This window comes from Candidatus Krumholzibacteriia bacterium, assembly GCA_035268685.1.
Taxonomy (GTDB): Bacteria; Krumholzibacteriota; Krumholzibacteriia; order JAJRXK01; family JAJRXK01; genus JAJRXK01.
On the sequence record DATFKK010000006.1, the window covers coordinates 1 to 57671 of the forward strand.

General features: G+C 68.5%; 45 protein-coding genes (1 of these 45 running past the window's edge). 32 read left to right on the top strand and 13 right to left on the bottom strand.

The genetic code is table 11. From position 1 onward, the window contains the following. Window positions 1-88: 88 nt before the first annotated feature. Window positions 89-1426 carry a hypothetical protein gene (locus tag VKA86_00410; protein ID HKK69647.1) on the bottom strand — a complete coding sequence of 446 codons (1338 nt, stop codon included), beginning with the start codon at window positions 1424-1426 and terminating at the stop codon, window positions 89-91. Between the two features lie 294 nt (window positions 1427-1720). On the opposite strand from VKA86_00410, the gene ispH reads away from it, so the two are divergent. The 9 genes from ispH (at window position 1721) to VKA86_00455 (ending at window position 10894) form a co-directional block, all read left to right on the top strand. Then, window positions 1721-2713 (top strand): 4-hydroxy-3-methylbut-2-enyl diphosphate reductase, encoded by a 993-nt coding sequence (gene ispH / locus VKA86_00415; GenBank protein ID HKK69648.1) that lies wholly within the window; start codon window positions 1721-1723, stop codon window positions 2711-2713. A 17-nt stretch (window positions 2714-2730) separates the two neighbouring features. Next, window positions 2731-3813: a type 2 isopentenyl-diphosphate Delta-isomerase gene (fni, locus tag VKA86_00420; protein HKK69649.1), complete on the top strand. Its 1083-nt coding sequence runs from the start codon at window positions 2731-2733 to the stop codon at window positions 3811-3813. Window positions 3814-3978: 165 nt separating this feature from the next. After that, window positions 3979-4971: an ATP-binding cassette domain-containing protein gene (locus tag VKA86_00425; GenBank protein HKK69650.1), complete on the top strand. Its 993-nt coding sequence runs from the start codon at window positions 3979-3981 to the stop codon at window positions 4969-4971. Beyond that, window positions 4964-5689: an ABC transporter permease subunit gene (locus tag VKA86_00430; GenBank protein HKK69651.1), complete on the top strand. Its 726-nt coding sequence runs from the start codon at window positions 4964-4966 to the stop codon at window positions 5687-5689. Before VKA86_00425 ends, VKA86_00430 begins: the two co-directional genes overlap by 8 nt. Beyond that, window positions 5689-7428 carry a GldG family protein gene (locus tag VKA86_00435; protein ID HKK69652.1) on the top strand — a complete coding sequence of 580 codons (1740 nt, stop codon included), beginning with the start codon at window positions 5689-5691 and terminating at the stop codon, window positions 7426-7428. The genes VKA86_00430 and VKA86_00435 overlap by 1 nt, the downstream gene beginning before the upstream one ends. Before the next feature lie 10 nt (window positions 7429-7438). Continuing rightward, window positions 7439-8476, top strand: coding sequence for a DUF4340 domain-containing protein (locus VKA86_00440; GenBank protein ID HKK69653.1), 1038 nt, complete (start codon window positions 7439-7441; stop codon window positions 8474-8476). A 134-nt stretch (window positions 8477-8610) separates the two neighbouring features. Then, on the top strand, window positions 8611-8946 hold the full coding sequence (locus VKA86_00445) for a DUF134 domain-containing protein (protein ID HKK69654.1): 336 nt from the start codon (window positions 8611-8613) through the stop codon (window positions 8944-8946). Window positions 8947-9020: 74 nt separating this feature from the next. Beyond that, a complete protein-coding gene (locus VKA86_00450; GenBank protein ID HKK69655.1) occupies window positions 9021-10403 on the top strand; it encodes an FAD-dependent oxidoreductase in 1383 nt (460 codons plus the stop codon). A gap of 2 nt (window positions 10404-10405) precedes the next feature. Continuing rightward, window positions 10406-10894, top strand: coding sequence for a DUF302 domain-containing protein (locus tag VKA86_00455; protein ID HKK69656.1), 489 nt, complete (start codon window positions 10406-10408; stop codon window positions 10892-10894). Window positions 10895-10995: 101 nt separating this feature from the next. Here the strand turns inward: VKA86_00455 and VKA86_00460 are convergent, their stop codons facing one another. Both VKA86_00460 and VKA86_00465 read right to left on the bottom strand, forming a co-directional pair. Then, window positions 10996-11526 carry a NifB/NifX family molybdenum-iron cluster-binding protein gene (locus VKA86_00460; protein HKK69657.1) on the bottom strand — a complete coding sequence of 177 codons (531 nt, stop codon included), beginning with the start codon at window positions 11524-11526 and terminating at the stop codon, window positions 10996-10998. Between the two features lie 154 nt (window positions 11527-11680). Then, window positions 11681-12727 (bottom strand): transporter substrate-binding domain-containing protein, encoded by a 1047-nt coding sequence (locus VKA86_00465; GenBank protein ID HKK69658.1) that lies wholly within the window; start codon window positions 12725-12727, stop codon window positions 11681-11683. Window positions 12728-12874: 147 nt separating this feature from the next. On the opposite strand from VKA86_00465, the gene VKA86_00470 reads away from it, so the two are divergent. Next, on the top strand, window positions 12875-15040 hold the full coding sequence (locus VKA86_00470; protein HKK69659.1) for a M3 family metallopeptidase: 2166 nt from the start codon (window positions 12875-12877) through the stop codon (window positions 15038-15040). A 218-nt stretch (window positions 15041-15258) separates the two neighbouring features. Here VKA86_00470 and alr read toward each other — a convergent pair whose 3' ends face one another. Beyond that, window positions 15259-16422, bottom strand: coding sequence for an alanine racemase (alr, locus tag VKA86_00475; GenBank protein HKK69660.1), 1164 nt, complete (start codon window positions 16420-16422; stop codon window positions 15259-15261). Continuing rightward, window positions 16419-17573, bottom strand: coding sequence for an amidohydrolase (locus tag VKA86_00480; protein ID HKK69661.1), 1155 nt, complete (start codon window positions 17571-17573; stop codon window positions 16419-16421). Before VKA86_00480 ends, alr begins: the two co-directional genes overlap by 4 nt. A gap of 169 nt (window positions 17574-17742) precedes the next feature. On the opposite strand from VKA86_00480, the gene VKA86_00485 reads away from it, so the two are divergent. The 5 genes from VKA86_00485 to VKA86_00505 all read left to right on the top strand — a co-directional run bounded on the left by VKA86_00485 (window position 17743) and on the right by VKA86_00505 (window position 23087). Next, window positions 17743-18906 (top strand): alanine racemase, encoded by a 1164-nt coding sequence (locus tag VKA86_00485; GenBank protein ID HKK69662.1) that lies wholly within the window; start codon window positions 17743-17745, stop codon window positions 18904-18906. A gap of 126 nt (window positions 18907-19032) precedes the next feature. Beyond that, window positions 19033-19494, top strand: coding sequence for a GNAT family N-acetyltransferase (locus VKA86_00490; protein HKK69663.1), 462 nt, complete (start codon window positions 19033-19035; stop codon window positions 19492-19494). A 7-nt stretch (window positions 19495-19501) separates the two neighbouring features. After that, on the top strand, window positions 19502-20980 hold the full coding sequence (locus VKA86_00495) for a sodium:solute symporter family protein (GenBank protein ID HKK69664.1): 1479 nt from the start codon (window positions 19502-19504) through the stop codon (window positions 20978-20980). A gap of 142 nt (window positions 20981-21122) precedes the next feature. After that, on the top strand, window positions 21123-21494 hold the full coding sequence (locus tag VKA86_00500; GenBank protein HKK69665.1) for an STAS domain-containing protein: 372 nt from the start codon (window positions 21123-21125) through the stop codon (window positions 21492-21494). Between the two features lie 3 nt (window positions 21495-21497). Next, window positions 21498-23087, top strand: coding sequence for a SpoIIE family protein phosphatase (locus tag VKA86_00505; protein ID HKK69666.1), 1590 nt, complete (start codon window positions 21498-21500; stop codon window positions 23085-23087). A gap of 1 nt (window position 23088) precedes the next feature. Here VKA86_00505 and VKA86_00510 read toward each other — a convergent pair whose 3' ends face one another. Next, window positions 23089-23877 (bottom strand): hypothetical protein, encoded by a 789-nt coding sequence (locus VKA86_00510; protein HKK69667.1) that lies wholly within the window; start codon window positions 23875-23877, stop codon window positions 23089-23091. Window positions 23878-23981: 104 nt separating this feature from the next. Here VKA86_00510 and VKA86_00515 point away from each other — a divergent pair, with 104 nt between their 5' ends. From VKA86_00515 to VKA86_00530, 4 genes are all read left to right on the top strand, one after another. Beyond that, window positions 23982-25199 (top strand): cysteine desulfurase family protein, encoded by a 1218-nt coding sequence (locus tag VKA86_00515; protein ID HKK69668.1) that lies wholly within the window; start codon window positions 23982-23984, stop codon window positions 25197-25199. Continuing rightward, window positions 25196-25525, top strand: a complete 330-nt coding sequence (locus tag VKA86_00520; protein HKK69669.1) for an iron-sulfur cluster assembly accessory protein — start codon at window positions 25196-25198, stop codon at window positions 25523-25525. Before VKA86_00515 ends, VKA86_00520 begins: the two co-directional genes overlap by 4 nt. 165 nt (window positions 25526-25690) lie before the next feature. After that, the gene (locus VKA86_00525; GenBank protein HKK69670.1) at window positions 25691-27199 is read left to right on the top strand and encodes a leucyl aminopeptidase; all 1509 of its coding nucleotides are present in this window, start codon (window positions 25691-25693) and stop codon (window positions 27197-27199) included. Between the two features lie 86 nt (window positions 27200-27285). Next, window positions 27286-28461 carry a serine hydrolase gene (locus tag VKA86_00530; GenBank protein ID HKK69671.1) on the top strand — a complete coding sequence of 392 codons (1176 nt, stop codon included), beginning with the start codon at window positions 27286-27288 and terminating at the stop codon, window positions 28459-28461. On the opposite strand, the gene VKA86_00535 is transcribed toward VKA86_00530, so the two are convergent. The 3 genes from VKA86_00535 to VKA86_00545 are packed head-to-tail and all read right to left on the bottom strand — an operon-like array spanning window position 28458 to window position 31809. Next, window positions 28458-29318, bottom strand: coding sequence for an ABC transporter permease (locus VKA86_00535; GenBank protein HKK69672.1), 861 nt, complete (start codon window positions 29316-29318; stop codon window positions 28458-28460). The genes VKA86_00530 and VKA86_00535 overlap by 4 nt on opposite strands. Beyond that, entirely contained in the window at window positions 29315-30232 is a 918-nt protein-coding gene (locus tag VKA86_00540) for an ABC transporter permease (protein ID HKK69673.1), read from the bottom strand. Before VKA86_00540 ends, VKA86_00535 begins: the two co-directional genes overlap by 4 nt. Next, entirely contained in the window at window positions 30229-31809 is a 1581-nt protein-coding gene (locus VKA86_00545; protein ID HKK69674.1) for a peptide ABC transporter substrate-binding protein, read from the bottom strand. Before VKA86_00545 ends, VKA86_00540 begins: the two co-directional genes overlap by 4 nt. Window positions 31810-31934: 125 nt before the next feature. Between VKA86_00545 and xseA the strand changes: the two genes are divergently transcribed. The 11 genes from xseA to VKA86_00600 all read left to right on the top strand — a co-directional run bounded on the left by xseA (window position 31935) and on the right by VKA86_00600 (window position 47287). Beyond that, window positions 31935-33461, top strand: coding sequence for an exodeoxyribonuclease VII large subunit (xseA, locus tag VKA86_00550; GenBank protein ID HKK69675.1), 1527 nt, complete (start codon window positions 31935-31937; stop codon window positions 33459-33461). Further along, entirely contained in the window at window positions 33458-33748 is a 291-nt protein-coding gene (gene xseB / locus VKA86_00555; GenBank protein ID HKK69676.1) for an exodeoxyribonuclease VII small subunit, read from the top strand. The genes xseA and xseB overlap by 4 nt, the downstream gene beginning before the upstream one ends. Beyond that, entirely contained in the window at window positions 33720-35672 is a 1953-nt protein-coding gene (locus tag VKA86_00560; protein HKK69677.1) for an OPT family oligopeptide transporter, read from the top strand. Before xseB ends, VKA86_00560 begins: the two co-directional genes overlap by 29 nt. Beyond that, complete coding sequence (locus VKA86_00565; protein HKK69678.1) at window positions 35669-36949, top strand: lipopolysaccharide biosynthesis protein; 1281 nt, start codon at window positions 35669-35671, stop codon at window positions 36947-36949. Before VKA86_00560 ends, VKA86_00565 begins: the two co-directional genes overlap by 4 nt. Window positions 36950-37007: 58 nt before the next feature. After that, window positions 37008-37832, top strand: coding sequence for a class I SAM-dependent methyltransferase (locus VKA86_00570; protein ID HKK69679.1), 825 nt, complete (start codon window positions 37008-37010; stop codon window positions 37830-37832). Window positions 37833-38015: 183 nt separating this feature from the next. Beyond that, the gene (locus VKA86_00575; protein ID HKK69680.1) at window positions 38016-38357 is read left to right on the top strand and encodes a hypothetical protein; all 342 of its coding nucleotides are present in this window, start codon (window positions 38016-38018) and stop codon (window positions 38355-38357) included. Between the two features lie 122 nt (window positions 38358-38479). Beyond that, the gene (locus VKA86_00580) at window positions 38480-40285 is read left to right on the top strand and encodes a DUF4153 domain-containing protein (protein HKK69681.1); all 1806 of its coding nucleotides are present in this window, start codon (window positions 38480-38482) and stop codon (window positions 40283-40285) included. A gap of 281 nt (window positions 40286-40566) precedes the next feature. Beyond that, window positions 40567-41580: a sigma 54-interacting transcriptional regulator gene (locus VKA86_00585; protein ID HKK69682.1), complete on the top strand. Its 1014-nt coding sequence runs from the start codon at window positions 40567-40569 to the stop codon at window positions 41578-41580. Between the two features lie 288 nt (window positions 41581-41868). After that, entirely contained in the window at window positions 41869-43725 is a 1857-nt protein-coding gene (locus VKA86_00590; GenBank protein HKK69683.1) for a FlgD immunoglobulin-like domain containing protein, read from the top strand. A gap of 141 nt (window positions 43726-43866) precedes the next feature. Next, complete coding sequence (locus VKA86_00595) at window positions 43867-46707, top strand: hypothetical protein (protein ID HKK69684.1); 2841 nt, start codon at window positions 43867-43869, stop codon at window positions 46705-46707. Between the two features lie 76 nt (window positions 46708-46783). Then, the gene (locus VKA86_00600; GenBank protein HKK69685.1) at window positions 46784-47287 is read left to right on the top strand and encodes a hypothetical protein; all 504 of its coding nucleotides are present in this window, start codon (window positions 46784-46786) and stop codon (window positions 47285-47287) included. 106 nt (window positions 47288-47393) lie between these two features. On the opposite strand, the gene VKA86_00605 is transcribed toward VKA86_00600, so the two are convergent. The 3 genes from VKA86_00605 to VKA86_00615 are packed head-to-tail and all read right to left on the bottom strand — an operon-like array spanning window position 47394 to window position 54630. Next, entirely contained in the window at window positions 47394-49946 is a 2553-nt protein-coding gene (locus VKA86_00605) for a serine/threonine-protein kinase (protein HKK69686.1), read from the bottom strand. Between the two features lie 44 nt (window positions 49947-49990). Continuing rightward, on the bottom strand, window positions 49991-52930 hold the full coding sequence (locus tag VKA86_00610) for an FAD-binding and (Fe-S)-binding domain-containing protein (GenBank protein ID HKK69687.1): 2940 nt from the start codon (window positions 52928-52930) through the stop codon (window positions 49991-49993). Between the two features lie 14 nt (window positions 52931-52944). After that, window positions 52945-54630 (bottom strand): L-lactate permease, encoded by a 1686-nt coding sequence (locus VKA86_00615; protein HKK69688.1) that lies wholly within the window; start codon window positions 54628-54630, stop codon window positions 52945-52947. Window positions 54631-54997: 367 nt separating this feature from the next. Between VKA86_00615 and VKA86_00620 the strand changes: the two genes are divergently transcribed. Continuing rightward, window positions 54998-56245 (top strand): hypothetical protein, encoded by a 1248-nt coding sequence (locus VKA86_00620; GenBank protein HKK69689.1) that lies wholly within the window; start codon window positions 54998-55000, stop codon window positions 56243-56245. A gap of 207 nt (window positions 56246-56452) precedes the next feature. Then, complete coding sequence (locus VKA86_00625; GenBank protein HKK69690.1) at window positions 56453-57262, top strand: hypothetical protein; 810 nt, start codon at window positions 56453-56455, stop codon at window positions 57260-57262. A 49-nt stretch (window positions 57263-57311) separates the two neighbouring features. Here the strand turns inward: VKA86_00625 and mce are convergent, their stop codons facing one another. Further along, window positions 57312-57671: the 3' portion of a methylmalonyl-CoA epimerase gene (mce, locus tag VKA86_00630; GenBank protein ID HKK69691.1), read on the bottom strand. The gene runs 120 nt beyond the window's last position; only the last 360 of its 480 coding nucleotides appear in the window; its start codon lies off the right edge, out of view; the stop codon is at window positions 57312-57314.

Genomic DNA, 57671 nt, shown 5'->3' on the forward strand with positions numbered 1-57671 from the left:
CATGGTGGTGGACGACGGGTGGCGAGGCACGCCCCGGCCGTGGTCCGGCCGGGGCAGATGTCACTGTAGACGGTCGACGAGCGCCGGGCTACTGCACTGCGAGTTCGAGCGTCTGCCGCCCCATCTCCTCGCGCTCGTACGAGTCGGGCGGCACCTCCAGGAACTTCGCCACGCTCGACACCAGGCGCTGGTAGAACACCTCGGCGCGGATCGTCAGCGGACCCGCGGGGATGTCGTCCGGCAGGGTCCACGTGAAGCTCTCGGGCACGGCCTCGAGCGGAGGCAAGCGGTAGTCGGGGCCGAGGCTGGCCGTGTGCCACTGGGCGATGGTCATGCGTCCCTCGGGATCGAGGTAGGGCATGCGGTAGATGCGGTTGCCCTCGGGAACGTCGCCGTCGCGCAGCAGCCCCTCGAAGTCCTCCAGGTCCTGGATGTCGCCGATGTCCTGGTAGGCCAGTTCCGTGCTCGAGGCGATGGTCCAGTCCTCGCCCTCGAATCCCTTCCGGTCGACCGGGAGGTGGTGCACGGTACCCTCGCTGTCGACGGCCTCCACGTGCAGGTGCACGACGCGTTCCTCGACCGAGCCCGAGGGGATCATGTGTCCGGCCTTCGCGTTCATGACCATGGCGTCGATCACGATCCGGTCGCCGGCCTCGATCTCCTCGGTATCGCAGTAGAGTAGCACGTCGACGGCGCCGGCCAGCTTGCTGTCGGTGTGTGCGCCGTGGAAGAGGTGCTGGCGTGCGTCGGGATACACCTCGCCACCGCTGGCGAGTTCGGTCTTCGCCGGCGGCATGTGGCAGTCCTGGCAGAGCACGCCGCGCTCGGCCCACGGGCTGTCGCGCCACTCGAAGTGAGTGGCCTTGACCCACACGCCGTAGGGGTCCTTCTCGTTGTGGCAGGTACCGCAGAAGTCCGCGGTGCCGAGGAACTCGTTGACCTCGATGTCGTGGTAGAAGCTCTCGCCCGCGCCGCGCGTTCCCTGCTTCGCGTCGCCCGGCTTCACCACGAAGTTGCCGTTGAAGGGTTCGTCGCCGTCGAAACCGACGATCGAGTGGCAGAGGTCGCAGCTCGTGCCCTCGTTGGCCCGTGTTCCGGCCGAGGGACGCTCGGGTGGGATGTCGCCGGCCAGAAAGGCCAGCGGCGCGTGGCAGTTGTTGCAGCCGGCTTCGATGCCGGCCACCTTCTCGAGCTCCTGGCTGTGTGGGTAGGCCAGCGCGAAGTACTCGATCTCGTCCCAGTGGTGGGTGAAGCACTGGCTCATGAGCGCCTGTTCGTGCTGTACCGTGAAGCGCACGTGGCACTCGGCGCACACGTCGGGCGTCTCGAAGGCGTCGTAGGGGACCGCGCCCTCGGCCGCGGGGGTCTGGGCGGCGGCGGGGGTCGAGAGCAGGGCCAGGACGATCAGGGGGATGGCAACGCGCATCACGGACGCTCCTCGGGCCAGGGGACGACCCCACAGCCGGTCGTCCGCGGCGGGGCCGCGACGTTCCTGTCCCACTCGTCGCGATGGACGGAGCGGAGCACGACGGCGCCGGGCGTGCGCGAGGTCCCGGACCGGAGGAACGCCGTACGTTCTCCACCTTGACCGTGAGACGGTGCCCTGGCCAATGTGGAGTTGTGAGCCCGGGCACGACCGGATCGCGGCCTGGATGCCGGAACCGTCGATCCCCGTGCAGTCCCCCGCGGCCCGTGGTCAGAGGCCTGATTCCTCTGTACCATGGACCGGAACCGCTTCCCCCTCCCGGTCGCCATGAGCCTCGAAGCCCTGCTCGTCCAGCCCCGCGGATTCTGCGCCGGCGTGGACCGCGCCATCGACATCGTCGACCTGTGCCTGCAACGCTTCGGCGCTCCGGTCTACGTGCGCAAGGAGATCGTGCACAACAAGGCCGTCGTGCAGCGATTCCGTGAACGCGGCGTGGTCTTCGTCGAAGAGCTCGATCAGGTGCCCGACCACGGTCTGTGCGTGTTCAGCGCCCACGGTGTCTCGCCGGCGGTGTTCGAGGACGCCCGGGCGCGCGGGCTCGAGGTGATCGACGCCACCTGTCCGCTCGTGACGAAGGTGCACAACGAAGTGCGCCGGAACGTGAAGCAGGAGGGCTCGACCGTGGTGTTGATCGGTCACGACGGCCACGAAGAGGTCGAGGGCACCATGGGGCAGGCACCCGACCACGTGGTGCTCGTCGAGAGCGTCGACGACGTGGCCGCGCTCGAGTTCGATCGCGAGACACCGCTGTCGTACGTCACCCAGACCACCTTGTCCGTCGACGAGACGAAGGGCATCATCGACGCGCTCCGCGCGCGGTTCCCGTGGATCGAGGGGCCGGCGAAGGACGACATCTGCTACGCGACCCAGAACCGTCAGGACGCGGTGAAGCACCTGGTCGACGTCGAGGGCATCGATCTGCTGCTGGTGATCGGTAGCACGAACAGTTCGAACAGCAAGCGTCTGGTCGAAGTGGCGCGCGACCGCGGTGTCGACGGGTATCTGGTCGACGGTCCCGACGATCTGGACCCGTCGTGGGTCGAGGGGAAGAGCCGGATCGGCGTGACCGCGGGTGCGAGTGCGCCCGAGGACCTCGTGCAGGGAGTCGCCGGACGTCTGCACGACCTCGGTGCGACGGTGCGCGACGCAGTGGTCACCGAGGAGAACGTCACCTTCGCCCTGCCGCCGCAGCTGCGGCGGCCGACGCGGTCGGGCGCTTCGGACTGAACGAGCAAAGGAGTTCCGTGGCGGACGAGGGCGTCATCGGCGCGCGCAAGCGCGATCATCTGGAGATCTGTCTCGACGGCGACCGTGCGGCGTCCGGGCGCGGCAACGGTCTCGACCGCTACGCGCTGGTCCACGACGCCCTGCCCGAAGTCGATTTCGACGCCATCGACCTGTCGACCGAGTTCCTGGGCCACGCCCTGTCGGCTCCGCTGATCATCTCGTCGATGACCGGGGGGACCGACCGGGCCACGTCGGTCAACCGCACGCTCGCCCGTGCCGCCCAGCACGCCGGCATCGCCATGGGGGTGGGCAGTCAGCGGGCAGCCCTCGAGGACGACGTCGTCGCGCAGACCTACCGGATCCGCGATGCGGCGCCGGACGTGCTGCTGTTCGGCAATCTCGGCGCGGTGCAGTTGAACCGGGGCTACGGACTCGACGAGTGTCTGGCGGCCGTCGAGATGATCGAGGCCGATGGTCTGTTCCTGCACCTGAACTCGCTGCAGGAGGCGTGTCAGGAGGAGGGGGACCGGGACTTCTCGGGATTGCGCGACCGCATCGCTTCGCTGTGCCGGCACGCGCCCTTTCCCGTGTTGTTGAAGACCGTGGGCAACGGGATCTCGCCACGGACCGCGCGCAAGCTGGTCGGCCTGCCCCTGGCCGGGCTCGAGGTGAGCGGGGCCGGGGGCACCAGCTGGTCGAAGATCGAGGCCCTGCGCGGTGGTGACGACGGAACGTTGGCTCCCTTTGCGAGCTGGGGTGAGTCGACGGCGGAATCGATCGGGGCGGTGCGTTCGGTGCTCCCCACGATCCCGCTCATCGCCAGCGGAGGTATCGGTGACGGTGTCGACGTGGCCCGGGCGTTGGCCCTGGGGGCCGACGTGGCCGGGATCGCGCGTCCCATGCTCCAGGCCGCGCACCGGGGCGAGGATACCCCGGCCCGCACGATCGAGAGGATCGCCCACCAGCTCCGGATCAGCTGTTTCTACTGTGGCCGGGCGTCGGTGCGGGCGCTCGACGCGGACGATCTGCGGGGCCCTTACGACGGGCCCCGTGGAACGCCGGGCCGGACCTCCGGGAACTCCCCGGACCCTTCCGCGTAGGTCCGGGGTCTGGCAGTCTCGGACTTCGACTGCTAGACACGGGAACTCCGTTTCCTATACTGGGAAGGTTCCCCCAGCCGGAGCCGCCCTGTCCGCGGCGGATCCGAATCGGCTGAATCCGTTGTGAATGTTGCTGTTTCACCGTTGCAGGAGGCCTCTGCCACGATGATCCGCGTCGAAAATCTCTCGAAGGACTACGGTCCGGTGCGCGCGCTGGATGCGGTGTCCTTCGAGGTTGGACGCCAGCAGATCCTGGGCTTCCTCGGCCCGAACGGCGCCGGCAAGAGCACCGCGATGAAGATCATCACGACCTACCTCGCCCCGACGGCGGGGAAGGTGCTCGTCGACGGCATCGACGTGACCGAGGACCCCATCGCCGTGCGCCGCCGCATCGGCTATCTGCCGGAGACCAACCCGCTGTACATGGACATGCGCGCCGACGATTACCTGCGCTTCTGCGGTCAGGCCCGCGGGCTGCGCGGGGAGGACCTGCGGCGGCGCTTCGACTTCGTGGTCGAGGCCGCCGGCATCGGCCACGTGTTGAAGAAGCAGATCAACCAGCTCTCGAAGGGCTTCAGGCAGCGCACGGGGCTCGCCCAGGCGCTGATCCACGACCCGCCGGTCCTGATCCTCGACGAGCCCACCAGTGGTCTCGATCCGCTGCAGATCATCGAGATCCGACGGCTGATCCAGGAACTGGCGCGCGAGAAGACGATCATCTTCTCGACGCACATCCTCAGCGAGATCAGCTCGACCACCGACGACGTGATCATCATCAACAACGGCAGGGCGATCGCGAAGGGTCGGATCCGCGACCTGCAGCGTGACGCCCACCGCGAGCTGCCCGTCCGGGCCTCGTTGGTGGCCCCGCGCGATGCCGTCGAAGACGAGCTGCAGCAGATCGCCGGCGTGGAGCACGTGAGCGTGCTCGGCGAGCGCGAGGGCCACGTGAGCGTGGAGTTCCGCGTCGAGGGCGACATCGTGGCCGCGCAGCGCATGGTCGGCGAACGTGCCCGCGAGCACGGCTGGACGGTGCTCGAACTGGGGACCTCGGAGGTCACGCTCGAGGAAGTGTTCATCTCACTGGTGCAGCGTTCGAAGAGCCACGACGGACGGCCTGCAGCCGAAGCGGTGCGTGCGGGGGTGAGCCATGGGTAACGTCGGTATCATCTTCCGCCGCGAGTTCCGCGCCTACTTCGACAGCAGCATTGCCTACATCTTCATGATCGTGTTCCTGCTGCTCATGGGCGGGATCTACATGAGTTCGTTCTTCCTGGCCGGCGCTGCGGACATGCGCGGCTTCTTCGGGAACCTGCCGTTGTTCAATCTCTTCTTCCTGCCCGCCGTGACCATGCGCCTGTGGGCCGAAGACAAACGCATCGGCACCATGGAACTGTTGATGACGCTGCCGATGAAGGCGCAGGAGATCGTCGTGGGCAAGTACCTGGCCGCGCTCGCCTTCTACGCGATCGCGCTCGCCGGTACACTGACGATCCCGGTCATGATCAGTGCGGTCGGCAACCCCGACGTGGGGGCCATGGTCAGTGGTTACCTCGGTAGCCTGTTGCTCGGCGCATTCTACCTGGCGGTGGGGATCTTCGTGAGTGGGCTGTTCAAGGACCAGATCGCCGCCTTCGTCGTGGCGCTCATGTTCTGCCTGTTCTTCTACTTCGCCGGCACGCCGCTCGTGGTGGCCACCACCGACGGCTGGATCAGCGGGCTGGGCACCTTCCTCGAGAACTACGTCGGCATTTCCGGGCACTTCGACGACATCCAGCGGGGCGTCGTCGACGTGCGCAACGTGCTCTACTTCGTCTCGATGACGGCGTTGTTCCTGGTGTTGAACACGCTGTCGCTCGAAGGGAGGAAGTACTGATGGCCAGCCAGAAGACCAGCTTCAACCTGCGGTTCGCGGTGACGGCGGTCGTGGTCGTCGGGATCGTCGTCTTCCTCAACGCCCTCGCGGGGACGGTCGACACCGCTCGCTTCGACCTCACCGACGACCAGATCTACACGGTGAGTCCGGCCGCGAAGCGCGTGCTGAGCGAGCTCGAGGTCCCGGTGCAGGTCAAGCTCTACATGACCGACAAGGACGAGATGCCGACCGGGCTGCAGACCCTCGAGCGGGATCTGGTCGACAAGCTCCGCGAGTTCTCCGTGATCAGCGACGGAAACGTCGAGTACTCGGTCGTCGACCCGTCCGAGAGCGAGGAGCTGAAGGAGAAGATCGCCAACAAGGGGATCCGGCCCTTCCAGGTCCAGACGGTCGAGCGTGACGCAATGGGCATCAAGCTCGTGTACTCGGCCATGGAGATCGGTTACCTGGACAAGGATCCCGAGATCCTGCCGCAGATCCTGCCACAGTCGCTGGAGACCTTCGAGTACGACGTCTGTTCGGCGATCAGCCGGCTCACACGGGACATGGATCCGGTGGTGGCGGTCTACGCCAGCCGGCAGCAGATCGACCCCCAGATGATGCAGATGTATCTACAGATGGGGCAGCAGCCGCCGGAGCCGCCCGAGGTCTACGGCAACGTCATGGAGCTGCTCCGTGGTCAGGCCTACGACGTGCGTCGCACGCAGATCACCGAGGACTCGCCGATACCCGAGGAGGCGAGCACGCTCGTCCTGCTGGCTCCGCGTAACCTGAACGAGCGGCAACTCTACGAGATCAACCGCTTCGCCCAGATGGGCGGCAACGTGATCGTGGCCGTGCAGAACTACGAGTTCCAGTACGCGCCCTCGCGGCAGGGAGGCTTCACCTTCACGCCGCAGCCGGTGAACCCGGGCACCGATCCGCTGCTCGACGGCTGGGGCGTGACCGTGAGCGACGGCGTGCTCATGGACTCCAACATGGAGGTCCTGGGCATTCCGAGCACGCGCAACGTCGGCGGATTCCGCATGCAGGTGAGCGAGCCGGTGCAGGCACCGATGCACATCAAGGTGACCCAGGACCAGTTCGTGGCCGACACCTCGATCACCAACGGCGTGGGTGACCTGCTCTACCTGTGGGGCAGCCGTCTGGAGATCGATCACGAGCGCCTGGCCGAAGCCGGCATCGAGCCGATCACCCTCTTCACGACCTCGAGCGACACGTGGGAGGTCGACTGGAGCGCCGGTCCGCTCACACAGTCCTCGTTGATCAGTGACCCCGACTCGGACCTTTCGCGCGAGCCATTGGCCGTGCTCATGCGTGGGGAGATCCCGAACGTCTACCCGACCGGCAACAAGCCCGAGTGGCCGGGTGGGGCCGCGTCCGACACCACGGACACGGGTCCGGAGCCGGTGGAGGAGTTCGTGCCGGTGGGGTCGAGCGTGGTCGTTCTCGGCGACGCCAAGATGTTCGAGGACTCGTTCCTTCAGATGGTCCCGGGCAACAGCATGCTGCTGCTCAACGCCGTCGATGCTCTGACGCTCGGCGACGACATCATCCAGATCCGCGCCCGTACCATGACCCAGCGCACGATCCAGCCGCTGAGCGACCAGGCCAAGCTGGGCTGGCGCTTCTTCGCGGTCGGCCTGGTGCCGCTCGTGGTCGCGGCCTACGGGATCTTCCGTTCCGTCCGCCGTCGGCGCGAGGAGGCCGCCTTCCTGGCGGCCCAGCGCGCGGCCTAGGGGGTTCGCCATGGGCAACAATCGCAACCTGATCGTGCTGGGTGTGGTGTTGGTCGTGCTGGTGGGCGCGTATCTGCTGACGCAGGACCGGCGCCCCGAACTCGACGAGACCGGGGGCTTCGAGGAGCTGGTCGAGACCGAGCTCTCGACCGATGACGTCTACACGCTCGAGGTGTCGCTCGGCGGCGATCCCGAGCAGGGCTTCACCGTGGTGCAGCGCGACGACGAGTGGTTCGTGAGCAGCCACTACGACGCGCCGGCCAATCTCAACAAGATCCGCACCCTGCTGGGCAACCTGGAGACCGTGAGCGGTGAGCCGCGCAGCGACGACGCCGGCGTGCTCGACGCCTACGCCCTCGACGACTCCAGCGCCTACCACGTGCGGATCCTCGGCGAGGGCGGCGACCCGATGCTCGAGCTGTTGATCGGCGAGCGCAGCGGCCAGGGATGCTTCGTGCGCCGGCCGGGCAGCAACCGCGTGCTGCTGGCCGACCACAACTTCCTCAGCGACTTCGGTGTGTGGGGCGACGAGCGTCCCGCACCGAAGGCCAGCAGCTGGATCGACCTCGTGGCCTTCGAAGTCGAGCGGGACGAGGTGCGCACGATCGAGATCCGGGGCGACGAGCAGACCGTGGTCATGACGAAGGAGTTCGTCGAGACCGAGGCGGCACCGGCCGACACCATGAATGCCGCCGGACCCGAGGTGCAGGATCCCAACGCCTACGAATGGCGTGTGAAGGCGCCGTCGGACTTCGTGGCCTCGAAGACGCGGGCCGACGGCGTGCTCAACGCCATCACCAACGTCCGCGCCCGCGACGTCGTGGGCGATGCCCTGGAGGAGGACCTCGGGCTGGGCGACGACGCCCGCAGCGTCGTGGTCACCCTGGCCGACGGCACCTCGCACACCCTGTACTTCGGCGAGACGCTCGGGGACGACGACTCGCTGCTGTACTTCCGGGTCGAAGACGAGGCGCTCGTCTGGTCACTGCCCGAGTACGTGGCGAACAACGTCTTCAAGACCGAGGACGACCTGCGGGCCGAGTCCTGAGCCTCGGCCACGATTCGTATCGGAGTCGCACGCCGGGGCCCGGATCGGGTCCCGGCGTCGCATTGGTGGTGGCGCGCCGGTGCCGGCGCGCTATAGTGTGCACATGCACGAAATCGACCCCCGAGGAGGCCGCCGTGCCGCGACCGCGTAAACGATGCCGGTGCCGACGTTTCGACGGCGACCGCGTCTTCAAGCCCCGCAGCGTGCCGATGAGCGCACTGGAGACGGTGGAGCTCGAGCTGGCCGAACTCGAGGCCATGCGCTGGTGCGACGTCGAGGGCCTGCAGCAATCCGAGGCCGGGGAGCGGATGGGGATCTCGAGGGGGACCGTGCAACGTTATCTGCAGAGAGGACGGCAGAAACTCGTGGGCGCCCTGCTCGCCGGCCGGGCCGTGGTCGTGCACGACGGAGACGTCGACGAGGCCGTTCTCGACTCCACGGAGGCAGGCACCCGGAGCCGGCGCGGCTGACCCACCCGGGCCAGGGCGGCGCGTCGGATTCCCGGGGGCCGGCTCCGCCCTCCAACGGCAACCGGGAGTCCGTCGTGACCGATTCCTACGACGTCGTCCTCGTGGGTGGGGGACCCTCCACCCGTATCCTCAACAAGTTCCTGCACCAGTTGCTCCCCGACGTGCGCACGGTGGTGATCCGCGACGAGAACCGGATCGTGAACCACTGCGGCACTCCCTACATCGTCGAGGGCGAGATCCCCTGGCAGAAGGGCCTCATTCCCGAGAAGCTGGTCGAGCAGTTCGACACCGAGATCCTGGTCGATCCGGTGGTCGGCGGCGACCCGGTCGCCCACGAGGTCGAACTCGCCTCGGGCCGCGTGCTCCGCTACCGCCAGCTCGTCTTCGCCACCGGGACCGACCAGATCACCCCACCGATCCCCGGGTTCGACCTCGACGGTGTGCTGAAGGTGCGCCGCACGGTCGACGTCGAGCGCGCGATGCAGGCACTGAGCGGCGTCGACGACGTGGTCGTGCTCGGTGGCGGCTACATCGGTCTGGAGTTCGCCGTCTCGCTGGCCAACATGGGCAAGCGAGTGAGCCTGGTCGAGATGCTCGACCGCGTGATGGGCGATCGCATCGACCTCGCCATGGCCGCGGCCATCGAGGAGCATCTGCGCGCACGGGGAATCGATCTGCGCACCGGCGTGGCGGCGAGCCGCATCCTGGGCGATGCCGGACACGTGACCGGCGTGGAACTGGCCGACGGTTCGAAGATCCACGCCGATGCCGTGATCCCGTCGGTGGGAGTGCGGCCGATCGTCGATTTCGCGTCGAGGCTGGGTCTCGAGACCGACACCGACGGTCTGGTGGTCGACGACCACTTCCGTACCAGTCAGCCGGACGTCTACGCCATCGGTGACTGTGTCGGCACCCGTTGTGCGATCACCGGCCGCCGGATCAATGGCAAGCTCGGCTCGAACGCCGGCCGCATGGCGCGCACGCTCGCCCTGCAGCTGAGCGGTCTCGACGACCGGCCCTTTCCGGGCATCGTCAACGTCGCCGCCACCGTTCTCGGCGGCCTGGCCTACGGCAGTGCCGGTCTGACCGAACGCGACGCGCACGACGCGGGCATCGAGGTCCACACGGTGCGGGCCCAGGCCACGCACACCTACGACAACATGCCCCACCCGCACCCGGTCGACATCAAGATGACCTACCGCGCCGACGACCTGCGCGTGCTCGGCGGCGAGCTGCTCGGGCGCTTCAACCCGGCGGGTCACCTCGAGGCCCTCGGCCAGATGATCGAGCGCGGCGCGCGCCTGTTCGACGTCGTGGGCGCGAGCTACTGCTCGCACCCCGAACTCACCCCGAAGACCAGTCACCCGTACTGGACCTTCGCGTCCGAGAAGCTCCTGTTCCGTCTGCAGTCGGAGAAGGAACTCGCAACCACGGCTCCCGTCGGGAGTGGGGAGTGATCATGGATCCGATCGTCGCTCTGCTCGTCGGCCTCGTCGTCGGCAGCGTCCTCACCGGTGTCTTCGTCCTCTGGCTCATGCGCACGAAGATGGTGGTGGCCCAGCGCAGTGCACGCAGCTTCGAGGATACCTGTGCGACCGTCGAGGAGGTGGTCGAGGACGCGAAGGGTTGGGGCTTCCCGATCGACAGCTGGGACATGTACCGGACCTTCGCCGACAAGGACCTCGTTCCCGATGGCTTCCGGAAGCTGCGGATCTACTTCGTGTGCAACGCGGGTTTCGCCAGCCGTTTGCTGTCGTCGGTGCCGGGCTTCGTGGGGATGATGCCGTGCACCTGGGCGGTGTACGAACTCGACGACGGCAGCGTGCATCTGTCGAAGCTCAACATCGGTCTGATGAGCCGGATGTTCGACGGGCCGGTGCGCGAGGTGATGGGGAAGGTGGCCCGGGCGGACGACGAGTTCGTACCCGTGGCGCTGGGGACGAACTAGACTCCGGATACCCCCGCGGCCGTCTCGGTGGCGGGGGCGCCTTCCGGAGGCCCGAACGACTGCGCCGGAAGTGAGGTGCGCCCCCGCCTGCTGGGCGTGGTCTAGTCGCCCCGGACGCGCTGCCGGTCACGCCGGTGGCCGCCACCGCGACCGCCGCCTCCATCGTGGGGTCGGCAACGGCCGCGTCCCGGACCGTGACCCTCGCCGTGGTGATCGTCTTCTCGGTGGCCGTGACCATGCCCGAGACCGTGCGCGTGGCCATGCCCATGGCCGTGACCGTGCCCGCCGCAGGCCGCGCTCTCGTCCATCGCCTCCACGGTACCGGCCTTCACGGCCTCGACCACGTCGGCCACGTGCGGAGCGGGGCTCGCGTAGACCTCGATGCCGGCGTCGTGCAGGCCCTGCCAGGCCCGGCGACCGACGCCCACGCCGGCCACGGCGTCGACGCCGAGCGCGCGCAGGGTGTCCACGTGCTGGCACACCCCGGGGTGGGTGTGGCAGCTGGGGTTGGCGCGGGTGTCGATCCCACCGGTGTCGGTGTCGACGATCGTGAAGAAGGGAGCGCGCCCGAAGTGTCCGACGGTCTCGCTCTCGAGACCGCGGTCGTCGCGACTGGGAATGCAGAGTTTCATGGTGATCGCCTCTCCGTGGCGGAATGCCTTCGGCGGATCCCTGCCCGCCTTGATTCGTGCATATGCACACTATCAAGACGAACGGAGAATGCCGCTACGACTCTGTGACCCGGATCCGAATTGGTGCAGGTGGATCAGAAGCGCCGCGGAGGAGTCAGCGGCCGAGGTAGAACTCGAGCATCCGCACGAAGCGCGGCGACTCGATCTGGTCGAGCAGGGCCCGGTTGAGGTCCTCGCGCCGCGGCGAGCCCGGGGGCAGGACGAAGGCGTAGTCCTGACGCTCGATCCTCTCGGGCAGGACCTCGAGGTCGTCGCCGCCGTGCTCACGCAGCTCCCAGCGCAGGATCGGCGCGTCGTGGACCAGAGCGTCGACCTCGTCGCGGGCGAGGGCACGCACCGCCTTTCGCGTGGTCTCGAACTCCCGCGGCTCGATCTCGAGTTCGCTGCTCAGATAGGCCGCGCCGGTGGTGGCGCGGACGGCGCCCACCCGCAGTCCCGGCAGGTCGGAGGGACCTTCGATCCCCTGGGCCAGGCTCTGCACGGTCAGGGCGGTGGCGATGGAGGCAGTGAAGAAGGAGATCACGATGATGCTCGCGAACATCCACACCAGGGCGACCACACGGCCACCGATCGACACCGGCGCCTTGTCGCCGTAGCCCACGGTGGTCATGGTCACGGCCGCGAACCAGAACGAAGACCACAGTCCGCGAGCCGTCTCGGACTGGAACTCGTCGGGATTACGGCGCCGCTCGAACAGCCACACGACCACGCCGACGGCGAGCAGCAGCACCGCGAGCGCGCTCACGGCGCGCAGGAAGTCCCACGAGACGACGCGGGTGAGGACGGTCGTCCAGGGCGAACCGGCGGACGGCGCCGCGATGGCCAGCCCGGAGCTGAGGAAGGGGTGCATGAAGTCGAGCCGCTGCTCGCGCACCGCGGTCACGGTGGTCGCACCGACCCCCACGTCGGCGTCGCCGGCGGCGACCACGTCGAGCATGGTGTCGAGGCCGACGACCTCGAATTCGTAGGGCACCTGGCGGTCCTCGGCGATGCCGCGCCAGAGGTCCACGCTGATCCCGGAGAATTCGCCGTCGCCCTCGTCGATCACGAAGGGCGGGGCCACGCGCAGCAGCACGCGCAGGGGCTCGTCGGCCGGGGGCTGGGCCGCCACGCCGGTCGAGAGCAGGAGAAGAAGGGTCACGAGCACCGTTCGCATGCAGCCGAGGGTCGCCCAGGCGCCCGCCGGGGTCAACCAGCGGTCCGCGCGCGACTTGATCCCGCCGGCCTGCGGCGCGTACCTTGGGCGGTCCGCCCAGACACCCCGGCGCCCCGTTCCAGGAGATCTCCGATGATCCGTACCCCCGTGAAGCCGGCCGGACCGATCGCGCTGGCCCTCACGCTGCTCGCCCTCGCGGCACCCGTCGTCGCCGGCGCCTCCCCGCTGCTCGAGGAATGGACCGGCCCCTACGGTGGCGTTCCCGCCTTCGATCGGATGCAGCTCGAGGATCTGCAGCCGGCCATGGAGCAGGCCATGACCGAGCACCTGCGCGAGCTCGACGCCATCGCCATGAAGAAGTCGATGCCCACCTTCGAGAACACCATCGTGGCCATGGAGGCGTCGGGCGAGACCCTCGATCGGGTCTTCACCTACTACGGGATCTGGAGTGCGAATCTGTCGTCGCCGGAGTTCCGCGAGATCCAGCGCGAGCTCGCCCCGAAGATCAGCGAGTACTCCTCGAAGATCACGCAGAACGTCCCGTTGTTCGCGCGGGTGAAAGCCGTGTACGAGAGCGACGAGATGAAGCGGTTGCGGCCCGACGAGCAGCGGCTCGTGCAGCTGGTCTACGACCGCTTCGCCCGCAACGGCGCCGAGCTCGAGGGCGCGAAGAAGGAGCGTTACGCCGAGATCCAGCGTCGTCTGGCCGAGCTCTACACCCGCTTCTCGAACAATGTGTTGGCCGACGAAGAGGGCTACGTGCTCTACCTCGATGACACGCAGCTCGGTGGTCTGAGCGACGCCTTCGTGAAGGCGGCCGCCCAGGCCGCGGCCGACCGGGGGCACGCGGGGGAGTACGCGATCCTGAACACACGTTCTTCGATGGAGCCCTTCCTGACCTTCAGCGACGAGCGCGACCTACGCGAGACGGTGTGGCGGACCTACTACTCGCGCGGTGACAATGGGGACGACCACGACAACAACGCGATCATCTCCGAGATCCTGCAGCTGCGGCACGAGCGCGTGCAGTTGCTCGGTTACGAGAACTTCGCGCAGTGGCGGCTCGAGAATCGCATGGCCAAGAGTCCCGAGGGTGCCCTGGCACTCATGGAGGCCGTCTGGCCCGCCGCCCTGGCGCGCGTCGAGGAAGAAGTCGCCGACATGCAGGCCCTGGCCGACGCCGAGGGCGCCGACATCACGATCGAGCCCTGGGACTACCGCTACTACATGGAGAAGGTCCGCCGGGCGAAGTACGACCTCGACAGTGACGAGGTGAAGCAGTACCTGCAGCTCGACCGGCTGGTCGACGCCATGCACTACGTGGCCGGTGAGATCTTCGGCTTCGCATTCACGCCCGTTCCCGAGGGCACCGTACCCGTGTTCCACGAGGACGTGGTCGTCTACGAGGTGACCGACCGCGACACCGGTGACCATGTCGGTCTGTGGTACCTCGACGCCTACGCGCGGCCGGGCAAGCGTTCCGGTGCGTGGGCCACGACCTACCGCAGCCACCACACGCTCGACGGCCTCTCGACCGTGTTGGCCGCCAACAACTCGAACTTCATCGAAGGGGCACCGGGCGAGCCGGTGCTGATCTCGTGGAGCGATGCCGAGACGCTCTTCCACGAGTTCGGCCACGGTCTGCACTATCTCACCTCCGAGGTCGACTACCCCGGTCTCAACGGCGGTGTGCGTGACTACACCGAATTCCAGTCACAGCTGCTCGAGCGTTGGATCTTCACCGAGCCCGTGCTCGAGAAGTATCTGGTGCACCACGAGACCGGCGAGCCGATTCCCGACGGGCTCGTGCAGAAGCTGGAACGCGCCGCGACCTTCAACCAGGGCTTCGCCACCACGGAGTACCTCGCATCGGCGCTGATGGACATGAGGTACCACACGGTCGACCCCGCGGGGATCGACCCCGATGCCTTCGAGCGTGAGCAGATGGCGGCACTGGGTGCTCCCGAGGAGATCCCCATGCGGCATCGATCGCCGCAGTTCGGGCACGTGTTCTCGGGCGAGGGCTACGCGGCCGGCTACTACGGCTACATCTGGGCCGACGTGCTCACCGCCGACGCTGCCGAGGCCTTCGAGAACGCACCGGGCGGATACTACGACCGTCAGCTGGCCGAGAAGCTGGTGGAGCACCTCTTCGCACCGCGCAACGCGATCGATCCGGCCGACGCCTATCGGGCCTTCCGGGGTCGCGACGCTGCGATCGACGCACTCATGCGGGCGCGGGGGTTTCCTGTGGCCGGTGGAGGTGGCCCCTCGTCGGCGGGAGACGCCCACGAGTAGCGAGGGTGCGCCTCCGAGATCGTGCATTTCCCAGCGGGGCGGGCCAGCGGCTCGCCCCGCTCGTCCTGGTCCTCGGAACGCGCACTTCGGCTCGTGCCGCCGGTTCACCGGGAACAGCAGATTCCTCGGTGTCCGCGACTCCTCCGACGACATCACCTGGTGGCGTACCGGAACCGGGACGTCCCGGTTCGCGGGTGGATGAACCCGGTGACCGTCCCTCAGGGGACCACGATTCGTGGGATGTGCGAGGACAGCCGGGCGAGCACCTCGTAGTTCAAGACATAGGTCCGCTCCCCGAAGGCGCCGACCGAGATCTCGCCGTCGTCCTGTTCGCCGATCAGGACGACTTCGTCGCCGATCCGGGCCTGGGGGACGTCGGTCACGTCGACCGTCATCATGTTCATGCTCACCGTTCCGACGATCGGGCACGGGTGGCCGTGAACGAGCACGCGGCCCATGTTCCCCTGGCCGCGGGGCAGACCGTGCGAGTAGCCCACCGGCACCGACGCGATCCGCGTCTTGTGCAGGGTCTGGTGGCTGAGGCCGTAGCCGACGAAGGCGCCGGGGGGCACCGTGGTCAGGCTCATGATCCGGCTCTTCCAGCTCAAGACCCGCGCAAGTTTGGAGCGCCCGCTCTTGGCGCGTTCCATTCCGGTGCGAAGATAGAAGAGGCGGGTTTCCTCGCTGGGCCAGTAGCCGTACTGGGCGATCCCGACGCGTACACGATCGTAGATCGCATCGGGATAGTTGAAGACCGCCGCCGAGCAGGCCACGTGGCGCTCGACGTCGATCATGTCGTTGTCCTCGAGGCGATCGATCCGTCGCCGGAAGGTCTGCAACTGCTCGGTGATCCGGTAGTAGTTGGCCGATGACTCCGCCCCGCTCAGGTGCGTACACATGCCCTCGATCCGCACGTGCTGGGGGTGGGTCCGCGCGCGCCGGATCGCCGCCTGCAGAGAACGTTCGGTGAGGCCCGTGCGGTACAGGCCCGTTTCCACCTCGAGGTGCACGCGGGCCGGTCTGCGGATCTTCTTGGCCGCCCGGATGGCGGTGTCGAGCCGGCCGAGGTCGAAGACGAAGAACGAGATGTCGTTTTCGATGGCCCACGTGACGTCCTCGGTCGCCAGGTGGCCCATGATCATGATCGAGCTGCCGGTGGAGCTGGACGCCAGCACCTCCGACGCTTCACGAGCACTGAAGACGGCGAAGTGACGTACGCCGCAGCGCTCGGCCATGGGGACGTAGACGTCGATGCCGTGCCCGTAGGCGTTTCCCTTGACCACCGAACAGAACTTCGGGCCGCGTCCGATCACGCGGCGCAGGAACCGGAGGTTCGAGCGCACCCGGCTCTCGCGGAGTTCGATCCAGTTGGAGGGCTTCATCCTTCCCGTTCGCTCCGTCCGGGATCGAGGATCGCGTGGACCGTGTCGGTCAGCAGATCGCTGCCCGGCTCGAGCAGCGCGTCGGGGAAGTCGTAGCCGTTGCCGTGCAGGGCCGGCTGGTCGACGCCCGAGCCCAGCCCGAAGAGCACCCCGCGGAAGCGCGAGGTGAAGTGACCGAAGTCCTCCGACCAGGCGTAGGGGTGGTCGCGCCAGACCACCTGCATTCCGCGTGCCCGCGCCGTGCGGTCGACCACGTCGACCAGTTCGGCGTCGCACGGGCTCGAGGGGAACTCCTCGGCCCAGGAGATCGACGCCTCCAGGCCGAAGGTGGCGGCGATGCCGCGGGCCACGTCGGTGGCGCGTTCGGCCAGACGATCGATCACCCCCTGCTCGTGGGCGCGTAGGGTGGCCATGACGCGGCCGTCCCCCGGGCTGGTGCCGAATGCGGGGCCGCCGACCTCGACGCCGACCACCGTCACCTGCCCGGTCTCGTGCAGGGCCGTGGCGTTCTGGGGCAGGGCCGCGAGGGCGTGGGACAGGGCAGCGGCTGCCGGCACCGGGGTGCGGCCCTCCTGCGGCTCGGCCGCGTGGGCGCTGCGACCGTGCAGGTCGATGATCATCCCGCGCGAGGCGCTGGCGAAGACCTCGTGTCGCAGCACGACGGCCCCGAGCGGTTGACCCGGCAGATTGTGCTGAGCGATCGCGAAGTCCGGCCGCAGGGGAGCGAAGGCGGGATCCTCGATCACGGCGTGCGCCCCGGCGCCGGTCTCCTCGGCGGGCTGGAACAGGACGACCACGCGACCGCGTTCCGGCCGGCGCGCCGCGATCCGCCGGGCCACACCCACGACGATCGTCATGTGGCCGTCGTGACCGCACAGGTGCGCGGTGCCGGGCGTCTCGGAGGCGTGCTCCAAGGAGGGGTCGTCCGGCAACGGGAGGGCGTCCATGTCCCCACGCACCAGAACGGTCGGCCCGTCCTGCGCGCCCCCGAAGACGGCTGCGATTCCGTGACCGCCGAGTCCGTCCACGAGCTCGTCGGGACCCAGGGGCTCCAGTTCGGAGCGGAGGATCTCCGCCGTGCGCTTCTCTTCGCCGGAACGTTCGGCGGCCCGGTGCAGGCGCCGGCGCAGGTCTCTCACGTCTTCACCCATCGTGTCCTCCGGGGTCCTGGATCGAGGTCTGGCCCGTTCGAGACCGGCTGGACCGCCGTTCCCGCCGGTGTCCGGACCGGTTCCCACGAGGTATCAGATAGCAGTCACGCGTGCCAGAGTGTAGGGTGAACTTGCGAGCGACTTCCCTTCACCTCAACATGTCCGAATCATGAACAGTCTGACCATCGATCTCGAAGCCCTGCGGCACAACATCCAGACCATCGACGAGTGGGTCTCGGCGCACGATGCATCGTGGACCCTCGTCACCAAGTCCCTGTGCGGGCACAAGGCCACGCTCGAGGCCCTGCAGGCCATCGGAATTCGTTCCATGGCCGACTCGAGGCTCGGCAATCTCGAGGAGATCGCGAACCTCGAGCATCCGATCGAGTCGTGGTATCTCCGCCTTCCGCACATGCCGAAGATCGCCGACATCGTCCGGCTCACCGACGTGAGCCTGAACTCGGAGATCGAGACGATCAAGGCCCTCAGCGACGAGGCCGTGCGCCAGGACCGACACCATGGCGTCGTCATCATGATCGAGCTCGGCGATCTCCGCGAGGGCGTCCTGCCGGGAACCCTCGCCGATTTCTACACCAAGGTGTTCGAATTACCGAACATCGAGGTGATCGGGATCGGCAGCAACCTGGGATGCCTGTCGGGCACGATGCCGAACGTCGACCTCTTCGCGCAGCTCGGACTGTACCGCGAATGGCTCGAGCTGAAGTTCGACCGCAAGATCCCCTTCATCTCGGCGGGGACGAGCATCGCGCTGCCGCTGCTCCGTGACGGCATCCTGCCGAAGGCGGTGAACCACTTCCGCATCGGCGAGTCGGCCTTCCTCGGGACCGATCTCATCAACGGCGACAACCTCCTGGGCCTGCGCGACGACGCCTTCACCCTCGACGTCGAAGTCGTCGAGGTGAAGGAGAAGAGCATGGTTCCCATGGGCGAGACGAACGACATGACGCCTTTCGAGGCGCTCGAGCAGGAGGGTCCTGACCCCGGCGAGCGCGCCTACCGCGCGATCTGTACCATCGGGCAGGTCGACACCGAGATCGCGGGTCTCACGCCCCTCCACCCCGACTACCGGATCGTGGGCGCGAGCAGTGACCTGACCGTGGTCAACGTGGGCACCGACGCCGACGAGGTGCAGGTGGGTGGCACCATCAAGTTCCGGCCGTCGTACGGAGCTCTCGTCCGCCTGATGCTCGACAAGTACATCGACAAGATCGTCACCCCGAACGTCGAGCGCTTCACCGACCAGATCAGCGACGAGGAGGAAGTCGAACTCCCGCCCGTCGTGGCCCGCGAGTCCAACGGCGAGATCGGCTGACCCCCGCGCGACACCCGAACGCGTGCCCCGGACACCGTTGCGGACGCCGGCGCGCGCCCACCGATCGTGGCCCCCCGGGGCATTCGTCCGCCGATCCCATCGAATCCCATGAGGAGTTGAACCGCCGTGGAATCCAAGATCATCCGTGTCGACCGCGAAGCCGATCTCCCCACCTGGGCCGACCGGGGCACCCTGGAGACGTTCTTCCACGAGACCATGGAGCCGTGGAACGACTCGCCCGAGGACGTGCGGGGCGCCCTGGACTACCTGTTCTCCGACGAGCCGGGCAAGGGTGGCTTCCTGGTGCTCGCCGAAGTCGACGGTGAGCTGGCCGCAGCGCTGGCCATGCTGAACACGGGCATGAAGGGCTACGTGCCCGCGCACATCCTGCTGTTCGTGAGCGTCGATCCCTCGATGCGTGGCAAGGGGATCGGTGGGGACGTCGTGCGGTACGCACTCGATCAGTGCGAGGGTCCGGTGAAGCTGCACGTGGAGTACGAGAATCCGGCCAAGCGTCTGTACGAGCGTCTCGGTTTCACGAGCAAGTACGCCGAGATGCGCTACGATCCCGAGGCGAAGAAGAGCTGACCGACGCATGACCTCCGTCGACGCCGTCATCCTCGTTCTGTACATGTGCGCCATGCTCGGCGTGGGGTTCTGGTTCCTGCGCCGCAACGCCGACAACGACGACTACTACGTCGGAGGCCGGGGCATGGGGAGCACGCACGTCGGCCTTTCGGTCGTCGCCACCGATGTCGGCGGCGGCTTCTCGATCGGTCTCGGCGGGCTCGGCTTCGCCATGGGACTGAGCGGCTCGTGGATGCTGTTCACGGGCTTCCTCGGGGCGTGGATGGCGGCGGCGCTGTTGATCCCGACCGTGTTCCGCATGGGGCGCCGCTTCGGTCTCCTGACCTATCCACAGGTCTTTGGTTCGGTCTACTCGGCGCGCGTGGCGCTCGTGGCGGCGATCATCTCGGCCATCGGCTACGTGGGCTTCACGTCGTCGCAGGTCCTGGCCGGGGCCAAGCTGGCGTCGGCAACGATCGAAGGACTGGACCTGCAGTCCGCACTGTTCGTCATGGGTGCGCTCGCGGTGGTCTACACCTCGATGGGCGGGATGAAGGCCGTGATCTACACCGACACGGTCCAATGGATCCTGTTGCTGGTCGGACTGATCTTCGTCGGCCTGCCCATCGCCTACCACGAGCTCGGCGGCTACACCGCGATCCGTGCGACGGTGCCCGACGAGATGCTCAGCCTGAGCAATGTCGGAGTCGTGCAGATCCTGAACTGGATGTTCGCGATCCTGCCGATCTGGTTCGTGGGGATGACCCTTTACCAGAGGATCTACGCCTGCCGAGACGAGCGATCGGCCCGGCGCGCATGGTACCTGGCCGGTGTGCTCGAGTGGCCGACCATGGCCTTCCTCGGAGTGGCGCTGGGATTGTTGGGCCGGGTGGCGTGGCAGCAGGGTTACTTCGCCGCGGTCGGCTTCGGCCCGGCCACGGAGATGGATCCCGAGATGGGTTTGCCGCTGTTGCTCTCGCAGCTGCTCCCCACGGGCATGATGGGTCTGATGATGGCGGCCTATTTCAGCGCGATCCTGTCGACCGCCGACAGCTGTCTCATGGCCGCCTCGGGAAACGTGACCACCGATATCCTGCCGGCGAAGCGCGGGACCACGAAGCGGGGCCATCTGTTGCGTTCGCAAGGCTTCACCCTGGGGCTGGGGGTGATCGCCCTGGTACTGGCCTCGTCGATGACCAGCGTGCTCGACCTGATGCTCTACTCCTACGGCTTCATGGTGTCGGGACTCCTGGTGCCGACCATCGCGCTGCTCGCGCTCGCGCGGCCTTCGTCGCGGGCTGCACTGGCCGCGATGCTCGGCGGGGGAGGCGTCACGATCACGCTCGGCGCCCTCGGAATCGCACTGCCGGCCGGCCTGGACGCGAACATCTTCGGGATCTCGACCGCGCTCGTCGTGTTCCTGGTCGTGCAGGCGAACGACGGCGGCTTCGCGCGCAAACGTTCGGTCGAGCCCATGGCCGAGGAGCTCGAGGACAGCCGGATCTGAGCCACGACCGGCCGTCGACGGGCCGATGGTGAATCTGCACCGTTTCGCACGCTCGTGTCCTCACACGCTCCGGCGCGGGCTATAGTCCCAGTCCAGAATGGGTGGAGGGTTCTCTTGTCCTGCCGGATCGGGAGGTCCCCCCATGAGGATCCGACGTGACGACCGTGATGCGGTCACCGTGCTGCACCTCTCCGGAGCCATGACCGGCGGTCCGGATGCCGAGACCTTCGAAGGCGCCGTCGACGAGTTGATCGACGACCGACGCCACTGGCTCGTGCTCGACTTCGGGGGCGTTTCGTTCCTCGGCAGCCAGGCGATCGGCTACGTCGCGCGTTACTACGCTCGCTTCGTCCGCGCCGGGGGGCAGGTGGTCACCGCCCGGATCTCGGGCCGCGTCGCGCTTCCCTACGACCTGTTCCTGCGCCAGCTGCTCGAGGCCTTCGACACCGTCGACGAGGCCGTGGACGTGTCGTGTCGACGCGCGGGCAAGGACGCCTCGGCCACGGAGGCCTGAGCCATGCGCATCCAGGTGCAGGAGGACGGCGAGATCCGCGCGGTCGACCTTCCGCCGGGGTCGCATCTCGTCGGTCGGTCCACCGGGGCCACGCTCCGGTTGCGGGCACCCACGGTGAGCCGGAGGCACGCCGTGTTGCACGTCGGCGATGGCACGCTGTCGGTCGAGGACCTCGGCAGCCGGTGGGGAACCTTCGTCGACGAGCACGCGGTCGGGGCCGACCGCCCCCGCGGCGTTCCTCCTGGGGCGGTCCTGCGTTTCGCCCAGGTCGAGGCCTGGACCGGCGAACGGGACGCACCGCACGACCCGGCTCGCCAGACGGGGACCGAGGACGAGACCGTGCGCTCGGTCGCGTGGTTCGACGAAGACCGGTTCACGCACCAGCGCTCGACGCGCATGCTGCGGCACCTGTTCGATCTCTACCGCGAGGAGACACCGCCCGGGTCGACGATCGAACAGGAGGGCTGCCTGTTCGTGCGCGACTGGATCGACGTCGATCGAGTCTGCGCGCGGACCAGCGACACCGCCGGCGAGCCCCTGCGCGTGAGCGGGTGGTGGAGCCGGGCTCCCGACGACCAGCGGGGCCGTTGTATCAGTCGATCGATCGTCGACGAGGTGTTGCGCACGGGCAAGGTCGCCGTGTGGTCTTCGTACCGCGGAAATCCGGAGCCGGAGGAAGCCGACAGCTGGAAGGACCTCGACATCTGCTCCGCTGCGGCCGTCCCGGTCCACGCCGACCCGGACGTCCGGGGGGTGCTCTACGTCGATCGCCTGGGCCGCGGGCCGAGCTTCGGCGAAGAGGACCTCGAACTGCTGACCACCACCGCGGCCGCCATGGCCACCAAGCGCGAGATGATCCTGCTCGGAGTCGAGAGGGAGCGTGCTGCACGGATCCAGTCCCGGATGCTGCCGGACACCTTCCCAGCGATCGCGGGCTACGAACACGAGGCCGCCCTGTCGATGTGCCGCACGGTCGGTGGGGACTTCTACGACTGCGTGGTGCGCGACGACGGGCGGGTGGTCCTGATCGTGGGCGACGTGTCGGGGAAGGGTCTCACGGCGGCGCTCATCGCGGCCGGAGCCGGACTCCTGTTCCGCTCCGTGGCCGGTGCGGCGGGTGGGCCCGCCCGGATCCACCGGATGCTGCACGAGAACCTGAGCACCAAGCTCGAAACCGGACAGTTCGTGGCCGTGTTCCTGGCCGTCCTCGATCCGTCGGACGGCAGCCTGTGCTGTGTGAACGCCGGTCTTCCGTATCCACTCCTGATCCGGTCGGATGGCGGCCACGAGGCCGTCGAGGCCACGGGCATGCCGCCGGCCCTCTACGGGGATTGCCCCGACGCGACGGAAGTGGAGACGCACCTCGAACCGGGGGATCTGCTCGCGGTGTTCACCGATGGCTACCACGAGGCCACCGTCGACGGAGAGGCCGTCCTGGGCCTGCATGCGGTGTGGGATCGATTGACCGCCGACCACGGCCGTCCGCTTCCCGAGATCCGGGAGCGGCTCGATACGGCGGTCGAAACCTTCGTCGGTCCGGCGGGCTCGTCCGACGACCAGACCCTGGTCCTGCTGCGACGCTGTCGTGCTTGACTCAGGAGACGTCCGCGGCCGTCTGTTCCACGGTCGCCGTGCCGGCCTCGGCCACCTCGACCACGGTCCCGACTTCGACGCCCTTGTCGATCGCGGCCAAGACGTCGGCCGGGGTCACGTCGAGCAGCACGCCGATCCGACGACCGCCCAGGCGCACCGGATCCCCGGCCACCGGCAGTGCCTCGCCCGTGCGCGGGGTCTCGAAACGGAGCCGGGCCACATGGCGCTTCACCTTGTCGTAGGTGTCGAGACGGGCCACGACCTCCTGGCCGATGTAGCAGCCCTTGGTCCAGCCGATGTGATCGTGCCAGCCGATCTCCAGGGGGTTCGGAGCGGCGGCCAGGGACGGACCGGGAACCACCACCCCGGCCTCGACGAAACGCTCGCGCCACGCGTCGAGGTCGATCAGTGCGTAGGCCGTGTCGGGGGACGGCGGGTCGAACACGAATTCCGAGGGCTCGCGGGGATCATCGGCCAGGACTTCCACGACCGTATCGTCCAGGGGCTCGACGGTGACGTCCTCCATGATCACCCACTTCTCGATCCACGCGCGCAGGGCGGGGCCGCGGGTGGGGCCACAGACGAGGGCCACGTGGTCGTCGCGGCGGATCGCCGTCGGTGCGTCGACGACACGGCCCTTGTCGTCGGTGAACACGATCACGCGGGGACCGTCGAGATCGAGCACGTCGCTGGCCGCGATGCGGTGGAGCAGGTCGAGCGTGTCCTCACCGCCGATGCGAAGGAGATCCTCGGGTGCACGGCGAAGAGCGAGTGGGCGGGATTCGGTCATGGCTTCACCTCCGCCCGGAAGGTAGGGGCAGAGACGGACACAGCCACCATTGCGCGGCCGGGGGGCGGCATTAGCGTATCGGCACCCCCGGTCACGAGGCGCCCATGAGCCGCCACATCTACCTCGATCACCACGCGACCACGCCCTGCGATCCGCGCGTCGTCGACGCGATGCTGCCCTGGTTCACCGACAAGCCGGGCAACGCCTCGAGTCCCCACGCCTTCGGCTGGGAGGCACGCGAGGCCTGCGAGCGCGCCCAGGAACAGGTGGCCTCGCTGGTCGGCGCCGAGCCCGACCATGTGGTCTTCACCGGCAGCGCGACCGAGTCCATCCACCTGGCCCTGATCGGTCTGGCCGAGCGCCGGGTGAGGCAGGGACGGCACATCGTCACCACCGAGTTCGAGCATCCCGCCGTGCTCGAGACCCTGGCCCGCCTGGAGTTCCGCGGATACCAGGTGAGCCGGGTGCCGATCGACGCCCACGGCATGGTCGACCCGGCGGCGGTGGAGGCGGCGATCCGCCGGGACACGATCCTCTGCTCGGTGATGTGGGCGAACAACGAGATCGGGACGATCCAGCCCATGGCCGAGATCGCCGAGGTCTGCCACCGCCACCACGTGCTCCTGCACAGCGACGCCTGCCAGGCGGTGGGGCGGATTCCCGTCGACCTGCGGGCCACCGGCGTCGACCTGCTCACCCTGAGCGGCCACAAGATGTACGGTCCCAAGGGGATCGCGGCCCTGATCCTCCGTCGGCAGCGTCCCCGCGTGCGCCTGCAGCCCCAGCTCGTGGGCGGGGGCCAGCAGCACGGACTGCGAAGCGGCACCCTGCCCGTCCCGCTGGTCGTGGGGCTGGGCGAGGCCTGTGCGCTGGCCGAGACCGAGATCGCGGACGAGGCCGTCCGGCTGCGGAGCCTGCGAGATCGCCTCCTGGAGCGTCTGGAGCGGGAGGCGCCGCCCGTGATCGTCAACGGAGACCTCGAGCACCGCTTGCCAGGGAATTTGAATGTTGGTTTCATTGGGGTGGAGGCGGAGACCATTCTGCTCCGTCTGCCCGGTCTGGGTCTCAGCGTCGGCTCGGCGTGCAGCGCCAGCCACAGCGAGCCCAGTCATGTCCTGAAGGCCCTGGGCCTGACTGACGAACAAGCCCACGCGACGCTGCGCTTCGGCCTGGGGCGGGGCACGACCGAAGCCGAGCTCGACGAGGCCACCGACGCGCTGGTCGACGTGGTCCGCGAGATGCGCGAGGAGAGTCCCACCCACCGCGCCGTGCGCGCGCGAGCGGGAGGCGACGAGATCGATCCGGAAAGGGACCGACGATGATCAACATCACCGACGAAGCCCGCGAGGCGATCCTCGAATCCCTGGCTTCCGACGGCCTCGACCCCACGAGCAACTACCTGCGGGTGGGCGTCAAGGGCGGCGGATGCTCGGGGCTGAGCTACCAACTCGCCTTCGACACCGACCTGAAGGACGACGACGAGGTCTTCTCGTCGGGGAACGCCCGCATCGTGGTCGACAACAAGAGCATGCTGTTCCTGCACGGACTGACCCTGCATCACACCAAGGGTCTGAACGGCAAGGGTTTCGAGTTCCAGAACCCGAACGCGCAGGGCACCTGCGGGTGTGGGCAGTCGTTCAAGGTCTGAAGCGCGCACTGATCCGACACCACGACGGGCGCTCCGGCACACGGGGCGCCCGTCACTCGTCGGAGCCATCCCCAACCGGGACAAAAGGTTGCGCACGCGAAGGGCTGATGTAACACTTCGCGGCGTTCCGGTTCTCGCACGATTCCGCAGAGCAGGGGGAAGAGAATGAACGTCACCGTTCGCAAGGCGAGGGCTGCCGACGTCCGCGCCGACGCTCTGGTGGTGGGCGTGCACGAGGGTTCGCGCAAGCTGAACTCCGAAGCCGCCGCCGTCGACAAGGCACTCCGTGGAGCCGTGAAGACGGCCCAGGGGTACGCGGCCTTCAAGGGCAGGGCAGGGCAGTGCGTCTGGCTCGACGGTGGCAAGACGGCCGCCAAGCGCGTGCTGGTGGTGGGTCTGGGCAAGGTCAAGGACTACGACACCACGAAGGTGCGCGATGCCGCGGCCCTGGCCGCGCGCCAGGCCATGGACGAGCGCTGCACGAACGTGGCGATCGCGCCTCTCGCCGAAGGCGAGGTGTCGCCCGCCGACGCCGCGGCGGCCATCGCCGAGGGCATGGGCATGGCCAGCTACGAGCCCGGCTTCCACATGACCGACGGTCTGAAGGAGCGGGCGCCCGTCCTGAAGAAGGTGTCGATCTTCGCGCCCGACAACGACCTGGTCGCCGAGCTCCGCGACGGCGCCAAGCGGGGCGAGGCCCTGGCCGCCGGCGTGAACTTCGCGCGCGATCTGGTGAACGAGCCCAGCAACGTGCTCACGCCGACCGAGATGGCCAACCGCGCCAAGGAGATGGCCGCCGGCTACGACACCGTCACCTGCAAGGTGTGGGGGCCGAAGGAGATCGAGAAGAACGCCATGGGCGGGATCGTGGGCGTCGGCCGCGGCAGCACCGAGCCCAGCCAGTTCATCCAGCTCGAGTACAAGCCCCAGGGCGCCTCGAAGGACCTGAAGACCATCGCCTTCGTCGGCAAGGGCCTGACCTTCGACACCGGCGGCATCAGCCTGAAGCCCCCAGCCAATATGGAACTCATGAAGTTCGACATGGGGGGCGCGGCGGCCGTGCTCGGCGGATTCCACATCCTCGGCGCGCTGCAGCCGAACGTTCGGGTACTCGGCTTCATCCCCGCCGTCGAGAACATGCCCGACGGCAGCGCGATCAAGCCCGGCGACCTGCTGACCATGATGAGCGGCCTGACCGTCGAGGTGAACAACACCGACGCCGAAGGCCGTCTGGTGCTGGCCGATGCCCTGCACCACGCCAAGGGACTCGAGCCCGAGTTCATCGTCGATGCCGCGACCCTCACCGGTGCGTGCATGATCGCCCTGGGCGACGTGGCCTGCGGTCTGATGAGCGAGGACGACGAGCTGGCGACGTTGATCCAGGGCGCGTCGGGCAAGTGCGGCGATCCGGTCTGGCGGCTGCCCCTGCAGCAGAAGCATCGCGACCTCATGAAGGGGCACGTGGGCGACCTCGTGAACACCGGGCCGCGCGAGGGCGGGGCGTCGACCGCGGCGGGCTTCCTGAGCCGCTTCGCCGAGGGCGCGCGCTGGGCGCACCTCGACATCGCCGGCACCGTGTGGGCCGAGAAGCCCGAGCCGATCAACCCGAAGGGGGCGACCGGATTCGGGGCGCGGTTGTTCGCGTCGATCGCCGAGGAGGCGGCCGAGGCCTAGTCCAGCCCTCGGATCGAGATCCATTCGACGACGCGCGCGCCCCGGGGGTTCGCGCGTCGTTTCGTCCTCCCCCGCCAGGAGTGATCGTGAAGCGGGCCCTGATCTTCCTGAGCTTCGTCGTCGCGATGGCCACGCCCGCCGGTGCCACGGTCACCGAACGCGAGGCCGTCGAGCGCTTCTACACCCAGGAGTTGCAGCCCGAATGGTTCGGGCCCGACTTCCTCGAGCAGGTTCCCTTCGAGCAGCTCGCCCCGATCCGCGACCGCATCGCCGGTGATCTCGGCGCTTTCGTGGAGGCCCGGCGCGACGGGGACCGCTGGCTGGCCGTTTTCGAGGAGGGACGCGTGCCCACGCACGTCGCCCTCGACGCGGAGGGCCGCTTGACCACGCTCTTCCTGCGGCCGCCCGTTCCGAACGCCGCGGACCTCGACGCGGTGGCGGAGCGATTCGACGCGTTAGCGGGCGATGGGCATCTCCTGGTCCGCGTCGACGGCGAGGCGCGCCTGTCGGTGAACGCCGACGAGCCCTTCGCGGTGGGCTCGGCCTTCAAGCTCGTCGTGCTGCGCGCCCTGGTCGACGCGATCGAGCGCGGCGACCGCAGCTGGAGCGACGTGGTCACCTACGAGGACGTCGACCGCGGGCTGGCCACGGGCACGCTCGGGCGGTGGCCGGTGGGCTCGCCGCTGACCCTGCACACCGCGGCCACGCTCATGATCTCGCAGAGCGACAACGAGGCCACCGATCTGTTGATCCGTGAACTCGGCCGCGCGGCGGTGGAGGCGGCCGATCCGTCACAACGGAACCTGCCCTTCCTCACCACGGTCGAGGCCTTCAAGTTGAAAGACCCCGACAACGCATCGCTGCTCGAGCGCTGGCGCGGTGGTGACGAACGGGCTCGCCGCGACCTGCTCGGCGAGCTGCCGCTCGTGATGGAGCTGCCGCGACCGTCGCTCTTCTCGGGCGACCCGGTGGCCACCGACGTCGAGTGGTTCCTCACCGCCACCGAACTCTGCGAACTCATCGCGGAACTGTCCGATCTCGACCTCATGGGTGTGAATCCCGGTGTGGTCGATGCGACGAACCACGAGCGAGTCGCGTACAAGGGCGGGTCGGAGCCCGGTGTGCTGAACATGACCACGTGGGTCCGCGACGACGAGGGTCGGGAGATCTGCGTGTGCGCCACCCGCAACGCGGACGAACCGATCGAGACGACCGACCTGTCGGGCGTGGTCAGCGCGGCCTTCGACGTGCTCGATCGCTAGCGCCGCGTCTTCGGATCGAAGGCGTCGCGCAGACCGTCGCCCACGAAGTTCAGCGCGAGCAACGTGATCGAGAACATCGCGCCCGGGAAGACGATCCACCACCACATGGAGTCGACCGGGTTGATCGCCGCGGCGCCTTCACTCGCCAGCGAACCCCAGCTCGCCAACGGGGGTTGCACGCCGAGACCCAGGAAGCTCAGGAAGGCCTCTTCGAGCATCACGGTGGGGACGGTGAGCGTGGCCACCACGAGCACCGGCCCCAGCAGGTTCGGCAGCACGTGGCGCACCAGGATCACGGGCGTGGGCACGCCGATCGAGCGCGCCGCGAGCACGAATTCGGCGTGGCGTATCCGCAGCGTCTCGGCGCGGACGATGCGACTGGTGGTGAGCCACTGCACCGCACCCAGCGCCACGAACAGCAGCACGAGGCTCTGCCCGAACCAGGCCACGAGCAGAACCACGAAGAAGAGAAAGGGCAGTCCGTAGAGCAGATCCACGAAGCGCATCATGCCGTCGTCGATCCGACCTCCGTTCCAGCCGGCGACCAGTCCCCAGGTCACGCCGATCACGATCGACACCAGGGTGGCGACCACGCCCACGAGCAGGCTGATGCGTCCGCCGTGCAGCGTCCGGGTCAGCAGGTCGCGCCCCACGGCGTCGGTGCCGAAGGGGTGCTCCCAGCTCGGGGCCTGCCGTGCGCGCGCAAGGTCCTGTTCCGTCACCCCGTGCGGCGACACCCATTCGACGGCGACCGCCGACACGGTGATCGCCACGAGGACGAACAGCGCGGCCATGGCCGCGCGGTTGCGGGCGAAGCGCGCGAAGGCCAGACGCCAGGGATCGCGCGAGCGGCTCACGAGGTCTCCGTCCGGGGATCGAAGGCGCGCGCCAGCACGTCGACCAGCAGGTTCAGCCCGATCAGCAGGGTGGAGTAGAGCAGCACGGAACCCATGGCCAGCGTGTAGTCGCGGTTCAGAGCGGCGTTGATGAAGAACGACCCCAGCCCTGGCAGGTCGAAGATGCGTTCGACGACCACGCTGCCCACGAGGATCGACGCGATCGCGGGGCCCAGGTACTGCACCACCGGCACGATGGCGATCCGCAGGGCGTGCCGTGCGACCACGACGCGCTCGCTCAGGCCCTTCGCGCGCGCGGTACGCACGAAGTCCTGCTGCAGCACGTCGAGCATGCCCGCGCGTGCAAGCCGCCCGATGTAGGCCGCGCGGACCGCGCCCAGGGTGACCGCGGGAAGGATCACCTGCTCGGGCGAGCCCCATCCGCCGACCGGCAACCATCCGAGTCCGAACACGAAGACCAGCACCAGCACCGGGCCCAGGACGAAGTTCGGGACGCACACGCCGACCAGCGCGATCGACGTCGCCAGGTGGTCGGCCCAGCGGTTGTGGTACAGGGCGGCGATCACGCCGAGCGGGATCCCGACGAGCAGGGCGATCAGCAGTGCTCCCGCTCCCAGGGTCAGCGACACCGGTGCACCCTGAGCGATGATCTCCTGCACCGACCAGCCCACGTACTTGAAACTCGGGCCGAGATCTCCTTCCAGGAGCCCGCCCACGTACACGCCGAGCTGCTCGACCAGCGGCCTGTCGAGTCCATAACGAGCTTCGAGGTTGGCGCGCACCTGGGGATCGAGCGCGCGGTCGGCGTCGAAGGGTCCCCCGGGGGCGAGTCGCATGAAGAAGAACGACACCACCACGATTCCCAGGAGCAATGGAACGGTGGCCAGCGCGCGGCGCAGCACGAAGCCGGTCATCGCGACACTCCTGTGCGCACCGGACGCACCCGGCGCAGGTCGAGCGAGTTCAGCAGGTCGGGTTCGAGCCCGGCCCACTGCGTGTCGTCGTAGAGATTGGTCACCGAGTACACGTACACCGGCAGGATGATCGCGTCGTCGAGCACGACCATGCGTTCGCACTCCCGCAGCAGGGCGGCGCGCCGTTCGGGATCGCGTGTGCGCGAGGCCGAGGCGATCAACGCGTCGTAGCGCGCACTCGACCATCCCGTGCGGTTGTTGCCGTTGCCCGTGGTGAAGATCTCCAGGAAGTTCTGCGCATCGAGCACGTCGCCGATCCAGCTGCCGCGGGCCAGGTCGTAGTCCCGCGCACGCACGGTGGTGGTGAAGACCTTCCATTCCTGGTTCAAGAGTTCGATCTCGATGCCCAGGTGTTCGCGCCACTGCTGCTGCAGGACCTCGGCGATCTGCCGGTGCCATTCGCTGGTGTTGAACAGCAGGGTGAGCGAAGGAAATCCTTCTCCGCCGGGATAGCCGGCCGCGGCCAACAGGGAGTGTGCGCGCTCGACGTCGAACAACGGGGCGTCGATGCCGTCATGACCCGGCACTCCGGGTGGTACGAGCCCGCGCGCGGGCACCTGCCCCGCCCGCGTCACGTGCGTGGTGATCGCCTCGGCGTCGAGCGCGTAGCTCAGGGCGCGGCGCACGCGTTCGTCGTCGAGCGGTGGACGCTCGACGTTGCAGCGCAGGAAGTAGGTGGCGAGGAAGGGCCCGGAGTGCCAGTCGGGGCGTCGCTTCAGGGCGTCGACGAGTGCCGGCGGGACGCCGCCGCTGTCGACCCAGTCGATCAACCCGCTCTCGTAGCGGTTGAAGTTCGCGTTGGCGAAGTCGCCGGCGACGGCTTCGACCACGTCGAGCGCGATGGCTTCGACGTTCCAGTAGCGCGGATTGCGCTGCAGCCGCATGCGGTCCTGCAGGCGCCAGTCGTCCAGGACGTAGGGACCGTTGCTGACGATCCACTCCGGTCGGGTCCAGGTCTCGCCGACCTTCTCCACCACGTGGCGGGGGCTGGGGGCCAGCGGGGGAGCAGCGGCCAGGTCCGCGAGGTAGGGAGTGGGGGTCTCGAGTTCGACGACGAGCGTCGTGTCGTCGGGCGCGAACAGACCCAGGTCGTCGGACACGCCGGCGTTGAACTTCCGCGCACCCCGGACCGGGAACAACAACTGCGCCGACTTGCTCGCCGTGCGTGGATCGAGCACGCGCCGCCACGACCACACGAAGTCGCGCGCGGTCAACGGCGTGCCGTCGCTCCAGGTGCTGCGGCGCAGGCGGAAGGTCCAGGTCAGTCCGTCGTCACTGGTCCACCAGTCGGTGGCGATGCCCGGCCCTGGCGCCAGCGAGGGGGGCACGCGCACCGTGAGCCCCTCGAACAGATTGGCCACGATCCGTCCGCCGGCCTGTCCGCCCACGCGGCCGGGGTCGATGGTCTCGGGTTCGGTGTTCAGGAAGCGGAAATCGGCCGGACGCTCGTCGGCGGAACAGCCCACGGCGGCCAGCAGGGCCAGGATCGGGACCAGGATTCGGTGCATCGACGGCATGGTGGTGGCGGAGGGCTCCGGCGGCGCGGGGATCGACACTGGGCACCCGTCCGTCCCGCGTGTATAACCGGCGCGGGGCCGATCTCCAACCCCGATACACCGCCGACCCCACCCACGAGCCCGTCATGGACGATTTCGGACCGCTCTTCGCACCGCCCGAGCCCGAGCCGCAGGAGCCGCCCACCTGGTCGGTCCTCGAGCTGAACCGTGCGATCGAGACGGCCCTGCAACAGGCCTTCCCCGAGGAGATCTGGCTGCGCGGCGAGATCCAGGGCCTGGCCCGCACCCGCATGCGGCGGCACTGGTATTTCGAGCTGGTGGAGAAGGATCCCGACTCCGACCAGGTCAAGGGCAAGGTGAGTGTCGCGCTGCTGCAGTGGAACCGGCCCAAGGTCGACCGCATGATGCGCGGTGCGCCGGGCTTCGAGCTCGACGACGACGTCGAGGTCCGCATCCGCTGCCAGGTGGGCTACTACCCGCCCTTCGGCAAGCTGCAACTGGTGATGACCGGCGTGGACCCGAGCTTCACGCTGGGCCAGATGGCCGCCAACCGCGAACGCATCCTGCGCGCGCTGAGTGCCGAGGGCCTGCTGCGCGCCAACGCCGAGCACGTGCTGCCGATGGTGCCGACGCGCGTGGGGCTGGTGACCAGCGTGGGCAGCGCGGCCTACAACGACTTCGTCGAGGAGATCGCGCGCGGCGGCTACGGCTTGCACGTGGCCGCGTGCGACGCCCGCGTGCAGGGTGCCGACACCGAGCGGACCGTGATCGCCGCCCTGCGCACGCTCGTCCGCCAGGGCTGCGACGTGGTGGTGATCGCGCGCGGTGGGGGCTCGCGCAGCGATCTGGCCGGTTTCGACAGCGAGGCCATCGCGCGCGCGATCGCGGTGAGTCCCGTGCCGGTGCTCACCGGCATCGGCCACGAGATCGACACCAGCGTGGCCGACGCCGTCGCCCACACCGCCTTCAAGACCCCGACCGCGTGCGCGGCCTTCCTCGTGGAATGCGCCCGTGCGACCGTGGACCGCGCCGAAGCCGCCTGGGAGGGGCTCGCCCGCGAGGCCGTGCGCGTGCAGCGTGACCAGGAACAGCGGCTGCTGCAGACCGCCCACGGGATCGGTCGGGGTGCCCGGAGCGCGTTGCGCCACCGTGACCGCGATCTCGACGGACTCCACGCCGCACTGGTCCGCGAAGGACGAGAATCCCAGGCGCGGGCCACGCGGGGTCTGGATGCCACGATCCACCGCGCTGCCCAGCTGGTCCGCGTACGCCTGGCATCGCACGAAGCCCGTCTGGAGCTCGCCCAGCGGCGCCTGTCGCCCCAACGCGTGGGCCGTGCGCTGGAGCAGCGCTCGGTCCGGTTGGCAACGCTCGCCCGGCGTCTGGCCCCCCTCGCCCTGCGCCGCCTGACCCGCGAGGAGGCCGACCTGAAGTCCCGTGCCCAGGCCGTGCGGGCCCTCGACCCGCGCCGCGTGCTACGGCGTGGCTACTCGCTCACCTACGACGACCAGGGGAATCTGGTGCGCGACCCGTCGACCGTGTCGAAGGGCGACGGCCTGCGCACGGTGGTGGCCGGCGGCGGGATCCACAGCCGCGTCGAGTCCACCCGGTCCGTTCCCGATCCCGACCCGACCCCGGAGGATTCCGCGTGACACCTCGCAAGAAACCCGAGACTCCGGCTGCAGATGCCCAGGAAGACGTCCGTTACGCCGATCTGGTCGAGGAACTGGAACGGATCTTGGAGGATCTCGAGAACGACGCCATCGACGTCGACGAACTGGCCGCGCGCGTGCAACGCGGCAGTGAGTTGATCCGGACCTGCCGCGACCGCCTGGTGAAGAGCCGGGCGCAGATCGAGCAGGTGGTGGCCGATCTCGAGGCCCTCGATCCCTCCGGTGAGGACGTTCCCGTTGACCCCGACCACGAAGACGACGCCTGAGGTCCGTCCGGCCGATCCGGGGACCGCTCCCGAGACGACCGGGCCGCCGCCGGCTCCGGCCATGCCTCCGGACAGCGGTCCGGACGAGCGACGGGATGCCTTCGTCCGGCGCGGTCCCCACGAGTCTCCCCGGGACTACGACGCCCGCTGGCGCGACGAGATCTACCAGGGATCGGTTCCGCAGCTCACGGTGCGTGCGGTGGCCACGGGTACCGTGCTGGGATCGATCCTGGCCGTCAGCAACCTCTACGTGGGCCTGAAGGCCGGCTGGTCGCTGAGCGTGACCATCACCGCGCTGGTGTTGAGCACCGCGCTGTGGAGGGTGCTGACCGCGTCGAAGCTCGCGCGCTCGGACATGTCCCTCCTCGAACAGAACTGCATGCAGTCGACGGCCGCTGCGGCGGGGAACACCTCGAGCGTGGTCCTGGTGACCGCGGTCCCGGCCTGGATGCTGGTGACCGACCGCTACGTCGACCCCTTCGTTCTGGTGGCATGGACCTTCCTCGTGTCGGTGCTCGGCCTGGCCCTGGCCGTTCCCTTCAAGCGACAGCTCCTGCACTACGAACGCCTCGCCTGGCCCAGCGCGGTGGCCATGGCCCAGACGCTGCGCACGCTGCACGCGCGCGGGAGCGCCGCGGTCGACCAGGCGCGATGGTTGTTCGGAAGCGCACTGGTGGCAGGAGCCGTGCGTTGGTCGATCGGCAACACCTTCGGGTGGTGGAAGTTGCCGGCCTGGCCGGAAACCATTGCGCTTCCCGGCCGCTGGGGAGCGCTCGGCGTCGGAATCGACGCGAGCGCACTGTACTACGCGGCCGGGGCTCTGCTCGGCCCACGCGTGAGTGGTTGGATGCTCGTGGGCTCGGCCTCGGTGTGGCTGGGCTTCGTGCCGTGGTTGCTCTCGACCGGACGGCTCGACGAGCCGGGCTACGGGGCGGTGATGTTCGCCGGAGCCCTGTGGGCCGGGGCGGGGATCATGGTCGCGGCGGGAATCACCGGCCTGTTCCTGCAGGCGGGCGTGTTGCTGCGCGGGCTGCGCGGTCTCCGCCGGCGCAGCGCCGGGGGGGCGTGGCGCGACGATCCGCTGCGTCGGATCGAGGTGCCGATGGGCTGGGCGGCGGTCGGGATCGTCGCCGCTGCGGTGGGCATCGTCTGGATCGGCGAGCGGGGACTCGGGATCCCCTGGTGGCTGAGCCTGGTGGGAGTGGTCGTGGCCATGGTCCTGGCTTCGGTCGCGATCCGCGCCTACGGCGAGACCGACATCACCCCGGCGGGCCCGCTGGGAAAGGTCATGCAGCTGGGCTACGGCGTCGCCGCCCCGCAGGCGCTGTCGGCGAATCTGTTCGGGACCACGATCGTGGTCGGTAGTGCGGCGGTAGCGGCCGACACGTCGGCGAACCTGCGGTGCGGTCACCTGCTGGGCGCCGATCCGCGCAAGCAGTTCCTGGCGCAGTTCCTGGGTCTGGGAACCGGGATCGTGATCGCCGTGGCCGCCTTCGGCGTGCTCGTGCCCGATCCGACGGCGGTCGGCACCGAGACCCTGCCCGCGCCGGCCGCCCAGGCCTGGCGCGCGGTGGCGCAGATCGTGGCCGAAGGGCTGGGCGCGCTCGACGGCGTGGCCCGCGCGGCCGTCGCGGTGGGTGCGCTCCTCGGCGTGGGGCTGACCCTCGGTGACCGGCTCGGGCCACGGCGGCCGGCGTGGTGGCCGAGTCCCTTCGGCCTGGGCATCGGCATGGTGATCGGCTTTGCGCAGTCGACGGCGTTCTTCGTCGGGGCCATGATGGCGGTCCTGTTGCGTCGCAAGCTCGCCGACCGCGACGAGGCCAACGACCGCATCGTGGCCCTGTCCAGCGGCGGCATCGCCGGCGACAGTCTGGTGGGCGTGTTGCTCGCCCTGCTGGTCGCCCTGGGATGGATGTCCACTTGAGTCCGATCGATCGGGTTCGCCACTTCGGCTCGACTCCGGCCGCGGCCATGGCGGCCGCCAACGCCAGCACCGTCGCCCTGAACCTCGTCCAGGGCTTTCTCTTCGCGCGGATCCTCGGCCCCGAGGACTACGGCGTGTGGCTGGGCCTGCTCCTGCTGTTCCAGTACGGGCAGTACAGCTACCTGGGCGCGACGACCTCGGTCCTGCGGCAGATCCCGCTGCAGCGCGGCCGCCGCGACGAAGCGCGGGCCCGGCGGCTCACTGCGGCAGCGCACGGGCTCGTGCTCACCACGAACGTCGGCTGGGTCCTGCTCGGGGCGGCCCTGGCCTTCACCGTGTACGGCGACGTGTGGTTCGGAGCGCTCGCGCTGGTCGGACTGACCGTGCTCGAGATCTGGCTGCAGCAGGGCCAGGCCGAACTCAAGGGCAGTCAGCGTTTCCACGCCGCCGCCGGCGTGATCGCCACGCGGGGTGTGGTGAACCTGATCCTGCTGCCGCTCGTGGTGTGGCTGGGCCTCGAGGGCGCCTATCTGCGCTGGTTCGTGCTCGCCACGCTGCTGCTGGTCCTGACCTGGCGCTTCGATCCCGTTCCCTTGCGTTGGCGCTTCGACCGCGCGGACTTCGCGGCGTTGATCCGTGACGGCGGCCCGATCCTGATGGTCGGGGTGGTCTTCGCTTTCCAGGTGCACTGTGACCGCACGCTTCTGCTGTTGATGGCCGACGACGTGGCCATGGGGCACTACGGCATCGCGGCGATCCTGATGACGGTGATGATGGCCGTGCCCGCCGCCGTGGGACAGACCTCGTATCCCGGCATGGTCGAGGAGTTCGGGCGGACCGGTCGTACCGACGGGCTGTGGCGCGCCACACTGCGGCGAACCGCCCGCGTGGGCGGCGTGGCGGTTTTCGCCGCCGGCTGCGCGTGGGTGCTGCTACCGCCCTTCGTTCGCTGGGTGCTTCCCGACTTCGCGCCGGGCACCGACGCCGCGCGCTTCGTGCTGCCGGGGACCGTGTTCCTCGCGAGCAGCGTTCCGGTGAGCTACTTCGTGCAGACCATCGGCCGCCAGGGACTGCACGTGGCCGTGAACCTCGTGGCACTGACCGGTCAGGCCGGGTTGGGCGTGATCGCGCTGCAGCGGGGCACGGGGATCGAGGGACTGGCCGTGGCCATGTCGATCGGCTTCGCCGTCTACCTGGCGTTGCTGACCGCCACCGCGTCACGTGCGCGCTTCGCGCCCCGTCGCGAGGCGCCGGTCGGAGAACCGGGAAGAACCTGATCCGAGGCGTTGCGATGCAGCTGTGCTACCATCGTCCGTCTTCGCGAGGAGAGCGACCGTGTCGACCGTGGTTCCGGGTCTGATCGAACGCAAGGTACGCGTGTTCCGGCGCGATGTCTGGCGGGTGGCGTCGAGCCTGCCCGCGTGGCTGCGCTACCGCGCGTCCGGCCGTCTGCCCGAACCCGCCGGGCTCGAGGTCGGCGGCCTGTCGCGCCGCGACCTGCAGTTGTACGTCGACCCCTGGTACCACGACTTCGCTGCGCTCGGCGTGCCCACGCCCCAGGGCGACGATCACTTCCCGGGCAATCAGCGTTCGAAGGAACCGGTGCTGACGTCGATGCTCGAAGAAGCTCTGTCGCGCTCGCGGGCCGAGACGCCTTCGCTGCTCGAACTGTTCTGTGCCGATGGCTACTTCGGCTGCATGGCCGCGCAGAAGGGCGCGGGTTCGGTCGTCGGGATCGATCTCAATCCCTACCACCTCTCTCGCGCGCGCCTCGCCGCGCGGATGCTCGGCCTGGAAGACCGCGTGCGCTTCGAGCGCCGCAACGTCTTCGCCGTCGACGGCCGCTACGACGTGATCATGAACTGCGGTGGCCTGTACCACATCGACAACCCGTGGGAGCTGCTACGGCGCAACCGCGCTCTCGCGCCCGACGTGCTGATCGTGCAGACGGTGTACAGCCTGGCCCGCACCGAAGCCGACTATTTCGAGACCCCCACGCCCGGTTGGACCTGGGGCTGTCGCTTCAGCCTGGCCTTCTTCGAGGACATGCTGATGCGCGCCGGCTGGCGGATCGAGCGGATGGAGACCAACGAGCTCGAGGGCAACACGCGACCGGAGGATCGGGGGTCGGTGTACGCGGTGTGCGTGCCGGCCGGGTGATGGTGGGGGTGGGCCGCGGAAGGATGGCCCGCAGGCGATCGCCGAGACCTTGGGTCGTGGGCGGCGAAGTGATACGGATCACCGCGTGCCCGTCACGTTGGACACCGAACCGGAGCGAGTCGAATGGGAATGAGTGTCCGTCGGAAGAGACGTAGGACTCTCGAGTTGCTGGTGGGGGTCTCCGTGTATCGCGCTTGGACCCAGATGCTCGCCGGTCTCGCACCCGATGGTCGCTCCCACCGTCTGGCGACTCTGGTCGCTGGGTTCCTCCACCACGCGACCAACGTTGCCCACGAGCACGACGAATCGGGTGCGCGTGCGGATGCGGTCCGGTGCTCGATCCTCCTCGCGGCGGAGTCCCAGGATCCCGAGGAACTGCTCGACGAGGTTCGCGACCTTCTCCGGCAGCTCTTCGCCGATGCAGGGATCGCGAGTGAACGCGTCAGTGCTCGGGGGGAGTCCTACGAGATCCTCGAAGCTGCTGCCCACGAGTACATCCACTGGTACGACATGCCCTGGGAGTAGGGCGATCCCAAGGGCCTTGCCGCCGATTCGAGGTTGGTGTCATGCCCGACGCGCGGGTGGCGGCTCGCCCGGGCGAGGCGTACAGTTCGCCGCCGGCGAGGACTCTTCGGTGGAGGTGTCAGGTGCTCGGTCGTCTCGTACTGGAACGTGTCGGTGAAGCGCCGATTCGTGTCGCGCGGAGATTCCCGGCGGTCACCGTCGTGGTGCTGACGGCAGCGGTTGCCGCGCAGTGGATGGTCGCCGGGAGCGCGGGGGCCGCCGTCCGGATCCTGGTGGCCTCGACCTTCGCGGTACCGGCCCTGACCGCCACGGCGCTCGCTCGTGAGACACGCGTCGGAAATCGCGGCTTGCTCGCACTCGACACACTCGTGGTCGCAGTGGCCGTCGCCTTTGCGTGGATGTGGCCGGCGTGGTCGGAGGCCGTGGGTATCACCCGCCTCGTTCAGGCCAACCTCGCCGGCCTGCTCGCGGTCGCGGTCCTCCCGTTCCTGGTCCGCGACGGACGCGCGATGTTCTGGCCCTTCAACCGGACGCTCTTCGTCCGCTTCGTGGTGGCCTCGATCTTCGCGGGTGTCCTCTTCGCGGGACTGGCGCTGGCAATCGCCGCGCTCCAGACCCTCTTCGACCTGTCCTTGCCCGACGAGATCTACGCGCACCTCCTGTTCCTCCTGCTCACCGTCTTCCACCCGCTGTACGTGCTGTCGGGGATCCCGGCACCGCTGCGCGCCCTCGCGGACGACGACGACCTGCCGGCCGTGATCCGCGTGTTCGCGCAGTTCGTCCTCTTGCCGCTGGTGTGCGTGTACCTGGCGATCCTGCTCGCCTATCTCGCCCGCGTGCTTATCTCGCAGGAATGGCCCCAGGGATGGATCGGATGGATGGTCTCGGCCGTTGCGGTGGCAGGGCAGCTCGCGGTGTTGCTGCTGGACCCGCTGACGCGCACCCATCGCGGGGGATGGGTACGGCGGGCAGCGCGGATCTACTACGCGGCCATGATTCCTTCACTGGTGATGCTCCTCGTGGCGATCTGGTTGCGGGTGGCGCAGTACGGGATCACCGAGAACCGGTACTTCCTCGCCGCGCTCGCGATCTGGATGCTTCTGCTGTGCATCGGACGCACGGTGGGCGCGTGGCGTGATCCGCGGTGGATCCCGGCGTCGCTGGCGGTGGTCGTGCTCCTGACGAGCGCCGGACCCTGGAGCGCGTACGCGGTGTCGCAGGCCTCGCAGGCCGCCCGGCTGGAACGCCTGCTCGACGACGCCGGGCGGCTCGAGAACGGCGTGGCCGTCGCCGGCACCGGTACCGTGGACGTGGCCACGGTGGAGGAGGTCGTCAGCGTCGTCCGGCATCTCGTCGGAACCTACGGGCCCCATGCGGTCGATCCGTGGTTCGGCGGCGACGTGTCCGCGGGGATCGACACGGCGCGCTCACCGCACCCGCACTCGGAGGCCGCGGACCGGATCGTCCGGCGTGCACTCCAGCGGATCGGACTGGACGGGACCGAGGTGCTCAAGGCACGGAACGCCGTCTCCGTCACACTCCGGGCTGCCGACGCCACGTGGTCGTTCCCGATCGAGGACGCCACGCATGTCGCGGCCTTCGTGCTCCGGATGCCGCAGCCGCAGGAGATCACACTCGCGGGCGACGCCCTCGTGCTGACGGTCGTCGGAGGGCGGTTGGTCGCGACCCGGCGGGAGGCGGTTGCCGACACCGCATTCGTCGCATCGCTGGAAGGGGCGTTCGACCGGGCGAAGCCACGGTCACCGACCGCCGCGAAGGGCCCGAGCGGAGAGGATGTCGTCGTGCTCGCCGTGATCGGGCCGGACTGGACCGGCAAGGTCGTCGTGGAGTCCATCCACGCGTGGGTCGAGGGCGACTCCCGCCGCGTCGAGTCGATGGCCGGAACCCTCCTGCTCCGTCGTCGGTGAGAGGGTACGGCCACGACTGCACCGCTGCTCACCTTCACCGTCATGGCATCACCGGCGCGAGACGAGATTGATCGTATCGGATCATGGACACGAACCGTCGTGTCGTGAAAGTGTCACTCGCGAAGAAGATCGCCCGGTCGCGGTCCGCTGCGGCGGATGCATGACTCCCAGGCTCCCGTACGCCAGGCCGTCATGGGCTCCCACCTCGTGGCGGCGATCCCAAGGCTCCCTTCCCATGCGTCGATGGTTCGGTGACACGCACACCGGATGGAGGCCGTGGTATGCCCTGTTCGTTGGTGGGAGAGAGTCCGTCGATCTGCGGACTCCGTGACCGCCTCGGCGTGATCGCGCGCACCCAGCCGGGCGTCACGATCCTGATCACCGGTCCCTCCGGTTCCGGCAAGGAACTCGTGGCCCGTGAGATTCATTGTCTGAACGCCAGGACCCGCAGGGGTGCCTTCGTCCCCGTCGACCTGAGCTACGTGCCCCGCGAACTGGCGGGCAGTCGACTCTTCGGACACGAGCGCGGCGCGTTCACCGACGCACGGGAACGCCGCCCTGGCGCCTTCGAAGAGGGGCGCGGCGGCACCGTGTTCCTGGACGAGGTCTCGAGCATCACTCTGGAGTTCCAGGGCATGTTCCTGCGCGTGCTGCAGGAGCGCGAGTTCGCGCCTCTCGGCTCGACGAAGGTCTTTCGTACCGATGCGCGGATCATCGCGGCCAGCAACGAGAACCTCTGGGACAAGGTCCAGGCCGGTTTCTTCCGTCAGGACCTGTACTTCCGTCTGAAGGTGCTCGAGGTCTTGGTGCCGTCCCTGAGTGAACGGACGGAGGACATCCCTCTGCTGGTGCGCCATTTCATCGTGAAGCACGCGCCACAAGTGGGGTGCGACCCGGGGCTCGCCGTCGACGACGAGGTCTTCGAAGCCCTGGCCCGTCGGCCCTGGCCCGGCAACGTGCGGCAACTCGAGAACGTGATCATCCACAGTCTGGCCCTGGCCATCGACGACACGGTTCTCCGTGCGTCCCACCTCCCTCCGCAGGGTCCGGAGGAGACCGGGGGGCGGGTGTCGCCCGTCGCGCGCGACCTGCTCGCCATGCCCTACCCGGAAGCACAGCGCGAGTCCCTGCGTCGCTTCAAGATCTCCTACTGGACGCATCGATTGCACGAGTCGGGCGGGAGCATCGCGAAGACCGCGCGCGGTGCCGGCATCCTTCCTTCGAGTCTTCACCGGATGGTGAGCGAACTGGGACTCAAGGGCCGATACGAATCGGGGCAAGCCGATGAAGCGTGACCCTACACACTTCTCCTGTCTGCGTTCACACCCGAGTTACGCGATCGACACACGCGCGTTAGCGATCACGTCCGGACCGGGACTTCAGCGATCGAGGACGGATGACGTATGCATTGGTCACTTCGTCACTTGCACGTTCTCTCGTTTCGTTTCGGTCCTTGGTACGACCGTTGCGCGAAGGGTGTCCTGTCAGTCGTGCATCGCACGGCACCCTCACAGCCGGTCCGCCCGTTCGGGTTGCTGGTTCACGACAAGTAGACGACCACTCATCCAAGGAGATGAACCCCCATGTATGCGCTGACAAGTCGGTCGTACGGCGCCCCCGCTCTCTTCCTCGGCCTCGCGGCCCTTCTGGTGTTCGGCACGACGCCCGTCCAGGCCGGATGCATCGACGTGTCGATCGCCGACGAGATCACGGTCGATCCCGGAGAGACGGTCACCGTGCCGGTGTTCGTCTCGGACGTCGACCAGGGTCTGCATCCCATCTACAGCTACGAGATCGACATCCAGTACTGCCCCTACGACACCCGTAACACGCTCGAGCTCGTCGGGGTGAACGACGAGAACACGTTGCCCGCGTCCCTGGACTGGCGTGCGCCCGTGTGGTCGGAGGACGACGGTGTGATCCGCATCGTGTCCGCCGGCGATCAGCCGTTGCCCGGCGGCACACGGGGCACGCTGCTCAATCTGGTCTTCGAGGTGAGCCCGGTCGCGCAGGGCTGCGACGTCTGCGACATCGTCGTCCTCGACGTCCTGTTCAACGAGCCCGATCAGGACAACGTCGTGTGCATGGGCGACGGCCAGGTGGTCCTGGACCACTACGCCTGTGTCGGAGAGGTCGAGTTCTGGAACCAGAACTGGATCAATCTGACTCGTACCTGGCAGCGTCGCCCCATGCAGGAGGTCAAGACGCGCTTCCTCGGCAACTGTGGCGAGCTGCCGTCGCGGAGCACGACCTTCACCGACGAGGACGGTTGGTACACCCTCAACTGCCTCCTGAGCTGCACCGACGAGAACACGGTCACGCCGACCCGGTTCTACGACCAGAATCCGCAGGTGCGGGAACGCATCACGACCATGGATGCCTCGCTGGTCCTGCAGTACGTGATCGGGTCGCAGGCGGCGGACGTCTGGAACCCGGACAACCCGAATGCGGAATTCCTGCGTGACGACTGTGACGTGAATCCCCCAGAGGTTGCCTCGGACGTCTCGGGCGACGGCTCGATCTCGGCCTACGATGCCTCGTTGATCCTGCGTTGGTACGTCGGCGAGATCCAGCGCTTCCCGGCCGACAACGAGGACCTGTGGTTCTTCTACAACCGGTCCACCTGCGAGGTCGACGTGGGAACCTGCCCGTCGTCGACCGATGAGCTCGGCGAGGAAGTGGAAGGCCCCGATTTCATCGGCCTGCTCCTGGGTGACGTGAACGGCAGCTGGGGGGACGAGGACACGACCTCGGATCCGGCCGACGTCGATCCTCTCTATCGTGAGACCGACATGACCGTGGCGACGCTCCGACTCGGGGAGACCCGCGAGGAGGGCGATGCCGTGATCGTTCCGGTGCTCGCCGAGGGAGACGCCGCGCTGTCCGCCGGTGCGCTCAGCTTCCAGATCGACAATGCGGCGCAGTACGAGGGCGTGCGCTCGCCTCGTGGGAACGGCGTTCTGACGGCCGGTCATGCCGCCGGCGACGTGTTGACCGTGGCCTTCGCCACCGGTGAGGCCTTCGAGGCGAACGGCGCGTTGGTCGAACTGGTCTTCGACCGGGCCGCCGACGTGTCGATGCTCGACGCCGAGCTGAACGACGGGGCCGTGACCGTGGTCATGGACAACCGCGACGTGACGTCGGCGTCGGTGCCGAATCGGACCACCCTCGTGGTCCACGGCAACCACCCGAACCCCTTCAACCCGAAGACCCAGATCTCGTTCTACCTCCCCGAGGAGCGGCGGACGACGGTCCAGGTCTACGACGTGTTCGGGCGGGTCGTGCGGACGCTGGCCATGGACGAGACGATGGCCGGGGAAGTGGCGCTCGAGTGGGACGGCACCGACGATCGCGGCGGTGCGGTGGCCAGCGGCGTGTACTTCGCCCGTGTCAGTGCGGGGGACTGGACGGCCTCTCACAAGATGGTGCTCAGCAAGTAGCCCCGGGTCGTTCCCTGAGGGGGCGGGCGCCGGCTCGCCCCCGACCCCTCGCTTCGATCCATGTCCCAGACGCATCCCGTGCGATCAGGAGGAATCGTGAACAGCGGTCATCCGCGCGGAGGGAGTCTCCCCGAGGTGACGATGATGTCCGTGATCGTCCCCTCGTTCCACCGCGTCGCTCTCGTTCTTCTTCTCTTCTCCCTGCTGCTCTCGTGGACGACGCCCTCGCGGGCCGCCGTCGTCGTGAAGTCCTTCGACACCAGTGCATTTCCGGTCGTCGAGGCCACGGTCGAGCTCACCGGTGCCGACGGCGCACCCCTCTGCGCGTTGGAGCCCTCCGACTTCGACGTGATGGAGAACGCCGTCCCCGTTCTCGATCTCGAAGTCGAGAACGACGTGACACCCGACGGCCGGCGGCGCCTCGTGCTCGTCGTGTCGGCCGGCCTGCGCACGGCGGGCGCGGTCCTCGAGTGCACGGTCGACCGGGCCGAGCAGATCCTCGACCTGCTGAGTCCGGGAGACGAGGTCGGGCTCGTCGTCGTGCGCAGCTGCGCGACCCTCGACGTCGCGCCGACGACCGATCACGCGGAGGTCCGGACCGCCCTCGACGCGCTCGAGCCGGACGGTGGTGCCGCGCTGATCGACGGCCTCTACCTGGCCCTGCAGACCGTGTGCGACGCCGGCGGAGGCAACGTGGTCGCGGTGACCGACGGCCTCGAGCTCGACAGCGACACGTGTCCGATCGCCCCCGACGGCTCCGCCGACGACATCCTCGACGACGACGTGCAGGAGCTCGTGGCTCTCGGAACCTCCTGCGGGGCCGAGCTCGACGTGGTCTCGGCTCGCGACGAGAGTGTCGGCTGGCTGCGGGACACGGTCGACGCGCTCGGTGGACGGGCCGTGCGCTGCAGCGAGGCCACCACGGAGGATCTCGAGGACATCCTGCGCACCGGTGGACTCCAGCTCTGCGAGACCACGATCCGCTTCACGTCTCCGTCGGGATCCGGGGGGGATCCACGACGCTCGGTCGAGGTCTGTGTCCCCCTGGCGAGTGCACCGTCCTGCGACGAGTTCACCTACGCGGTCGCCGGCCTGTTCCTGCCCTCCGATCTGGCCGGTCCCTTCGAGGTGTGTCAGGACCCGGCGGAGCCGATCGCCGTGGGCGTCGGGGTGTCGGCCGGTGAGGACGAAGTGGTCTCGGCGCGTCTGGAGCTGACCGAGGTCGCGTCTTCCGGTGACGACGAACTCGTGGTGGACCTGGTGGCCGACCCCGGAGACCTGCTGTTCCGCGGGACCGTGCCCGCCGGACGACTGGGCTTCGACACCCGCTACGACGCCGTGTTCGCCGCGACCACGGCCGGAGGTGCGACGCTACGGCTGCCACCCGAAGGTGCGTTGGAACTCTGCACCCTTCCGGCCGGGGACGAGGCCATCGCCCTGGTGTTGCCCACGGTCGAGACACGCCCCGGTGCCGAGGTCGAAGTCCCGATCGAACTGCGCGGCCTGCGGAGCTCCTTCGTGGTGTCCTATTCCATCGAGCTCGATCTCGGCGATGCCCCGGTCGACGCCGTCGTGGGTTCGCACGAGTCGACCGTCGCGGGCGACGCCCAGTGGGGTCCACCCGCGGCGTCGCTCACCGACGACGGACGTCTGTTCGTCTCGGGCGCGGGGGCCGCCCCGATCGCGACCACGGGGGTCCTGGTCCGGCTGCGGCTGCAGGTGGGTCTGGCCGGGCCGAGTGGATGCCAGCCCTCGACGATACGATCGGCGACGCTGAACGAGGGGGATCCACCCGTCGTCGAGACCATCGACGGGCAGATCTGCGTCGACACGCAGTGCGTCGATTCGAGCGTACGTCTGTGGAAGTCCGACGAACCGGTCGGCGGCGTGCAGGTGCTGCGGACCGTCGACGGGACCCAGGTCACGACCACCGCCGACGACGGGAGTTTCTCGCTCTGCGTGGGAGACGACGAGACGCTCGAGCTGGAGTTGCGCGGTCCCACGGACGACACGGTCGGGGTGTCCGCGCTGGACGCATCCCTGGTCCTGCAGTCGACGGTGGGCCTGGTCGCGCTTCCCGACCCCGACGTGGCCATAGAGAGCCCGTGTGACGACGACCCGGTCCAGCCCGACCTGTGGGCCGCCGACACGTCGGGTGACGGCACGGTGACCGCCTTCGACGCTTCGCTCATCCTGCAGCGTGTGGTGGGAATCCTCGATTCCTTCCCGGCGGGTGCCTGGCGCTTCACCTGTTCGCCCTTCCTGGTAGGGGGCGATACGGCCGTGGCCGAGCACCGCGCCGTACGCGTGGGAGACGTCAACGCGTCTTGGGTCGGCGATCCGATCCCCGCGGCCCTGAGCCGCTCCGGTGTGCAGCGGTCGTTGCACTGGCGGCCGCTCGACGACGAAGGGCTTCGCTGGGCCCTGGGGGTCGACGAGGCCGATGCGTTCCGGTCGTTGGTGTTCGCCGTCGAGGGGGCGCCCCTCGACGTTTCCGTTCGGGCTCCCGGGAACTGGTCGAGCGCGGTCCGCCGCGATGGCGCACGTCTGCGGGTGGCCGCAGCGGGAGCCCGGTCCCTGGGCGAAGGCGCCGACCTGTTGGTCCTCGAGGGCAGTGAGCCCTGGTGTCCCCGCAACGGTGCCGTCGAGCTCGACGGCGACCCCGCCACGATCACCCGACAGGGCGGTGCACGTCCGTCCACCCCGAAGAGCACGTTCGACCTGAGGATCGAACCGGAAGACGACGGATCGGGGCTCTGTGTGCGTTGGAACCTCGGCCGCGCCACAACGGGCCGGATCCAGGTCTTCGACGTGCGTGGTCGGCGTGTGACGCAGCTGCCGGTGTCGGGCGAAGTCGGGTCCACGCGGTGGATCGGCACCGACGCCGACGATCGTCGACTCGCTCGTGGAGTCTACTTCATGCGGCTGAGCACCGACGACGGCTCTGCTGTCGTCCGCAAGGTCGTCCTGGTCGATCCCTGATCGCTCCGGGGAGGACCGGCGCACCGCGTGTGCCGGTCCTCCCGGGTGCTCGATACCTCCTGCGAAAGGAACGGCATTGCGCACGCTTGCTCTGACCCTGGTGCTCCTGGCCTGTGCGGCCACCTTCCCCGGCGACGGATCGGCGCAGGACCTGCCCATCGATCTGGTCTTCGACCTGCCCGACTCGACGATCGCTCCCGGCGAGACACGCCACGTGGTCGTCGACTACTTCGGAACGGGCGGCGACGTCGAAGTGTTCGGGATCGCCCTCACGATCGAGTTCCAGAACCTCGAGATCGTCGAGGAATCGGTGCGGTCGGGGGAAGACGTACGTCCCCGCTGGGGCGATCCCATCGTCCGGATCGAAGAGGGGCAACTGCGGACCGCGATCGCCGGCGTGACCGAGATCGTCGATCCACGGTACCTGCTCGAGTTCGACGTGCGTCGGCCCGAGGTCGACGGGGAAGCACCGCCCTACGGGCTGAAGATCGTACGAGCGGTGATGAACGAGACCATCGTGGTCCGTCACGACATGCAGACGTGGGGCGAGGTGAAGTCCCACTACCAACCGCGCCGATGACCGCCGAGAGAACCCGAACGGCTCTGTGAGGCGTGTGCGCGGCGGCGGCGGCCGGTTCGGTCCGGCCGCCGTTGTGGTCGTGGGTGCTGGTCGGTACCGCGGAAGGCTACTGCTCCGCGTACTCCCGATATCGCGCCACCATGGCAGGGTCGCCGGTCTTCTCGCCGAGAGTCACGAGGGACTGCGCGGCGGCCACGGTGCGCGGGTGGTCGACACCGGATTTCTCGAGGAACACGTCGAAGGCGCTGAGCAGGGGCGCACGCGCCTCGTCGTAGCGCTCCAAGGCCATGAGCGTGACGCCGCGATCGCCGTGGGCCAGTGCCGTTCGTGGGTGGTCCGGGTCGTACATGCGTCCGGCGATTTCGAGGGCCTGGTCGAAGAGGACGAGCCCTTCGTCGGAGCGTTCGAGACCGCGAAGGGCGAGCCCTTCGTTGCGCAGCACGGCGAGCACGTCCGGGTGGTCGGTTCCGCGGACTTCGATCAGGCGCGGCCGCAGTTCGCGGTAGACGTCGACCGCGCGCTGGTTCTCGCCGGTGATCATCGCGACGGTGCCGACGTTGATGCGTGTGCGGATCGCGTCGATGTGATCGGATCCGAGATTGCGGGCGCGGATCTCGTAGGTCGTTTCGAGGGCGGCGAGGGTCTCCTCGGCGCGACCCATCCGATAGAGGACGCCGCCCCGGTTCTCGACGCAGGTGGCGTACTCGGGGTGGTCGGTTCCGAAGTGCTGCTCGTAGAGCTGCAGGGCGCGATCGAAGTCTGCGAGTGCACCCTCGTAGTCGCCGCTCTGACTGCGGTACTGGGCAGCGTTGTTCATGTACACCGCCAGCCGGGGACTGTCGGGATCGACTGTGAGCATGTGATCGTAGGCCGCGCGGGACAGGGAATCGGCGACCGCGGCGTCGCCGTCCCGCAGGACGATCAGATCGGCCCGTTGGGACAGGTTCTCGGCTCCCAGCCTCCGATCGCTTCCCTCGAGCCGCGACGCGAGGGCTTCGGTGATCGTCAGGAGCGAGTCGGCCTCGTCGAAGCGCTGGGCGTAGAGCAGACTGCGGGTGAGATACTGCCGTGCCTCGACGCGTTCGCCGAGCGAGGCCGACGGATCGTTCTCGGTCCTCTCCACGGCGGCGGTCGCCGCTTCGACGGCCTTCGGATAGTCGTTCGCCGCGCGAGCGACGCGCGACTCGAGACCGTACAGTGACGCCAACGCACGCGGATCGACCTCACCGAGGGCAGCGTGGATCTCGAGGGCGCGCGTGACCTGTTCGGTGGCCGGCACGAGCCGCCCCAGGCCGAGATAGGCATCCCCGAGCACGGTGTGCATCGACGCCTCGACGGCCGGTTGGTCGGCGAAGGACGTCGCGACCTCCTCCACCGCCGCGTCGAGGAGCTCGACGACGGTGACGTCGCGCGACCCGCCCCGCCACGGATCGGCCGACGCCAGCGTTCGCGTGAGGAAATCGTTCATCGCTTCGGCCTTGGCCGCTTCGGCGGTGGCACGGTCACGCTCGCGTGCGATCGCCGTCGCCTGCACCGTGGCGAGGACGGCGAAGGCGGCGAGTGCGAGCACGGCGCCCGTCGACATCACGACTCCGGCGCGGTGGCGCCGCACGAACTTGCCCATGCGATAGCCCGCGGTCGGTGGTCCGGCCTGGACGGGTTGGTCGTCGAGGTGGCGTTGGATGTCCTGTGCGAGTTCCGCCGGCGAAGCGTAGCGACGGTTGCGGTCCTTCTCGAGCGCACGCATCACGATCCAGTCCAGGTCACCGCGGACCTGGCCGGACAGACGTCGGGTATCGGTGCGGCGCGACTGGGTGATCTTCGTGGCGCTCGCGCCGAGCGCGGACAGCCGGGTGCTGGGCTTCGGTGGGTCCTCCTCGCGCAGGATACGGAGCATGCCCGCGAGTCCGCCGTGACGCAGTTCCTCGGCCTCGAAGGGAAGCGCTCCCACGAGGATCTCGTAGAGGATCACGCCGAGGCTGTAGACGTCGGTGCGCGTGTCGACGTCTTCGTTCGTGAGCTCTGCCTGTTCCGGACTCATGTACTCGGGCGTTCCGATCATCTGCCCGATCGACGTGGCCATGGTCTGCTCGGTGAGCTTGCGGGTCGTGGCCTTGGCCACGCCGAAGTCGATCACCTTCGGTGAGGGCTGCGCGTCGACGTCGGCCACCAGGATGTTCGAGGGCTTGAGGTCGCGATGCACGACCGACTTCTGGTGCGCGTGCCCGACCGCGTGGCAGACCTTCTGGAACAGTTCGAGCCGGGCTCTCGTGTCCAGACGTCGGCGATCGCAGTACTCGTTGATCGGCGTTCCCTGGACGTACTCCATCGCGAAGAAGGGGCGTCCGTGTGGAGTCGTGCCCGCGTCGAAGACCCGTGCGATGCACGGATGATCCATCAAGGCGAGCGCCTGTCGTTCGGCCTCGAACCGCGCGAGCACTTCGCGCGAATCCATACCCGCCTTGATCAGTTTGAGGGCGACGGTTCGCCGGATCGGGGCCGCCTGGTCGGCCTTCCAGACCTCGCCCATGCCCCCGGTTCCGATCCGATGGCGGAGCACGTAGGGTCCGAGTCGAGCACCTTCATGGGCGCTGGGGTCGGCGGCCTGCGGCGAGCCCGGGTTCTCGCCGGAGGAATGCAGGGTGCGATCGTCGTTCATCCGCGGATTCTACCGCTCGGGGGCCGAAGAGCCCAGCGCTTTGGTCATCGGCCTTCGGATTCCGATTCTGCGGGCCGCGACGTCTCCTCGAGCAGATAGAGGAACGACTCGAAGGGCCGGCCCGTCTGCGCACCCAGCCCGGTCTCGCACGTGAGGTTCGAGCTGACGAATCGCTGCGCTCCGGCAGCCTCGAGGTCGCCCTTCTCCCGTCTCAGCGCGCTGGCCGAGAGTTCGGGGAAGATCAACCCGCGATCGCCGGCCGTGGCACAGCACGCCAGGTTCTCGGGCACGATCACCTGCCGGCTGGCCGCGTCGACGCAGGCCACCAGGTCGGTATCGGCGCCGAAGTGGCGCGCGGCGCAGTTCGGGTGCACGAAGGCGACGGCATCGGTCGGTTCGATGGTGAGCCGCGGCACGAGGGTCTCCCGCGCGAAGCGGGTCACGTCGCGGAGGTCGAGGTCTTCCCACTGTCGGCGGGCCGCGCCCTCCAGCGTCTGCCCGTTCTCCAATGCGGCGTGCGTGCACGACGACGCGTCGATCACCACGGGGACCCGTCCGCCGTCGCTCAGCTCGTGCAGTCGGCCCACCAGATCCGCGAGCAAGTCGATCGAAGCGGCCGCGTGACCCTTCGACGCCATCGCCAGCCCGCAGCACGCGCCTCCGAGGGCGGCGGGGGCCCAGGCCCGGACGCCGGCGCGTTCGCAGAGCGTGAGCAGGATCTCGGTCTGTGACGCGTCGTGACCGCGGGGTCGGCCCATGATCCGCGAGACGCAGGTCGGGAAGACGATGGCCTCGGGCGCGGCCGGCGGCGCATCGGTCATGAAGTCCAGGCTTCGAGGCGCGTGCGGTTGCGACGGCACCCAGTCCGGCAGTTGCCAGCCGGTGACCTTCCTGGCCACGGCGACCGCTCCCCGCACGGCTCCGGCACCGAGAACCCCTTCGAGGGCGTGGGCGCTCCGCACACCGAGGCGCATGGCGGTCTCCGTCGTCCGCGCGTTGTCGACGATCCAGCGGGCGATGCGGTGCCGGCCGGTTCCGTTCTGCTCGTCGCGTAGCCGCTTGACCATGTGGCCGGTGTCGATGCCCACCGGACACGCCGTCGAACACAGGCCGTCGGCAGCACAGGTGTCGAGCCCGGCGTAGTCGTAGTCGGCGAGCAGCGAGTCGATCGTGCGATCGATCGCCGGACCGTCGCCATTCGCCAGTGGACGGGCGTGACGGAGCCGCTCGACGTGGCGCAACACGGCGATCCGCCGGCGTGGTGAAAGGGTGAGGTCGACGCTCGGACACACCTTCTCGCAGAATCCGCACTCGACACAGGCATCGACCTCCGGAGCGGCCGAGGGCAGATGCTTGAGATTCTGCAGATGACAGGTGGGGTCGTCGTTCAGGACGACCCCGGGATTGAGCACGCCGTCGGGGTCGAAGATCGCCTTCAGACGTTTCATGACGGCGAGCGCCTCGGATCCCCACTCGGCTTCGACGAAAGGTGCGATGTTGCGCCCCGTGCCGTGCTCGGCCTTCAGGGCACCACCGAGGCGATGTGCGATGAGCTCGACGAGGTCGTCCATGAAGTCGGCATAGCGTCGGGTGGCGATCTCGTCGTCGAAGCGCTGCGTGATCACGAAGTGCAGGTTCCCGTCCTTGGCGTGGCCGAAGATGATCGAACCACCGTAGCCGTGACGATCGAAGAGCTGTTGCAGACCCTCCACGCATTCGGGAAGGCGATCGACGGGCACGGCCACGTCCTCGATGATCACGGTCGTCTCGGCCGCGCGGACGGCACCGACGGCGGGGTAGAGACCCTTGCGGGCCTTCCAGATCAGGGCCTGCCGTGCGACGTCACGGGTGAACTCCGCGGGGCGGGCCAGGTCGATCTCCGCCACGGCGGCGGTGATCGCCGTCTGCAGGGCCGCGAGCTCCTCCTCCGTGGCCACCTGGTATTCCACGAGAAGGGCGGACGAGCCGTCGTGGAAGGTGACGTCTTGGCCGAGGAGTTCACGGGCGACATCGTCCACTGCGGCCAGGCTCGCCCGGTCGAAGAACTCGACCGCCCGTGCTCCCGACCCGGCGAGAACCCGGGTGGCCTCCGCCGCCTGCGCCGGAGAGTCGAAGAGCATGAAGCTGGTCGTCTTCACCGGATAGGTCGGAAGGGTCTCCAGCGTCGCCTCGGCGATGAAAGCGAGCGTGCCTTCCGACCCGATCAGCAGCCGCGGCAGGATGTCGATCGGCTCCTCGTGGTCGATGAGCGCGTTGAGCGCGTAGCCGGTCGTGTTCTTCTGGCGGTACTTGGTGCGGATGCGCTCGGTGAGCTTCTCGTCGGCGAGGACCTCGGCGCGCACACGGCGTAGACCTTCGGCCACCTGCGGCGCCTCGCGCTCGAGCGTGGCGGCGGCGTCCGGCACGCCGGTGTCGATCAGCGTGCCGTCGGCGAGCAGGACCTTCGCCGAAGCGATCGTGTGGTAGGCGTTCTCGTCCACGCCGCAGCACATTCCACTGGCGTTGTTCGCGAGGATGCCTCCCATCATGCAGCTGTCGATCGAGGCCGGGTCGGGGCCGATCCGGCGTCCGAAGGGCACGAGGAACCGGTTCACCTGGGCCCCGATGACGGCCGGCTGGACGCGGACGTACGCACCGTCGTCGAGGGCGTCGATCTCTTCCCAGGCGCGCGACAGCACGACGAGAATCCCGTCGGTGACCGCTTGACCCGACAGACTCGTTCCCGCCGCGCGGAAGGTGACGGGCACGCCGAACTCGTGGCCGACCCCGACTACGCGACGGACCTCGTCGACGTCGATCGGATGCACGACGGCGCGCGGCAACAGATGATAGAAGCTGGCGTCACTGGCCCAGGCCACGAGGTCGATCGGTCGCGTCTGGACGCGTTCGGCATCGGCCACGGCCGTGCGAAGGGCGTCGTGCAGCCGGGCGACGCCGGGGTCGGCCTCGGTCGCCGTGACGGGGATCACGTTGGATGCATCCATGGTGGACCTCGCGATCAGAACGTGTCGGGGAAGGCGACCAGCATGAGCAGCGAAGCGACGATGCCCACCACCAGACCGTAGACCAGGAAGGGCCAGACCGTCCGCCGGAGGATGACCCCTTCACGGCCGGACAGACCGACCACCGCGCACACGGCCACGATGTTGTGGATGCACACCATGTTGCCCATCGCCCCGCCGACCGCCTGCGCGGCAACGGTGATCGTACGCGAGAGTCCGAGTTCGGTGGCCACGCCCCACTGGAACTCGGCGAAGAGCAGATCGCTGACCGTGTTGGAGCCAGTGATGAACGAACCGAGTCCGCCGATGAACGAGGCCACGACCGGCCAGGCGTTGCCGACGGTCGCCGCGACCACCTCGGCCAGCGCCAGGGGCATCGAGGGCAGTCCCTGCGGGTTCGTCGCCGACAACCGGAAGATCGAGACCAGCGCCACCGCGAAGACCAGCGCGATCGCCGGATTCTTCATCTTGGCGACCGACTCGCCCCACGCCGCCCGCACGGCGGGGCCCGGCATGCGGTGCAGCCCGATCGTCAGCAGCGCGACCAGCACGAAGGGTATCGTCCCCGGTAGGTAGAGGATCGCGATCGCATTGTTGACGTTCTCGAAGCCGAGGATGCCGTCGAAGGGGATCGCCACGCCGCTCAACACGTCCTTCAGTCCGAGCTCCGGGATCCGGGTCACCACCAGGATCGCGCCGATCAGCACGTAGGGCAGCCAGGCCCGGAACTGCGACATGCGCGGCTTCAACTCGCCGGAGGTGTCGGCGGTGATCTCGCCCGTCCAGTCGGCATCCCATCCGGTGCGTGGGCCGAAGTCCCACGTTTCGGCGGGGACGAACCAGCCCTTCTTCGCACCCAGGACGATCACGCCGAGGCCCACCAGGCCGCCGATCAGCGACGGGAACTCGGGGCCGACCAGCCAGGCGAAGGCCAGGTAGGGGACCAGGAAGGACACGGCCGCGAACACGCAGAAGCGCCACGCGCGCAGTCCGGGAGCCCACGATCGCTCGGGCCCGAACGACCGGGTCATGAAGCCGAGAACGAAGATCGGCAGCAGGATGATCATCGGCGCGTGGAGCACGGTCGCCCACTGCCCGACGAGCGCGTTGAAGCCCTCGACCGAATCGAAGGGAAGCCCGGGAACGTCGGCGGCGATCGCGCGCTCGACCAGTGGGTGCACGTAGCGGAGCCCCAGGACGATCGGTGTCCCCACGGCGCCGAAGGTCACCGGGAAGGAGTTGAAGACCAGGCACACCACGGCCGCCGCGAGGGGAGGGAAGCCGAGCGAGATCAACAGAGGGGCGGCGAGAGCGGCGGGAGTGCCGAAGCCGGCGGCGCCCTCGACGAAGGCCGTGAACATGTAGCCGATGATGATCGCCTGGATCCGGGCGTCGGGTGTGACCTGTTGCATTCCCCACTGGATCGTCTCCATCCCGCCGCTGGCCTTGAGCGTGTAGAGGATGACGATCGCACCGAAGACGATGATCAGGACGCTCACCGCTGTCACGACGCCGTGCAGCGAGAGGGCGGCCACGTACAGGAGTTCGAGGTCCCAACCGATCAGGGCTCCGGCGACGGCGGCCAGCCAGGCGAGCGGCATGGCACGGGTGGCCGGCCAGCGGAACCCGACCATGAGGACCAGCGCGACGAGGATCGGGAGCAGGGCGAGAAGAGCGAGCACGAAGGGGTCCTTTCGTCCGCCGCGACCGTAGGGTCGCGGGTGCGGGGGAGCGGACCGGGACGGCCACGGGTCGTCCGTGTGGACGGATGCGGCGAAGTGCCGGGGCGACGTCGGCGAGAGGCCGTCGGACAGGAGAATTCCACGGTAGGCCGTCGTGGCCGCGATGTCCAAGGTGGGGGACGGTCCATCACGGGTTCACATGAGCCGGTCTCATTCCGATTTCGTGAGACTTCCGGATGAGTGCTTTCGTCGAGGCAGGACAACCGTGAATGTCCACGACATTCCTGGCCCGTCAGGACGCTTCCCCCGTTCTCTCGCACCGGCTCGTGTCGGGCTCGCGCACCCCATCCCACGGGAGGGATCCCACATGCCGTCCGGACCCCTGGACATACTCACCACTCGCCCGGCCCGGCGTCCGATCGGACTCGCGGTGCTCTTGGCCTTGACCCTCTCGCCCGTGCTCGCGACGGCCCAGACGATCGACGTCGGGGGCTTCGTCAAGTCGTCGTACTACTACGACACTCGTCAGATCGCCGGTGCGCGAGAGGGCGACTTCGTGCTGTACCCAAAGCCGGAGGAACCGGTCGACGGCGAGGACGCGAACTCGACCGACAACCTGCTCTTCTTCCCGCTGTTCTCGCGCATCGCCTTCGCCGTGGGCGATCTGCCCTCGGTCTTCGGGGCAGAGGTCACCGGTCGCATCGAAGGGGACTTCCACGGAGCCAGCAACGACGTGCTGAACAGCTATCGTCTGCGTCGCGGGTACGTGAAGTTCTCCTGGGATCGGCACGAGGCGCTCTTCGGAATGGAGTGGTCGCCGACCTTCCTCGAGACCTGGCCGCGTACGGCCGCGACGGAAGCCGGCGTTCCGTACCACACCTTCTCACGGCTGCCCCAGGCGCGCTGGACCTACCGGCCCGACGGTTTCAAGGTCATCCTCCTGGCTGCGCAGGAACGGGACGCCTTCGCCGAACTCAGCGGACTGAAGTCGGCGCAGCAGGCCGGTCTTCCCATGTTCATGGCCTTCGCCGGGATCGAACGCGAGACCCTGCGCCTCGGCGCCGGGGCGTGGACGAAGTGGGTCCGCCCGACCCTCACCGCCGACCGGTTCAATGCCATGGCCTATCAGAGCTACGTCACCTGGTCGCCGTCGCCGTTCACCTTCCGCGCGAAGGTGACCTACGGGGAGGACCTGGCCGACCAGATCATGACGGGCGGATACGTGGTCGACGACACCGGAGAGGCCGTCTCGTTGCGGACGCTGGCCGCGTGGGGTGAGATCGAGACGAATCGAGAGGGCCTGAACCTCGGCTTCTTCGGCGGTTGGTTCACCAACCTGGGCGCGGGCGAGACCGTCGACGTCGCCGAGCTCGTCGACGATCCGGCAGATCCGGCGCGCAACGTGTTCGTGCGTGGGCTCACCATCGACCGCGGCTTCCGCGTGGCGCCGCGGGCCACCTACGACGTGGGACGGGTGCGCTTCGCCCTGGAGCTGCAGATCGACGACGCGGTCTACGCCTCGGCCCTCGATTCCGAACTCGCACCCGACCCGGCGGACGACGACGACTCGGTGACCAATGTTCGCACCGACTTCTCGGTGTTCCTGTTCTTCTAGTCGCGCGGGTCGTCACCCGGGGGGGCGGGTGGAGGCACCCGGGAACAGCGGCCGAGCCGGGGGCTCGACCTCTTGGCCGGAATGGTGGAGAATCGACCCCGCCGGTGTCCCGCGGGCGACACGGACTGCGTGACCGGCCGGGCTTCGGCGAGCGGGCGCGGGCGAAGACCGGGTTCCACGTTCCAACCGCGGTAGGTCTCTTCGGCCATGAAGCTTCGACATCTGCCGCGGGCCTTCGTGCCGACGCTGCGGTATCTACCCCTGCACTTCGATTCCCGCCGTCATGAGGTCTACGTCCATGGCCTGAAGCGTTCCGGCAATCACGCGGTCATCAACTGGATGATCCGCCAGGCCCGCGGTCCCGTGGCGTTCCTGAACAATGTCGAACCCGGCCGTTCGTTCCTGCGCCCCGCCGACAAGGTCATCGTGCCGGGCAACGGCAACGGTGCGGCTCCCCTGGTCATCGCGTCGTACGAGGACAAGGAACTCGCAGAGATCTCCGGACACCCACGAGAACGACGTCGCCGCGCGACGGGTGCCCACGTGGTCGAGCTGCTCGTCCTTCGTGATCCGTTCAACACCTTCGCCAGTCGCCATCGCCGCAAGCATCGCCCCTTCTGCCACGATCGCGCCTACCGCGAGTGGGTGAAGGCGCAGTGGAAGGACTACGCACGGGAATTCCTGGGCGAGACCGATCACCTTTCCTTCGGTCGCGTGGGTGTCGACTACAACCGGTGGTTCCGCGACGTCGACTACCGCCGCGCCCTGGCCGAGCGTCTCGATCTTCCGTTCAGCGACGCGGGCATCCGTGACGTGCCCGACTACGGCGGTGGCAGCTCCTTCGAGGGAACCGGATCCGACGGACGGGCCGACCGCATGGCGGTCATGGATCGCTGGAAGGAACTCCTCGACGACCAGGCCTTCGTCGATCTCTTCCGCGGCGACCACGAGCTGTTCGAACTCTCGCGGCGCATCTTCGGAGATCTCGAAGGCACCGAAGCCCTCGTGCGGGGTTGATGGGCGCGACCCGGAGTGGGTCTCGCGGCCCGGCCGGAGACCGGCGGGGCTAGTGGTCTTCGCCGCTCCGCTGGCAGAGCTCGAGCAGGATCCCGCCCGTCGCCTTCGGATGCACGAAACCGATGTGCGCGCCGCCCGCGCCGGTACGCGGCTCTTCGTCGATCAGGCGCACGCCGACCTCCTTCAGCGCGCCGAGTGCCCGGGCGCAGTCGGTGGCGCGCAGGGCCACGTGGTGCAGACCCGGGCCGCGCTTCTCGATGAACTTCGCGATGGGGGAGTCGTCGCCGGTGGGCTCGAGCAGTTCGAGATGACCCTTGCCCAGGTCGAAGACGGCGACCCTCACGCGGTCGGTCGCGACCTCGTCGTGGTAGAGCAGGGGCAGGCCGAGCAGGTCGCGGTACAGAGGCAC

Excerpts from the sequence above, each read along its gene's own strand:
- VKA86_00410 (HKK69647.1), bottom strand. The coding sequence starts at position 1,426 with ATGCGCGTTGCCATCCCCCTGATCGTCCTGGCCCTGCTCTCGACCCCC.
- ispH (HKK69648.1), top strand. The coding sequence starts at position 1,721 with ATGGACCGGAACCGCTTCCCCCTCCCGGTCGCCATGAGCCTCGAAGCC.
- VKA86_00425 (HKK69650.1), top strand. The coding sequence starts at position 3,979 with ATGATCCGCGTCGAAAATCTCTCGAAGGACTACGGTCCGGTGCGCGCG.
- VKA86_00430 (HKK69651.1), top strand. The coding sequence starts at position 4,964 with ATGGGTAACGTCGGTATCATCTTCCGCCGCGAGTTCCGCGCCTACTTC.
- VKA86_00435 (HKK69652.1), top strand. The coding sequence starts at position 5,689 with ATGGCCAGCCAGAAGACCAGCTTCAACCTGCGGTTCGCGGTGACGGCG.
- VKA86_00440 (HKK69653.1), top strand. The coding sequence starts at position 7,439 with ATGGGCAACAATCGCAACCTGATCGTGCTGGGTGTGGTGTTGGTCGTG.
- VKA86_00455 (HKK69656.1), top strand. The coding sequence starts at position 10,406 with ATGGATCCGATCGTCGCTCTGCTCGTCGGCCTCGTCGTCGGCAGCGTC.
- VKA86_00460 (HKK69657.1), bottom strand. The coding sequence starts at position 11,526 with ATGAAACTCTGCATTCCCAGTCGCGACGACCGCGGTCTCGAGAGCGAG.
- VKA86_00470 (HKK69659.1), top strand. The coding sequence starts at position 12,875 with ATGATCCGTACCCCCGTGAAGCCGGCCGGACCGATCGCGCTGGCCCTC.
- alr (HKK69660.1), bottom strand. The coding sequence starts at position 16,422 with ATGAAGCCCTCCAACTGGATCGAACTCCGCGAGAGCCGGGTGCGCTCG.
- VKA86_00480 (HKK69661.1), bottom strand. The coding sequence starts at position 17,573 with ATGGGTGAAGACGTGAGAGACCTGCGCCGGCGCCTGCACCGGGCCGCC.
- VKA86_00485 (HKK69662.1), top strand. The coding sequence starts at position 17,743 with ATGAACAGTCTGACCATCGATCTCGAAGCCCTGCGGCACAACATCCAG.
- VKA86_00495 (HKK69664.1), top strand. The coding sequence starts at position 19,502 with ATGACCTCCGTCGACGCCGTCATCCTCGTTCTGTACATGTGCGCCATG.
- VKA86_00500 (HKK69665.1), top strand. The coding sequence starts at position 21,123 with ATGAGGATCCGACGTGACGACCGTGATGCGGTCACCGTGCTGCACCTC.
- VKA86_00505 (HKK69666.1), top strand. The coding sequence starts at position 21,498 with ATGCGCATCCAGGTGCAGGAGGACGGCGAGATCCGCGCGGTCGACCTT.
- VKA86_00510 (HKK69667.1), bottom strand. The coding sequence starts at position 23,877 with ATGACCGAATCCCGCCCACTCGCTCTTCGCCGTGCACCCGAGGATCTC.
- VKA86_00515 (HKK69668.1), top strand. The coding sequence starts at position 23,982 with ATGAGCCGCCACATCTACCTCGATCACCACGCGACCACGCCCTGCGAT.
- VKA86_00520 (HKK69669.1), top strand. The coding sequence starts at position 25,196 with ATGATCAACATCACCGACGAAGCCCGCGAGGCGATCCTCGAATCCCTG.
- VKA86_00525 (HKK69670.1), top strand. The coding sequence starts at position 25,691 with ATGAACGTCACCGTTCGCAAGGCGAGGGCTGCCGACGTCCGCGCCGAC.
- VKA86_00540 (HKK69673.1), bottom strand. The coding sequence starts at position 30,232 with ATGACCGGCTTCGTGCTGCGCCGCGCGCTGGCCACCGTTCCATTGCTC.
- VKA86_00545 (HKK69674.1), bottom strand. The coding sequence starts at position 31,809 with ATGCCGTCGATGCACCGAATCCTGGTCCCGATCCTGGCCCTGCTGGCC.
- xseA (HKK69675.1), top strand. The coding sequence starts at position 31,935 with ATGGACGATTTCGGACCGCTCTTCGCACCGCCCGAGCCCGAGCCGCAG.
- VKA86_00585 (HKK69682.1), top strand. The coding sequence starts at position 40,567 with ATGCCCTGTTCGTTGGTGGGAGAGAGTCCGTCGATCTGCGGACTCCGT.
- VKA86_00590 (HKK69683.1), top strand. The coding sequence starts at position 41,869 with ATGTATGCGCTGACAAGTCGGTCGTACGGCGCCCCCGCTCTCTTCCTC.
- VKA86_00595 (HKK69684.1), top strand. The coding sequence starts at position 43,867 with ATGATGTCCGTGATCGTCCCCTCGTTCCACCGCGTCGCTCTCGTTCTT.
- VKA86_00605 (HKK69686.1), bottom strand. The coding sequence starts at position 49,946 with ATGAACGACGATCGCACCCTGCATTCCTCCGGCGAGAACCCGGGCTCG.
- VKA86_00610 (HKK69687.1), bottom strand. The coding sequence starts at position 52,930 with ATGGATGCATCCAACGTGATCCCCGTCACGGCGACCGAGGCCGACCCC.
- VKA86_00620 (HKK69689.1), top strand. The coding sequence starts at position 54,998 with ATGCCGTCCGGACCCCTGGACATACTCACCACTCGCCCGGCCCGGCGT.
- VKA86_00625 (HKK69690.1), top strand. The coding sequence starts at position 56,453 with ATGAAGCTTCGACATCTGCCGCGGGCCTTCGTGCCGACGCTGCGGTAT.